Source organism: Sphingobium sp. GW456-12-10-14-TSB1 (genome assembly GCF_059424385.1).
Genome location: NZ_JBWKZI010000001.1, coordinates 2,992,077 through 3,048,206, shown reverse-complemented (window position 1 = coordinate 3,048,206; position 56,130 = coordinate 2,992,077). Strand labels below are relative to the sequence as shown.

General features: G+C 62.2%; 55 protein-coding genes, 1 tRNA gene and 1 pseudogene (2 of these 57 running past the window's edge). 22 read left to right on the top strand and 35 right to left on the bottom strand.

What is annotated here, in order from left to right; all coding sequences use genetic code 11:
* A protein-coding gene (locus AC07X9_RS14930; RefSeq protein ID WP_017181746.1) for a DUF1801 domain-containing protein crosses the window boundary here: on the top strand, positions 1–176 show its end. Its footprint begins 241 nt before the window's first position; 176 of the gene's 417 nt are visible here — the last part of the coding sequence; its start codon lies beyond the left edge, outside the window; its stop codon occupies positions 174–176.
* Positions 177–185: 9 nt separating this feature from the next.
* On the opposite strand, the gene AC07X9_RS14925 is transcribed toward AC07X9_RS14930, so the two are convergent.
* The 4 genes from AC07X9_RS14925 to yajC all read right to left on the bottom strand — a co-directional run bounded on the left by AC07X9_RS14925 (position 186) and on the right by yajC (position 3,627).
* Complete coding sequence (locus AC07X9_RS14925) at positions 186–527, bottom strand: Mth938-like domain-containing protein (RefSeq protein ID WP_081490874.1); 342 nt, start codon at positions 525–527, stop codon at positions 186–188.
* Positions 528–583: 56 nt separating this feature from the next.
* Positions 584–1,567 (bottom strand): protein translocase subunit SecF, encoded by a 984-nt coding sequence (secF, locus tag AC07X9_RS14920; protein WP_017181748.1) that lies wholly within the window; start codon positions 1,565–1,567, stop codon positions 584–586.
* Between the two features lie 118 nt (positions 1,568–1,685).
* Positions 1,686–3,284, bottom strand: a complete 1,599-nt coding sequence (gene secD, locus AC07X9_RS14915; RefSeq protein WP_017181749.1) for a protein translocase subunit SecD — start codon at positions 3,282–3,284, stop codon at positions 1,686–1,688.
* A 7-nt stretch (positions 3,285–3,291) separates the two neighbouring features.
* A complete protein-coding gene (gene yajC, locus AC07X9_RS14910) occupies positions 3,292–3,627 on the bottom strand; it encodes a preprotein translocase subunit YajC (protein ID WP_017181750.1) in 336 nt (111 codons plus the stop codon).
* A gap of 202 nt (positions 3,628–3,829) precedes the next feature.
* Here yajC and AC07X9_RS14905 point away from each other — a divergent pair.
* Positions 3,830–3,906, top strand: a tRNA-Pro gene (locus AC07X9_RS14905).
* A 114-nt stretch (positions 3,907–4,020) separates the two neighbouring features.
* Here AC07X9_RS14905 and AC07X9_RS14900 read toward each other — a convergent pair.
* The 3 genes from AC07X9_RS14900 to AC07X9_RS14890 form a co-directional block, all read right to left on the bottom strand.
* On the bottom strand, positions 4,021–4,503 hold the full coding sequence (locus AC07X9_RS14900) for a PilZ domain-containing protein (RefSeq protein ID WP_241763582.1): 483 nt from the start codon (positions 4,501–4,503) through the stop codon (positions 4,021–4,023).
* Between the two features lie 176 nt (positions 4,504–4,679).
* Positions 4,680–5,804 carry a glycosyltransferase gene (locus AC07X9_RS14895; protein ID WP_017181752.1) on the bottom strand — a complete coding sequence of 375 codons (1,125 nt, stop codon included), beginning with the start codon at positions 5,802–5,804 and terminating at the stop codon, positions 4,680–4,682.
* Between the two features lie 6 nt (positions 5,805–5,810).
* The gene (locus AC07X9_RS14890) at positions 5,811–6,596 is read right to left on the bottom strand and encodes a sulfite exporter TauE/SafE family protein (RefSeq protein ID WP_017181753.1); all 786 of its coding nucleotides are present in this window, start codon (positions 6,594–6,596) and stop codon (positions 5,811–5,813) included.
* A gap of 296 nt (positions 6,597–6,892) precedes the next feature.
* On the opposite strand from AC07X9_RS14890, the gene AC07X9_RS14885 reads away from it, so the two are divergent.
* The 4 genes from AC07X9_RS14885 (at position 6,893) to AC07X9_RS14870 (ending at position 9,343) form a co-directional block, all read left to right on the top strand.
* On the top strand, positions 6,893–7,381 hold the full coding sequence (locus AC07X9_RS14885; RefSeq protein ID WP_017181754.1) for a hypothetical protein: 489 nt from the start codon (positions 6,893–6,895) through the stop codon (positions 7,379–7,381).
* An 85-nt stretch (positions 7,382–7,466) separates the two neighbouring features.
* Entirely contained in the window at positions 7,467–7,733 is a 267-nt protein-coding gene (locus AC07X9_RS14880; protein ID WP_017181755.1) for a spike base protein, RCAP_Rcc01079 family, read from the top strand.
* Complete coding sequence (locus AC07X9_RS14875; RefSeq protein ID WP_017181756.1) at positions 7,733–9,001, top strand: SGNH/GDSL hydrolase family protein; 1,269 nt, start codon at positions 7,733–7,735, stop codon at positions 8,999–9,001. The genes AC07X9_RS14880 and AC07X9_RS14875 overlap by 1 nt, the downstream gene beginning before the upstream one ends.
* A gap of 153 nt (positions 9,002–9,154) precedes the next feature.
* The gene (locus AC07X9_RS14870; RefSeq protein WP_017181757.1) at positions 9,155–9,343 is read left to right on the top strand and encodes a hypothetical protein; all 189 of its coding nucleotides are present in this window, start codon (positions 9,155–9,157) and stop codon (positions 9,341–9,343) included.
* Between the two features lie 4 nt (positions 9,344–9,347).
* On the opposite strand, the gene AC07X9_RS14865 is transcribed toward AC07X9_RS14870, so the two are convergent.
* The 3 genes from AC07X9_RS14865 to AC07X9_RS14855 form a co-directional block, all read right to left on the bottom strand.
* Positions 9,348–9,659 (bottom strand): hypothetical protein, encoded by a 312-nt coding sequence (locus tag AC07X9_RS14865; protein WP_229380560.1) that lies wholly within the window; start codon positions 9,657–9,659, stop codon positions 9,348–9,350.
* Between the two features lie 101 nt (positions 9,660–9,760).
* On the bottom strand, positions 9,761–11,242 hold the full coding sequence (locus AC07X9_RS14860) for a TolC family outer membrane protein (RefSeq protein ID WP_017181759.1): 1,482 nt from the start codon (positions 11,240–11,242) through the stop codon (positions 9,761–9,763).
* A gap of 102 nt (positions 11,243–11,344) precedes the next feature.
* Positions 11,345–12,667, bottom strand: a complete 1,323-nt coding sequence (locus AC07X9_RS14855) for a cell wall hydrolase (protein WP_026002156.1) — start codon at positions 12,665–12,667, stop codon at positions 11,345–11,347.
* Positions 12,668–12,803: 136 nt separating this feature from the next.
* On the opposite strand from AC07X9_RS14855, the gene AC07X9_RS14850 reads away from it, so the two are divergent.
* Entirely contained in the window at positions 12,804–13,700 is an 897-nt protein-coding gene (locus tag AC07X9_RS14850; RefSeq protein ID WP_017181761.1) for a sulfotransferase family protein, read from the top strand.
* Entirely contained in the window at positions 13,688–14,866 is a 1,179-nt protein-coding gene (locus AC07X9_RS14845) for a sulfotransferase family protein (protein ID WP_254908085.1), read from the top strand. The genes AC07X9_RS14850 and AC07X9_RS14845 overlap by 13 nt, the downstream gene beginning before the upstream one ends.
* Here AC07X9_RS14845 and AC07X9_RS14840 read toward each other — a convergent pair.
* Entirely contained in the window at positions 14,800–15,597 is a 798-nt protein-coding gene (locus tag AC07X9_RS14840; protein ID WP_017181763.1) for a WecB/TagA/CpsF family glycosyltransferase, read from the bottom strand. The two genes, AC07X9_RS14845 and AC07X9_RS14840, sit on opposite strands and share 67 nt — an antisense overlap.
* Before the next feature lie 161 nt (positions 15,598–15,758).
* On the opposite strand from AC07X9_RS14840, the gene AC07X9_RS14835 reads away from it, so the two are divergent.
* Positions 15,759–16,301 carry a polysaccharide biosynthesis/export family protein gene (locus AC07X9_RS14835; RefSeq protein WP_229380562.1) on the top strand — a complete coding sequence of 181 codons (543 nt, stop codon included), beginning with the start codon at positions 15,759–15,761 and terminating at the stop codon, positions 16,299–16,301.
* Between the two features lie 309 nt (positions 16,302–16,610).
* The gene (locus AC07X9_RS14830) at positions 16,611–17,987 is read left to right on the top strand and encodes an exopolysaccharide biosynthesis polyprenyl glycosylphosphotransferase (protein WP_241763583.1); all 1,377 of its coding nucleotides are present in this window, start codon (positions 16,611–16,613) and stop codon (positions 17,985–17,987) included.
* 73 nt (positions 17,988–18,060) lie between these two features.
* Here AC07X9_RS14830 and AC07X9_RS14825 read toward each other — a convergent pair whose 3' ends face one another.
* Positions 18,061–18,876: a glycosyltransferase family 2 protein gene (locus AC07X9_RS14825; RefSeq protein ID WP_017181766.1), complete on the bottom strand. Its 816-nt coding sequence runs from the start codon at positions 18,874–18,876 to the stop codon at positions 18,061–18,063.
* Between the two features lie 285 nt (positions 18,877–19,161).
* Here AC07X9_RS14825 and AC07X9_RS14820 point away from each other — a divergent pair, with 285 nt between their 5' ends.
* The 3 genes from AC07X9_RS14820 to AC07X9_RS14810 all read left to right on the top strand — a co-directional run bounded on the left by AC07X9_RS14820 (position 19,162) and on the right by AC07X9_RS14810 (position 23,767).
* Positions 19,162–20,514 carry an O-antigen ligase family protein gene (locus AC07X9_RS14820; protein WP_241763584.1) on the top strand — a complete coding sequence of 451 codons (1,353 nt, stop codon included), beginning with the start codon at positions 19,162–19,164 and terminating at the stop codon, positions 20,512–20,514.
* 2 nt (positions 20,515–20,516) lie between these two features.
* Entirely contained in the window at positions 20,517–21,437 is a 921-nt protein-coding gene (locus AC07X9_RS14815) for a sulfotransferase family protein (RefSeq protein ID WP_017181768.1), read from the top strand.
* 155 nt (positions 21,438–21,592) lie between these two features.
* Positions 21,593–23,767, top strand: coding sequence for a GumC family protein (locus AC07X9_RS14810; RefSeq protein ID WP_206740604.1), 2,175 nt, complete (start codon positions 21,593–21,595; stop codon positions 23,765–23,767).
* Between the two features lie 218 nt (positions 23,768–23,985).
* Here the strand turns inward: AC07X9_RS14810 and AC07X9_RS14805 are convergent, their stop codons facing one another.
* From AC07X9_RS14805 to istA, 3 genes are all read right to left on the bottom strand, one after another.
* On the bottom strand, positions 23,986–24,522 hold the full coding sequence (locus AC07X9_RS14805) for a prolyl-tRNA synthetase associated domain-containing protein (protein WP_244917236.1): 537 nt from the start codon (positions 24,520–24,522) through the stop codon (positions 23,986–23,988).
* Positions 24,523–24,816: 294 nt separating this feature from the next.
* Positions 24,817–25,545 carry an IS21-like element helper ATPase IstB gene (gene istB, locus AC07X9_RS14800; RefSeq protein ID WP_031304487.1) on the bottom strand — a complete coding sequence of 243 codons (729 nt, stop codon included), beginning with the start codon at positions 25,543–25,545 and terminating at the stop codon, positions 24,817–24,819.
* Entirely contained in the window at positions 25,532–27,046 is a 1,515-nt protein-coding gene (gene istA / locus AC07X9_RS14795) for an IS21 family transposase (protein ID WP_021238707.1), read from the bottom strand. The genes istB and istA overlap by 14 nt, the downstream gene beginning before the upstream one ends.
* Before the next feature lie 217 nt (positions 27,047–27,263).
* Here istA and AC07X9_RS14790 point away from each other — a divergent pair, with 217 nt between their 5' ends.
* Together AC07X9_RS14790 and AC07X9_RS14785 are read left to right on the top strand one after the other, a co-directional pair.
* Positions 27,264–27,461 (top strand): hypothetical protein, encoded by a 198-nt coding sequence (locus tag AC07X9_RS14790; RefSeq protein WP_176342130.1) that lies wholly within the window; start codon positions 27,264–27,266, stop codon positions 27,459–27,461.
* 130 nt (positions 27,462–27,591) lie between these two features.
* Positions 27,592–27,906 (top strand): PadR family transcriptional regulator, encoded by a 315-nt coding sequence (locus tag AC07X9_RS14785; RefSeq protein WP_086485911.1) that lies wholly within the window; start codon positions 27,592–27,594, stop codon positions 27,904–27,906.
* Here AC07X9_RS14785 and AC07X9_RS14780 read toward each other — a convergent pair.
* Genes AC07X9_RS14780 through AC07X9_RS14760 form a run of 5 tightly spaced genes read right to left on the bottom strand, consistent with a single transcriptional unit; the run spans position 27,903 to position 30,840 of the window.
* The gene (locus AC07X9_RS14780) at positions 27,903–28,247 is read right to left on the bottom strand and encodes a class I SAM-dependent methyltransferase (protein ID WP_217884256.1); all 345 of its coding nucleotides are present in this window, start codon (positions 28,245–28,247) and stop codon (positions 27,903–27,905) included. The two genes, AC07X9_RS14785 and AC07X9_RS14780, sit on opposite strands and share 4 nt — an antisense overlap.
* Before the next feature lie 5 nt (positions 28,248–28,252).
* Positions 28,253–28,531, bottom strand: a complete 279-nt coding sequence (locus AC07X9_RS14775; protein WP_217884255.1) for a hypothetical protein — start codon at positions 28,529–28,531, stop codon at positions 28,253–28,255.
* 12 nt (positions 28,532–28,543) lie between these two features.
* Positions 28,544–29,041, bottom strand: a complete 498-nt coding sequence (locus AC07X9_RS14770; protein ID WP_086485910.1) for a DoxX family protein — start codon at positions 29,039–29,041, stop codon at positions 28,544–28,546.
* Entirely contained in the window at positions 29,042–30,346 is a 1,305-nt protein-coding gene (locus AC07X9_RS14765) for an APC family permease (RefSeq protein WP_217884254.1), read from the bottom strand. It abuts the gene before it with no gap.
* Positions 30,343–30,840: a hypothetical protein gene (locus AC07X9_RS14760; protein WP_140159599.1), complete on the bottom strand. Its 498-nt coding sequence runs from the start codon at positions 30,838–30,840 to the stop codon at positions 30,343–30,345. The genes AC07X9_RS14765 and AC07X9_RS14760 overlap by 4 nt, the downstream gene beginning before the upstream one ends.
* 269 nt (positions 30,841–31,109) lie before the next feature.
* Here AC07X9_RS14760 and AC07X9_RS14755 point away from each other — a divergent pair, with 269 nt between their 5' ends.
* The gene (locus AC07X9_RS14755; RefSeq protein WP_217884253.1) at positions 31,110–33,260 is read left to right on the top strand and encodes a TonB-dependent receptor family protein; all 2,151 of its coding nucleotides are present in this window, start codon (positions 31,110–31,112) and stop codon (positions 33,258–33,260) included.
* Between the two features lie 161 nt (positions 33,261–33,421).
* On the opposite strand, the gene AC07X9_RS14750 is transcribed toward AC07X9_RS14755, so the two are convergent.
* From AC07X9_RS14750 to AC07X9_RS14720, 7 genes are all read right to left on the bottom strand, one after another.
* The gene (locus AC07X9_RS14750; protein WP_254908084.1) at positions 33,422–34,915 is read right to left on the bottom strand and encodes an alkaline phosphatase family protein; all 1,494 of its coding nucleotides are present in this window, start codon (positions 34,913–34,915) and stop codon (positions 33,422–33,424) included.
* 174 nt (positions 34,916–35,089) lie between these two features.
* A complete protein-coding gene (locus tag AC07X9_RS14745) occupies positions 35,090–35,488 on the bottom strand; it encodes a Na+/H+ antiporter subunit G (RefSeq protein ID WP_086485907.1) in 399 nt (132 codons plus the stop codon).
* A gap of 9 nt (positions 35,489–35,497) precedes the next feature.
* On the bottom strand, positions 35,498–35,767 hold the full coding sequence (locus tag AC07X9_RS14740) for a K+/H+ antiporter subunit F (protein ID WP_086485906.1): 270 nt from the start codon (positions 35,765–35,767) through the stop codon (positions 35,498–35,500).
* On the bottom strand, positions 35,764–36,252 hold the full coding sequence (locus AC07X9_RS14735) for a Na+/H+ antiporter subunit E (protein ID WP_086485905.1): 489 nt from the start codon (positions 36,250–36,252) through the stop codon (positions 35,764–35,766). Before AC07X9_RS14735 ends, AC07X9_RS14740 begins: the two co-directional genes overlap by 4 nt.
* Positions 36,249–37,760 carry a monovalent cation/H+ antiporter subunit D gene (locus tag AC07X9_RS14730; protein WP_086485904.1) on the bottom strand — a complete coding sequence of 504 codons (1,512 nt, stop codon included), beginning with the start codon at positions 37,758–37,760 and terminating at the stop codon, positions 36,249–36,251. The genes AC07X9_RS14735 and AC07X9_RS14730 overlap by 4 nt, the downstream gene beginning before the upstream one ends.
* Positions 37,757–38,125 (bottom strand): Na+/H+ antiporter subunit C, encoded by a 369-nt coding sequence (locus tag AC07X9_RS14725; protein ID WP_176342129.1) that lies wholly within the window; start codon positions 38,123–38,125, stop codon positions 37,757–37,759. Before AC07X9_RS14725 ends, AC07X9_RS14730 begins: the two co-directional genes overlap by 4 nt.
* On the bottom strand, positions 38,122–40,974 hold the full coding sequence (locus tag AC07X9_RS14720; protein ID WP_086485903.1) for a monovalent cation/H+ antiporter subunit A: 2,853 nt from the start codon (positions 40,972–40,974) through the stop codon (positions 38,122–38,124). Before AC07X9_RS14720 ends, AC07X9_RS14725 begins: the two co-directional genes overlap by 4 nt.
* Positions 40,975–41,220: 246 nt before the next feature.
* Between AC07X9_RS14720 and AC07X9_RS14715 the strand changes: the two genes are divergently transcribed.
* From AC07X9_RS14715 to AC07X9_RS14705, 3 genes are all read left to right on the top strand, one after another.
* Positions 41,221–41,910 (top strand): DUF2238 domain-containing protein, encoded by a 690-nt coding sequence (locus AC07X9_RS14715; RefSeq protein ID WP_086485902.1) that lies wholly within the window; start codon positions 41,221–41,223, stop codon positions 41,908–41,910.
* A gap of 116 nt (positions 41,911–42,026) precedes the next feature.
* Positions 42,027–43,511 (top strand): thymidine phosphorylase family protein, encoded by a 1,485-nt coding sequence (locus AC07X9_RS14710; protein ID WP_254908083.1) that lies wholly within the window; start codon positions 42,027–42,029, stop codon positions 43,509–43,511.
* Positions 43,508–44,401, top strand: coding sequence for a ribose-phosphate diphosphokinase (locus tag AC07X9_RS14705; RefSeq protein WP_086485901.1), 894 nt, complete (start codon positions 43,508–43,510; stop codon positions 44,399–44,401). The genes AC07X9_RS14710 and AC07X9_RS14705 overlap by 4 nt, the downstream gene beginning before the upstream one ends.
* Before the next feature lie 330 nt (positions 44,402–44,731).
* On the opposite strand, the gene AC07X9_RS14700 is transcribed toward AC07X9_RS14705, so the two are convergent.
* A complete protein-coding gene (locus AC07X9_RS14700) occupies positions 44,732–45,751 on the bottom strand; it encodes an IS110 family RNA-guided transposase (protein ID WP_086485900.1) in 1,020 nt (339 codons plus the stop codon).
* Between the two features lie 126 nt (positions 45,752–45,877).
* Positions 45,878–46,699 carry an IS5 family transposase gene (locus tag AC07X9_RS14695; protein ID WP_053556532.1) on the bottom strand — a complete coding sequence of 274 codons (822 nt, stop codon included), beginning with the start codon at positions 46,697–46,699 and terminating at the stop codon, positions 45,878–45,880.
* A gap of 216 nt (positions 46,700–46,915) precedes the next feature.
* On the opposite strand from AC07X9_RS14695, the gene AC07X9_RS14690 reads away from it, so the two are divergent.
* On the top strand, positions 46,916–47,731 hold the full coding sequence (locus AC07X9_RS14690; protein WP_254908082.1) for a Clp protease/crotonase-like domain-containing protein: 816 nt from the start codon (positions 46,916–46,918) through the stop codon (positions 47,729–47,731).
* A 95-nt stretch (positions 47,732–47,826) separates the two neighbouring features.
* Here the strand turns inward: AC07X9_RS14690 and AC07X9_RS14685 are convergent, their stop codons facing one another.
* From AC07X9_RS14685 to AC07X9_RS14660, 6 genes and pseudogenes are all read right to left on the bottom strand, one after another.
* The gene (locus AC07X9_RS14685) at positions 47,827–49,629 is read right to left on the bottom strand and encodes a TniQ family protein (protein ID WP_017183229.1); all 1,803 of its coding nucleotides are present in this window, start codon (positions 49,627–49,629) and stop codon (positions 47,827–47,829) included.
* Positions 49,629–50,948 (bottom strand): hypothetical protein, encoded by a 1,320-nt coding sequence (locus AC07X9_RS14680; protein ID WP_241763645.1) that lies wholly within the window; start codon positions 50,946–50,948, stop codon positions 49,629–49,631. Before AC07X9_RS14680 ends, AC07X9_RS14685 begins: the two co-directional genes overlap by 1 nt.
* 12 nt (positions 50,949–50,960) lie before the next feature.
* A pseudogene (locus AC07X9_RS14675) lies at positions 50,961–51,377 on the bottom strand (TniQ family protein); the annotation flags it as partial.
* 7 nt (positions 51,378–51,384) lie between these two features.
* Positions 51,385–52,476, bottom strand: coding sequence for an ATP-binding protein (locus AC07X9_RS14670; protein WP_017183231.1), 1,092 nt, complete (start codon positions 52,474–52,476; stop codon positions 51,385–51,387).
* The gene (locus AC07X9_RS14665; protein WP_017183232.1) at positions 52,473–54,689 is read right to left on the bottom strand and encodes a TnsB C-terminal domain-containing protein; all 2,217 of its coding nucleotides are present in this window, start codon (positions 54,687–54,689) and stop codon (positions 52,473–52,475) included. The genes AC07X9_RS14670 and AC07X9_RS14665 overlap by 4 nt, the downstream gene beginning before the upstream one ends.
* A complete protein-coding gene (locus AC07X9_RS14660) occupies positions 54,686–55,405 on the bottom strand; it encodes a hypothetical protein (RefSeq protein WP_017183233.1) in 720 nt (239 codons plus the stop codon). Before AC07X9_RS14660 ends, AC07X9_RS14665 begins: the two co-directional genes overlap by 4 nt.
* Positions 55,406–55,539: 134 nt before the next feature.
* On the opposite strand from AC07X9_RS14660, the gene AC07X9_RS14655 reads away from it, so the two are divergent.
* On the top strand, positions 55,540–56,043 hold the full coding sequence (locus AC07X9_RS14655) for a hypothetical protein (protein ID WP_017183234.1): 504 nt from the start codon (positions 55,540–55,542) through the stop codon (positions 56,041–56,043).
* A gap of 21 nt (positions 56,044–56,064) precedes the next feature.
* Positions 56,065–56,130, top strand: the 5' portion of a protein-coding gene (locus AC07X9_RS14650) for a hypothetical protein (protein WP_086485797.1). The gene runs 822 nt beyond the window's last position; only the first 66 of its 888 coding nucleotides appear in the window; its start codon is at positions 56,065–56,067; the stop codon falls past the right edge of the window.

Sequence of the window (56,130 nt, the reverse complement as noted above, 5' to 3'; positions counted from 1 at the left end):
CGGAACTGGTCCTCTATCTTTCGGGCGTATCGGACGAGGATTGCGGGCCACTGGGCAAGCATCGGCGCGGCAAGGGATGTCTCTACATCAAGCGCCTGTCGGGCATCGACATGGATGTTCTGGAGGCGCTGATCCGGCAGAGCTGGTCCTATATGGCGGACAAGCATCCGGCCTGAACGAACAGGTCAGAGCGGCAGCAGCGCTGCGACGATCCAACGTTCTTCGGCACGCAACACGCCCCAGGCGCGGGCCGCGGCGCGGCTGTCCATTGCCTCTACGCCGATCCCCAGCGCCTCGACCGCGCGGACAAAGGGCCGGGGCGGCTGGCGCAATCCCGCGCCGGTGCCCAGCAACAGAAATTCGGGGCGCGGATCCCCATCGAACAGATCACCCAGCGCGGCGAGCGTCAGCGCGTCGATCGGCGGGGCATCGTCCCACGCCATCGCGCGGACCGGGCTGAGCAGCAGCCCGGTCGGAAACACATCGTCCCGCACCCGGAAACCGCGCCCCTGGAATCCGGTGACGATCGGCCCCTGGCCGCTATCGTCGCGGCGCAGTTCGATCCCGATGCGTTTCTCGCCGCTCAGGGCTGCGCTCCGTCCCGTGGGCCGACCCGTTCGGCCTGCGCGGCGATGTTGGCCTTGCTCGCCTTCTTTTCCGACGACATCGGGGTCAGCCCCAGCGAAATCAGCAACGAAGAGGAGACATAGACCGACGAATAGGTGCCAACGACAATGCCCAGCATCATGGCCGCGGTAAAGCCACGCAGCACATGACCGCCAAACAGCAGCAGCGCGCCCAGCGCCAGCATGATCGTCACCGACGTCATCACCGTACGCGGCAAGGTTTCGTTGACGGACAGGTCAATCAGCGCCTTCATGTCCATCTTGCGATATTTGCGCATATTTTCGCGGATACGGTCGTCGATCACCATCTTGTCATTGATCGAATAGCCGACGATCGTCAGCACGGCCGCGACGATGTTGAGGTCGAATTCCAGCTGCGTCACGGCGAAAAAGCCCAGCGTCATCAACACGTCATGGACGATCGCGACGAAGGTGGAGACGCCGAACTGCCATTCGTAGCGGAACCAGCTGAACACCGCGATGCCCAGGATCGCCAGCACCACGGCCAGTACGCCATTCTGGATCAGTTCGCCCGATACCTTGCCCGATACCGTGTCATAACGGGAGAAAGTGACACCGGGGAATTGCGCGGTCATCGCCTTGCGTGTCTTTTCGACCACAGCGTTGGCCGCGCCAGCACCGCCCTGTTCAGGCAGCGGCAGGCGGATCTGCACCGTCTTGGGATCGCCAAACTGCTGGAGCGAGCTTTCGCCCACACCCAGCGATCCTATCGTCGCGCGGACCTTGTCGGTTTCCACATTCTGAGGAAATTTCGCCTCGATCATCAGCCCGCCGACAAAGTCGACGCCCATGTTGAGGCCTTTATAGGCCGTTGCGCCAAGGGCCAGCACGGTCAGCAAGGCGGTGAGCGCGAACGCCCATTTCCGCATCGCAACGAAACCGATATTGGTATTGTCAGGGACGAGTTTCAGAAGTTTCATGGCAGGCTTCCTTCGTCATCCCGGACTTGATCCGGGATCCAGTGCCCGGAGCGCTGCGCTTGGCGCTCTGGATCCTGACTTTCGTCAGGATGACGGGCAGGGAGGGGGAGTGGCGCGATCATATCGTGATGTCCGTCGGCCGGGTGCGGCGCACCCAGTTGGCGACGATCATGCGGGTGAAGGTGACGGCCGTGAACACGCTGGTCGCGATGCCGATCAGCAGCACGATGGCGAAGCCCTTGACCGGGCCGGAGCCGAGCGCGAGCATGATGCCGCCGGCGATGGCGTGAGTCACATTCGCTTCGAAAATCGTGCGGCTCGCTTCCTTGTAGCCATGTTCGATCGACTGGACGACATTGCGCCCGCGTCGCCTTTCTTCGCGGATACGTTCGTAAATCAGCACGTTGGCATCCACCGCCGTGCCGATGGTCAGCACGAAGCCCGCAATGCCCGGCAGCGTCAGCGTCGCGCCCAACATGCCCATCACGCCCAATATGACCGCCACGTTGATGGCGACCGCCAGATTGGCATACATGCCAAAGCGGCCATAGCTCACGAACATGAAGAGCGCGACCGCAACCACCGCGATGACCGACGCGATCAGCCCGGCGCGGATCGAATCAGCGCCCAGCCCCGGCCCGACGGTGCGTTCCTCCACCACCGTCAACGCCACCGGCAGCTTGCCCGACCGCAGCGCGATCGCCAGCTGGTTGGCGCTTTCGACGGTGAAATTGCCGCTGATCTGCGCGCTGCCGCCCAAAATCGGTTCGTTGATATTGGGGGCGGACAGCACCTTGCCGTCCAGGATGATGGCAAAGGGGCGGTTGACATTCTGCGACGTCACCTGCCCGAATTTGCGCCCGCCAGAGCCATTGAAGCGAATGTTGACGATCGCCTGGTTATTCTGGTCATAGCCCTGCGTCGCGTCGGTCAGATCCTCGCCCGACACCATCACCTGCCGCTTGACCGCGATCAGCGGCACGCCCGATGGATTGTCGGGATAGGGCAGCACTTCGCTGCCCACCGGCGCGCGACCTTGCGCCACTTCGGCGGGGTTGGCGGTGAAATCGACCAGCTTGAATTCCAGCTTCGCGGTCTGGCCCAGCAGATCCTTCAGCGCCTTGGGATCCTGCAGGCCGGGCACCTGTACGACAATGCGGTTGTCGCCCTGCTGCTGGATCGTGGGTTCGCGCGTGCCCATCTCGTCGATGCGCTTGCGGATCACTTCGGTCGCGACTTCCATCGCGCTCTTGACCGCATTGTTGATCCCCGCTTCGGTCGGGGTGATGACGATGGTGGAGCTGTTGACCACCTCGACATTGAAATCGCGCTGTCCGGTAAGGCCCGCGCCCTGCGTCAACGGACGAATACGCTCGACCGCGGCGTCCACCTGCGACGGATCGCGCACCATGAAGCTGAGCTTCCCGTCGCGGCTGGAGATGTCGCCGATCGCGATCCGGGGGTCGCCCCGGCGCAATTCGGTGCGAACCTGCTCCTCCATATTGGTGAGCCGCTGCTTGGCGACATCCTGCGTGCTGGCTTCTAGCAGCAAATGGCTGCCGCCCGACAGGTCGAGACCCAGATTGACCCGCGTCTGCATGAAACCGGGCAGCCGGGTGACGACCGAATCCGGCAGAAAGCTGGGTACGGCGCACAGCACGCCGATCGCCAGCGGCAGGATGATCGCAAAGACCGCCCAGCGCGAAAAGTTCAGCATCGTGGGATCAGTCGTTCGCTGGCTTGGCAGTGGTCGGGTCGAGCACGTCGGTGAGGGTGGACTTGACCGCCTTCACCTTCATGCCCGGCGCGATTTCGACTTCGGCGTAAATCTCGTCAACGCGCGTGACCTTGCCCAGCAGGCCGCCGCCGGTGATCACCTGATCGCCTTTTTTCACTGCGTCGATCTTGGCCTTGTGCGCCTTCATCCGCTTTTGCTGCGGACGGATCAGCAGGAAATAGAATACCACGAAGATCAGGACCAGCGGCGCCATCTGCACCAATATGCCGCTGCCGGATGCTGGCCCGCCCGCAGTCTGGGCAAAGGCTGTCGATATGAACATGGGTGGGACTTTCCTGAAGCAGGTCGCGCCTTGGTTTCTGTCGGCCGCAGGACGCACATAGCGCCCACGGATCAAGCCGCGGCGGCTACCACAGATGCAGGCGGGGAGGCAATATGATTAGGCCGATACGCAACAGCCGCAAAAGAGCAGCATCGAATCCCTTGCAACTTGGCGAATGTGCTTCTAAGAGCCGCCCTCCGGTCGGGACGTAGCGCAGCCTGGTAGCGCATCACACTGGGGGTGTGGGGGTCGGAGGTTCGAATCCTCTCGTCCCGACCAAAATTTTGAAAAAGTGCGGCCGTCCGGCGGAAGGGCGCACGAGAATCTCCCAAGCGCTATCGCGCGGGAGTCCATGTTCAGCAGCGATAATCGTATCGGGGAGCGGACGCTGCCCTAAATGAGAAACATGGCTGCCAGAATCAGCAGCCAGATGGTCAAGGCTGCACCAGCGACTATCGCCAGTTTTTGCGGTGGGCTGAGACTCGCTGTGTCTGCGGACAGTTCAGAACCATCCTTTTCCGCGATATTCGCGGGAGCAGCCTGATATTTGAAGTTTTCCTGGACGACGGAACTGTCGAAGCGGAGAATCGTGTCGAGCTCCGCGCGATTGAGCGGCTGCACGAAGGCGCAGCCAGCGATCGTTCCTTCGACACGGACGATCCGCACCGCCCTGATACCGACGCCCGGCACGCCGATGGTCGTCGCCTGATCGGGCAAAATCTCGAAAGGCAATTGCATGCGAAAGCCGGTGAGCGAGATATCCTCGATCTGCACGTCGAACGGCGTATCTTCACCATCGCGCAAGGTCGAAGCGCGGTCCAGCTGCATTCGCTGCGCGCCACGATTATCGCTGTACAGGGTCGCTCGAACTGACATTGGCGGGCTCCATAGCCGGGGACGGCAATTTGGACCCATTCGCCTAAGAAATCGTAAAGATACCGTTGAGGATTGAACGACAAGCGGCAGAAAGCAGGCTGGCTGTCGGTCGGCAAGCATGGTGGAATGGCGATCGACCTGGGCAGCGACGCGCAGCCCCGCCGGTGTTCACCCCATCAGAGCGCTGACGTTCCGCCCCGTGACCGCAAATGGGCAAACAGCGCCATATAATTGTCGACCGCGCGATCCAGCGTGAAATCGGCTGCGCGCGCTTTGGCCGATACCCTGTCGAGCGGCATATCCAGCGAAGCGCCTATGGCCTTGGCCAAGGCGTCGCTGTCATCGACAGGAACGAGCCGTCCGAACCTGCCGCCTTCCAGCACTTCGAGCGGGCCGCTGGGGCAATCGGTCGCAACGATATTGGCCCCGCAGGCAAGTGCTTCGATCAATACGGTCGGCAAGCCTTCCCAACGCGACGACAATATGAAGGCATCGGCAGCGCGCATCATTGCAAATGGGTTGCGGCTGAAACCTGCCAGATCGACATGATCGTCCAGGTTCAAGGATTTGAGCTGCGCCTCCAATTGCGGACGCAGCGGGCCTTCGCCCAGAATGACCAACCGGACGGGGCGTTCATCCAGCACCTTGCGCACAGCGCTGATCAGGACATCGAAGCCCTTCTGGTGATGCAGTCGCCCGCAACCCAACAGAACGGGTATGCCCGCCCCGTCGGTCAACCAGCGATGTTCCGGCGCTTCGCCCGAAAGCGCCACCAGCCCGTCAGTGACGACAGGATTGTGGATGACCTGATGATTGTGCGGGTGCCCGCGCGTAAAGGCCAGGACAGCCGATTCGACGCCCTGAGAGACGCTTACGACCCGCGAAATGCCCGGATAGACGAATCGCGCCAGACGATAGGCCGCCTTGACCGAGCGGTTGGTCAGCAGCGCGTAATTCTGCCCCATCTGATTATGTTCGACCGCCACATGCGGGATGCCCGCCCGTGCGATCCGGTTGGCCAGCGCAGCGGCGACATTAACATGGGTGAGATGGCTGACGAGAATATCCGGCCGTGCCGAACGCAGCCAGCGGGCAAGCGGGCGAATGCTGGAAATGGAACGGCGATTGCCAAGATCGACCAGTTCGATCGCCGGATCGAGATCGTCCAGATAGGGGCCTTCCCGCCGTGCCAGGATCAGCGTAACCCGTTCGCCGCGCGCCACCAGTCCGTTCATCAGCAGGACGGCCACGCGCTCGGCCCCGCCGCCGGCAAGGTCCTGAAGAAATGTCGCGACGTGCATAAGTGACTAGCCTACCAGCAGCTTTATGCCGACCAGCATCAGCACCAGCGCCAGCACCGACCGGACCAGACGGTCGGGCAGTTTGGACGACAACAGCGATCCGACGATGATGCCCGGTATCGATCCGACCAGCAGCGACCCCAGCAACGCAAAGTCGACATTGCCGATCCACAGGTGGCCAAGCCCCGCCACAGCCGTCAGCGGCACAGCGTGGATAATATCAGTGCCCACGAGGCGCGCCGCCTTCATCCGCATGGGATAGAGCGCGATCAGCATGGTCGCCCCCAGTGCGCCCGCCCCCACCGACGTCAGCGTGACGAGCACGCCCAGGATGAATCCGGCCAGCACCGTCAGCGGCAATTGCATACGCCGGAAGCGTTGCGCCGTGTCCTCCTGCATATCGCGGGCATAATCATGGATTTGCCGACGCGAAAGCGTGGCGATCGCCGTCATGATCAGCAAGACGCCGAGCGCCGAAAGGATAAGATCACTCTGGAAGGAACTGCGGGGCAGTTTGGACAATAGTGCGATCGTCAGGACGGATGCCGGAAGGCTGCCCATCAACAGGCGACGCACCACGGTCCAGTCGGGCTTCCCGAAATGATGATGGACGACGCCCCCGACGGTCTTGGTGATCGCCGCGAACCACAGGTCGGTCCCGACGGCAGTGACTGGCACGATTCCAACCAGCAGGATGAGGATGGGTGCCATCAGCGACCCACCGCCCACGCCGGTTATTCCAACGAGCAAGCCCACGAGCAGGCCAGCCAGGCTGTGCACCCAATCGATCATCAATACGCGTCCCCCTTGCCCGCTCAGTGACGGACGACTGGTCGGACATGCACGATTGGCTTGTGCTTGGGAAGGCGCAACTTGGCCTTGACGCGCTTGTAAATGGCTCTCTGCTCCCTCCGTTGGCCGATCAATTCGGCCATTATCCATTCAACATGTGACCATGAAGCGGGGCACAGGCGTCCTGCGAGGCAAATTCGTGGTTTTCCGCCAGTTAACCCTAACGAGTGATTCGGGTTTAAGGGAGGCGGGCCTATGCCGTTTTTGGTACCAAGACACGGCGACAAGGTAACAGCATGTTCCCCAATCCAAAATCCCTCATCCTGGCCACGCGCTATGCGCTTGGACTGATGACGCTGGCCCTTCTGGCCGCTGGGGTCATGCTTGCGACGGACAGGGTTCATTTGTCGCCTTCCGCCATATCCTGGCTGTCGCTCACGGCGGTTGCGGTCCTGTTCCCGGCGCTGCTCGTGGCGTTTCCCCGTTCGCGTCGGTCCGATCTGCTGGCCGCGACGCTGATCCTGGTCATCGTGGCGGGTGGCGCACGGATCGCCACCGGGGACATTGCCGGATTGGGGGACATGTCCGCGATGATGATCCTCATCGTCGCGATATATCTGTCGTCGGGCATAGATATTTTGCGCCAGCGCGCACGCCGCTACCCCAACGAATTGTTCGAAGTCATCGCCATCGAGGAAAAACGGGCGCGCCGACGCGGTGACGCCAAGCGAGCCAGCCCGACCATGCGACCAGAAAATGCCAACTCAATGAACCAAATAGGATAAAATTTTTCGGCTGCCGATCCTATTTGCTGTCCTACAGCCCATGGCTCGGCATATGTGAGTCGCCTCTTCACGCAGGAGGCGCAAAATGACCGATCCCTATACCAGCTTCATCGACAATCCGATTGCATCGGCGCGGGCGCCCTACGCCGTCGTTCCCCATGACAGTGACGCTCTGCCCGTCGTGCCCAAAGCGCTGTACATCGGCACTGGCGGCACGGTCATATTGCGGGGCGTCGATGGCACCGCTGACGTCAGCTTCCTCAATGTCGCCGACGGACAGGTGCTGGATGTTCGCGCCCGTTACGTCCGCGCGACGGGCACGACAGCCGCCAATATCGTGGCGCTTGCCTGATGACCCGGCTCGGATATGGCTTTGGCCGTGGCGCGCGCGGTCCGGCAACGGCGCGCCCGGAGGCGCTATGGCGCCTTGCCACCGTCCGTGCCGGTGAAAGCGCCTATGGCATCGGCAATGTATCAACGTCCAATTCGGCGCGGACCAGCGGGCGCATAAGGGACATGCTGTCCAACGCGCACATGACCGCGTTGCGCTACGCCGATGCGGCATTCATCATCGGGTCCGACCAGGCCGAAACGGCAGTCAGCCCGCAATCGATACAAAGGGCGTTGGAAATCGGCCCGGCGGTCGGGCGGGTAACCTGGTCCGGCAGCGCTATCGGTACGATCCCCGGCGGAGCGCTGCTATGGTCCGACGATCTCCTGCCCGGCGCGCTCGGCCTGTCCGAATTCCCGCCCGGTGCCATGGTCTGGCATCGATCGATGAAGGACAATCTGGTCGGTGACACCCGCGCCAACTTTCCCATGACCGGGCCTGGTACGCCTGAGGGAGAAGATCAGAGGGGCACCACGATCGGCGTAGATCGGTTGATGCAAACTGGCGCACTTCCGGCAGATGGCGGAGCAAGGGCCCAGATCGATGGTGCACCGGGGGTACTGATCGGCCTGGCCAAAGATCATGGTCCCACTGTGCTGGTTGGCGGCGACAGTCGTTTCTATGGCGTATCGGGTAATGCCGGGCCCGGCACCGGGACGGCGGGCGGGCCGCCACGCATGGCGCTGGAACAGGCGGGCATTCCGCACGCGATGCAGGCACGGTCGGGGTCCAAGATCCAGGATTTCGTCGCGGGCGACTTCGCCAAGCCGGTTTTGCGGATCGGGATCATTGCCTATGTCAGCGACATATTATGCAACTGGTCCGTCAACGACATGAGCAACGGACGCACGGCCAGCCAGATATTGGGGGACATCGCGGCCCTTGTCGCAAAGGCGAAGGCGATCAATCCGCAGGTGCGGATATGGTGGACGACGATGGCCCCCTCCACCAACGGGTCCAATATTCCGGTCGGGCTATACGCCAACAGCGCAAATGACGGGCGTCAGGCGTTTAACAACGAGATCAGGACCAACTTTGCGGTCTATGGGCTGTCGGGGCTTGTCGATATTTCAGCGGCAGTCGAAGACCCCACACAGACCGATCGCTGGGCCGACTTTGCCAATGACAGTTCAGATGGGCTGCATTCCCGCCAGACGGGGCAGGCCAAGGAAGCGGCGGTGATCAAGGCGTGGGCGGATGCGCTGCCCGCACCCCTGGCCGCTTATTGACGCGCACCGCGATGGCGAAATGACGGCGCGCGGCGCTCGCCATTTCGCCACGCTTGCGGCCACACAGGTGAAATCGCGGCTTTACCGGGCCTTGGCAGAATCTATCTCGCATTTCAAATCTCTATTCTAAGTAGAGATTTAAGGAGATGAGCCATGTACATGGAGTCAATCGTCGATGTGGAGGCTGTTTTTGTCCCCTGGCGCGGTACGTCGCGTCCGCGCGCCAGGCGGCTCAAGCCATGGAAAGTGTTCCGCAACTATGCGATTTTCGCCGCTATCGTGGCGATGATCGTGGCGTTCTGGGCAGCTTTTATCGCGGGGCTGATGCTCCTGCTGCCCTGACTGGCTACAGACGAAGCAAGCTGTCGATCTGAGCCTCTCGGCGCAATTTCTCGCACTCGGCTTGCCAATGCGTTGCCTCTGCACGCAGGCGTTCAAACTTGTCCAGTGGGATCCAATGACGCGATCCGCCCAGCGAACCGTCCGCGCGGACGGTGACGCTGTCGGCGAGCCGTTCCATCATCTGCGCCAGCTTTGCAAAGTCGCTCACGCGCAGGCTCACCTGGGCACCGTCGCTGGCTCCGTCGATCGCCGCGCGCATCTTGCCCGCTTCCGCCCGAACGATGGCGGCGATCTGCCCGGCTGATGTTGCTTCCATCCCTGCCTCCTGTCGATACAGCATCATCTGCGAACGAGAATGATAGCCAAAGAGGGTTAACCGCTCGTAACCATGGCGCGCCGTGCAGCGCGCACCAATCGTCAAAAGCCGGAAAATCCGGGGATCAGTATGGTGGCTGGCTGCTGTGGCGGTGTGTCAGCCGTGCTGGAACTGATCGGCTTGGGTTGGGGCGCAAAGTCAAAATCCAGAAATTTGCCCGTGCTGCGCGCATAATTATCCCTGGGATCATAATAGGGCCGATCGATGCCCAGGTCGCGCGCTTCGGCCCGGCCCATATTGGCCAGAAGCGTGAAGGCCGACACATAGGCGTCGCGGCGCGCACTCACCAATTGGACTTGCGTGTTGAGCAATTCCTGCTCCGCGTTGAGAATGTCGAGGATGGTTCGCGACCCTGCGGAGTTTTCAACCTTCACGCCATCAAGCGCCAGTTCAGCCGACTTGACCGCCTCTTCCGCGGAGGTGATCGTTTCGAGTGCAGCGCGCCAAAGCGCATAAGAGGCGCGGGTTTGTGCGATGACGGCGCGTTCGGTCGCGGTCGCCTGCTCGATCGCGCTCGATTCGCGTGCGACGGCCTGGCGCTGCTGCGCGCCGGGGCGCCCACCCTGATACAGGGGAATGGAAATAGTCGCCCCTGCCGATGCCGCTTTGTCATTGCGGACATTCACTATGCCGCCCTGATTGACGACGGTGGACCCCAGATAGTCCGTCTGCGATCCATTGATGAAGGCGCTGACCCGCGGCATGATCTGGCCATTGGCGGATTTCACGTCATATCGCGTCGCGTCGCGAGCCTTGTTGGCCGCAAGCAAGGCAGGATTGTTTGCCAGCGCCAGCGCCACGGCCGCTTCTGCACTTTCAGGCAAGCCGGGCAGCGCGGGGGGCACTTCAAGATTTTGCGGCGGCTTGCCGACAAGGGCGATGTAATTTTCCTTCGACGCGATGAGTTGCGCCTGGGCGCTTTGCAGGCTGGAGCGCGCCAACGCCAGGCGGGAGCGGGACTGGGCCACGTCGGTCCGGGTCAGATCGCCAACCTCGAACCGTTCCTGACCAGCGCTGAGGTTGATGTCCAGCGCGCGGACATTCTGGCGGTTCAATTCGACGATCGCACTATCGCGCAACACGTTCATGTAAGTCGCGACAATGGACTGGAACAGATTCGCCTCGACGCTGCGCAGCGAAAACTGGCCGGATTCGACCCGCAATTTAGCGGCGTTCACGGCATTGCGGACGGAGCCACCATTATAGAGCGGCAAAACCACCTGCGCGTTCATGCTTAGCGCTTCACCCGCAGAAATCTGGGGAAACTGGCGATAGATATTGTTGGAATAGCTGATGCTGCTGTCCGCGAAGGGAAGGCCGCTGGACCGCTGGATGGCGACACTCTCGTCAACGGCGCGCTGGTCGGCCCGGGCCGCAGTGATGGAAGGGTTGTCCTTGTACGCCAGTGCCAATGCTTCCATCAGCGTTTCGGCCGACGCTGGCGTCCCCACCATGGCAACCGCGATTATCGCTGCCAGCGGGAAAAAATTGCTTCGCCGTCCCATCATTGCCTTGCCCCACATTCCACCCCGCAGCAGGCATGCTGCTTGCGCACAGCCCTGCCAGAATAAGGTTAATGGTTCGCAAAGCATGTTTGCGTCCGCATGCCGCCAGACGCGACCGGCCTATTTGGGCAAAAGCCCCATGCGGTTGTCAGGCAGGCACTGCCGCGGATCAGGCCGGTCGATCACGGCGCAGTCGAAAAGAACGGTTTCCTTGCGCCGATCACCATCCACCCGATAGAAGAACGACATGGTCCGTGCCGCAGCGGCGGATATGACCGAACCGGATGGCAGGTCACCGGGGTTGAGCCAGCCGATCACGGTACATTCCGGCTTGTCGCGGCACATGCGATAGGCGGTGACGGCATAGGAACCCGCAAATGCGCCGGGTTCCAGCGACAACATATACGCGCCGGCAGCGGGTGCGGCGTCATGCAGTCGGCTGCCCTTCAATATCCATGCAGGAACGTCCGCCCCGGCATCCTTGCGATCGGCGCCGTTTGCCACCGACGAACGATCGCGCCAGTCGCCCATTTTGGCAAGGTCGTAGGACAGGATGGAGGACGGGCCATCTTCCTTTTTCTGATCGCCCGACAGGCTGGCGATCGACGCTATTACGGGTTCATCCGACATGCTGACCCTGCGCAGCATCCCTGCATGGGACCAGCGGAAAAATATATGCCCGCGCACCATCACCAGCTTGTCCATCTGCGCGGACCAGTAAGGCACGACATAGTCGGTGTGATAATGGGTTGCGGTGCTGACAGCCCCGAACACATAACCGTTCAACGCGGCCTTCGCGGCGATCAACGCGCGCGACCAGGCTGATGCGCTGGGGCGGCGCCGCGCGATCGAGCCGTCGCAGGTAAAGGTGAACTGGCAACCAATGGCGCGCTCGCTGCCCTGAAACACGACGCCGCACACGCTTTTGGGAAAGGCCGGGTGGCGCACGCGGTTCACCACGACCTGTGCCACCGCGCGCTGGCCAACCGGATCGTCACCGGCTTCATAATAAGCCGCGCTCGCCAGACATTCCTGCGCCCGCCGCCAATTGTCCGCCGACCCCGAATAGATGAACGGAGGCGCGGGAGGCCGGGGCGCCGTGGAAAAGGGCTGCGCAGCGTTGATCGCACGCGCATCGGGCGCGGCCAACGGCTTGAAGATCAGGGGCGGCGGTTCCACGCCAGTCGCCGATCGGCCGGTCGCCATGTGCGATCGCGGATCATAATTGGGGGGCACGCCATAATCGGGCTGCGACGGGACCGCTGTGAGCGCGTCGACAAAATGAACCGCCAATGACAGGCCCGCGGCCAGGATCAGCCCGCATAACAGGATCGCGACCGTCTGGCGCGCCGACGGCTTGCCCCAACGACGGGTCACCGCATATTCGACCACGGCCGGATCAATGTCTGCGCTTTGATCGGCGGATGGAGGAGATGCAGTCATCTGGCGAATCCAATTTTGAAGCAGCCCCCTAACATCAAATGGTTAATGATGTGGGAAGAAAATGCGATTGGTTGTAGAAGAAGAATATTCCATGCGAGTCAAAACCTGAATGGAACGGGAGGGGCGAAATAGTCTGATGGACATGCCTACCGAACAGACCCTGCGCAGGCGGATTCTTTATCGTCCCCGTTCGTTCATTGCCACTGCGCGACTCCAGGCGCTACTGGCCGTTCGGCGCGGTGACCGCATGTCGCCCCATATCTTCATAATCGGCGCACAAAAGGCAGGCACGACATCATTGTTCCGGGATCTGACGAACCACCCGCAGATCATCGCGCCAGTCGCCAAGGAGATCCATCAGTTCGACAGGCACAAGATGCGCCCGCTCGAAAATTATCTCGCCCACTTCCCGTCGTTACAGGATGCAGAGGAGCGCATGCGCCGGGTGGACGCGCCGGTGATGACGATGGATTGTACCCCTTATTATTTCATGCATCCCCAAGCCGCCGAACGCATCAGCGCCTTTTGCCCGGACGCGAAAATCATCGTAATGCTGCGTGATCCATGCGCGCGTGCATGGTCGCATTATTGGCATGAAGTCGCGCGCGGTTTCGAAACATTGGAACCGGAGGCAGCCTTCGCCGCCGAAGCTGAACGGATCATCAAGCCGCACGACCATGTCGGCCCCGACAAGCAGGCGCGCTTCGCGCACCAACATTACAGCTATTGCGCGCGCAGCGAATATGACGTGCAGATCAGCCGGTGGCAGGCACTGTTTCGATCCGATCAACTCCTGTTCATCGCCACGGAGCGATATCAACAGAATCCGGCAGCAGAGCGCGATCGCATAGCGGCGTTTCTGGCGATCCGACCTTTCGCGCATGCGCAGGACCAAGGCAAGCTGAACGAGGGACGCTACCCCGCCCCTGCCCCTGCCATGGCCGCCTGGCTAGACCAGCGCCTGCACCGATCGCGAGAGCGGACCCGCGCCATGCTTGGCGCCGATTTCGGGTGGCCCACATGGCGCGGATAATTCAGACCCCGCCCCCCGCGCCTGCCGGCACCCAACCGGCCTGGCCTGCGCAGGACATCCCGCCAGGCGATGCAAGCCCCTGCTCCACGCATCGCGAATATGGCGCGACGGCTATCCCCTCAGCGATCGGGAAAGAAATAACCCCGATATTCGTCGTTGGCTGCCAGCGAAGCGGATCTACCCTGCTAGGGGCCATGCTGGGCAGTGGGAATCGCATGATCGCAACGCCCGAGTCGCAATTTGTCGCCGACCTGATGCCTCATGATCCTCGCCAGATCATGGAGTTGGGACGGGCGATCGACGCGATCACGGCCCATCCGCGCTTCAAGCTGTGGAATTTTTCCATCGGCGACCAGCGCCCCGCCGGATACGGCACATTCATGGACGCGGTGAATTGGCTGGTGCGGACCTATGGTGCCCGATCGGGGCGCATGGATATAGATTATTGGGTGGAGCATCAGCCGGGCAATGTGCGGCATATGCGGGCTTTGGCGGAGGCATGTCCGGACGCGCGATTCGTCCATATCGTTCGGGATGGACGAGCCGTAGCCAATTCGCTGCTCAAGGTTGACTGGGGACCAAACAGCATTTCCAGCGCGGCCCATTTCTGGTCTCAACGGGTGGCCATGGGCATGGCGCTTCGCGACTGCCTGGCGCCCAACCGTTGGGCGCGCGTGCGATATGAGGATCTGCTCGCCCAGCCGGACGAGGAATTGCGCCGCATTTGCGCAACGCTGGAATTGCCTTTTGACGAAGCGATGATTGCGGCGCGCGGCTATCATGTGCCGCCATCAACCCGCAAACAACATCACCTGGTCGGCCAGGCGCTTGCCCCCCAACGAATCGATGCCTGGCAGCAGGAATTGAGCCAGCGGCAGGTCGAGATATTCGAGGCGCATGTCGGCCCGCTCATCACCTATCTTGGCTATCAACTTTCCTTTGGTCGTTCAGCGCGCCTGCCCAGTGCCGCCGAAACCGCTCGCATGATCATGGTCCAGCTTGTTCAGGGCTATCGTAACCGGCTGAAGCTTGCGATCAACATCGGCAGGGCGCGCGCAGAGCGGACTGCTGCCGATAATGGGAGCACGGCTGCTACCGCCTATCCCTGGCGGCGTGGCGTCTTGCGCAGGATCTGCCAGATGGCGTCCAGGTTGGTGGTCAAATAGCGCCAGAACAACCGGCGCGGCTCCAACGCCATGCGATACAGCCATTCAAGGCCCGCCCGCTGCATCCACATCGGCGCGCGCGGACGACTGGCGGACAGGAAGTTGAACAGCCCACCGCATGTCTTGACCCAGGCGATACCGCCGAAGCGATGCAGGTTGCGCGCGACGAAAACATCTTCCCTGGGCATCCCAAGAGCGACCCACAAAATATCCGGTCGAGCATCGAGGATTTGCTGGACCACGGCATCTTCTTCTTCGGCGGAAAAATAACCGTTGCGCGCGCCAGCGATTACAAGGCGCGGGTAAAGCTGGCGAACCCGCGCAACGGCCCGGCCATTTTCTTCGTCCGTCGCGCCAAGGAAATACATGCTGTAGCCATGATCCTGTGCCGCTGCGGCAAGATCATGGAACAAGTCGGTCGTCGCCGCGCGATCGGGAATTTCCCGGCCGGCGATCAGCCTGGCCGCCCACAATACAGGAACGCCGTCAGCCGCCACCGCGTCAGCGTGGCGATAGGCGTCCCGAAATACGCGGTTACGCGCATATGCGGAAATGACATTGCCATTGATCGCGGCGTGGTAACGGGTTGTCGCACGTCCCTCGCGCGCCTCACGGCAGTCATCGAGCATCAGTTGCACCCATTGCCGAGTGGACAAGGGCGAAACCGGAATGTCGGCAATGATGACGGGCGCGACAGGTTCAGGCGAGTCGGATAAATGTAGTGACTTCATCGCTTCCCGTGCCCATCAGCATATGTCGATGTTGCTTGTCACACCGCCATGGCAAGGTCAATAAAGACCGTTATTCCGCTTATTTGCCTCGGCGATTCGAGGGAAAATTGTGAAATTGGGGGTTTGCTATGCGCTCTAAAGCCTGGATTGTGGCGACAATCATGATGAGTTCGGTACTGACGACCGGATGCACCACCAGTGGCCCGCTGCCCGCGGCGGCGCCCGGATCAGTGGCCGCGACGACGACATACCGGATCGGGGCTGGCGACAAGTTCCGTCTGAACGTATTTAACGAACCCGCTTTGTCCGGTCAGGAATATTCGGTGAATACCGAAGGCGAAGCATCGCTGCCGCTGATCGGGCTGGTCAAGGTCGACGGCATGACTCCCCGTGAAGCAGAAGCGGAAATCACGAAGCGCTATGCAGCCGGTTTCATCAATAATCCGCGCGTAAATATCGATATCAGCCAGTATCGGCCCTTCTATATATTGGGGGAGGTCAAGCAGCCGGGCCAATATCCCTTCGCCACGGGTCTGACCGTGCTCAGCGCCGTCGCCATCGCGCAGGGCTATACCTATCGCGCGGACCAGAAGCGGGTGTTCGTGCGGCATGGCGACAAGTCGAGCGAGGAATCCGTACCGCTTGCTGCGGATACGCCCGTGCTGCCTGGCGACACAATCCGTATTCCCGAACGCTTCTTCTGATCGCCAGGCCTATGGTCGCTTTGGGCTTTGCAGTCCCGACCAGACGCCTCGACAGGAGATATTGGCAGACCCTGTGTGCAAATGTGCACGGGGTCTTTGCCCCAGCGCCTAATCGTGACTATAATGTGCAACAACGGTCCAAGGCGTGAACGCACCCGACTGGCGCGCGCGTATTGCGTACCTGTCCCATTATTGCTTCACGGTTTCAAAATGAAACATTAGACGGCATAAACTCATTGCCTGGCATAAGGCATCCGGTAATGTTGGGGTATTAAGATGCCCGCGTCGAGCAGGTATTAAGGGGTAGCCGTGTATATAGCCGCGGGAACTAGTACTTCGGCTGAGAAGTCCCGTAGGGATGGCAGTCTAATTCGTGTCGGCATCTATGGGCTGCAATGGGCGCTCGACGTGCTGATCCTGATCGGCAGTTTTTCTTTTGCCAGCCTGATGCGTTTCGGCCACCTGCCCGTGGGGGAGAGCCGGAACTGGATTATCGTCCTGGTATCCGTATTCATGGTCATCGCCTTTTACGGTCGACTTTACACGCTCGATTCCATGCAATCGCTCACCACATCGGTAAGGCGCGCGGCCATGGCCATGATGTGGGCCCTGTCGATTGCCGTTTTGGGCTTTTTCGCGTCGAAACATGTCGATACCATGTCCCGGCTGGTACTGTTCACGGGCACGATCACGGCGTTCACGCTGCTGCTTTTGATTCGCCTTCCTTTCTTCCTCCTCATCCACCGCATCGTCGGCAATCGACTTTTACGGAAATTATTCATCGTGGACGGCGTGGAACCGCGCGAAATGGAAGGTTATGATATCGTCCTTTGCGCTGATCTCGGTTTGAAGATCGATCTGCACGATCCCGCCGTCCTGCATGCACTGAGCAGCAAGATCCGCGAATATGACCGTGTTCTTGTCGATTGTCCGGTCCACGAACGTGAAAACTGGTCCCTTTTCCTGCAAGGGGTAGGCTGCATCGGCAGCCTGCTGATCCCCGAACTGCAACCCGTCATTTCCGATCATGCCAAATTGAGGCTGGAATCGGCGTCTATCCGTGTTTCCACAGGCCCGCTCGATTTGCGAAGCCGTGCATTGAAGCGGGTTTTCGATCTGGCAGTGACCTGCTCCGTGTGCCTGTTCCTCGCTCCCTTGCTGGCCATCACCGCCATCTGCATCAAGCTGGACAGCAAGGGGCCGGTACTGTTCAAGCAGCTGCGCATGGGCAGAGGCAACCGGCTATTCTATGTCTACAAGTTCCGCAGCATGCGGGACGATCTGGCCGACGCTACCGGCAGCAAATCGGCATCGCGCGACGACAAGCGGATCACGCGCGTCGGACGGATCATTCGGGCTACGTCCATCGACGAATTGCCTCAGCTTTTTAACGTGTTGCGTGGCGACATGTCGCTGGTGGGGCCACGGCCGCATGCTCTTGGTTCGAAGGCCGGCAATGACCTGTTCTGGAAAGTCGATACGCGCTATTGGCTGCGTCATTCGACCAAACCCGGCATTACCGGACTGGCTCAAATCCGGGGGTTCCGAGGCGCGACCGAAACCCATCGCGACCTGACCGAACGCCTGCGGTACGATCTTGAATATCTGCGCAACTGGTCGATTTTTCGGGATATCAGCATCCTGCTCGCAACCTTTGGCGTGGTCGTGCACAAAAACGCCTATTGAGCGCTACCGCAGGATCAGGACTGCCGGGCTCACACCATAGAAATCAAAACGCACGCTATCGCAACTGCAATACTCAGTTGCCCCTTCGCCGCACGGCCCATTGCTGTAGCGGATATTTGGCAAAGTTTCGGGCCAGATCGCGCAGCGCAAACAGCCAGTCCGTGGCTGGACGATCGCTCAGGGAACGGATCGCTCGCCTTTGCACCTCGAAGGTGGAGAGGAAATAGCCCGGCGACCAGGCGAATTTCTGTCCGAAATGATAGCGTTTGGCAATCCGCACCGGCGCACACCGGGCAAGCCGAAAGCCCGCCGCGCCAAGACGTACCCAAAGATCATAATCGAAATGGCTCCGACGATTGAGGGCATAATTGCCCACCGCCTGCATGGCGTCGCGCCGGATGCATGAACCTGAATGGGAAAGCTGGTTCTTGCGGCCCAACCGGTGGGTCACATCGGTCAGCGCCGTTGCCTGGGGCTGAATGCGTGTCCAGTCGGCAGTCTCGCCAGGGCCTATCATCAACCGTTCAAAACTGATCGCGGCGACATCCGGCCGGTCATCCATGACAGCGCACGCCGTTTCCAGCCAGGTCGGATGCGCCAGATCATCCGCGTCGAGAATTGCCACGAGCGGCGCGCTCCCTTGCGACAATGCGAAGTTGAGCGCCTTGCCACGCCCCCGATCAGCATTAGCGAACAATGCAAACCGGCCATCCTTGTCGCAAAATGCCCGCGCGATGGCCGCGCTGTCGTCCGTGCTCCCGTCATCCACCAGAATGAAGCGGGCATCAGCCAGTGTCTGGGACGACAGGGATGCCAGAGTGGGCTCCAGCGTGGCGGCAGCATTGAAAAACGTGCAAAGCAGATCGATGCTGGCCGGCGGCAACGTCATATGGCGCATATCCTGACATGAAAACGCCACCCTAGTCGGCAGGCGAGACTCTGTACCCCACCGCGAGGCCTCTCGCAAGCAGAGGCGGAAGTCGGGCGAAAGACGCCTGACGCTTAACGGCCTGTCTCGAAATGGCTCCTTGGCACATCGATCGAAGCGATAAGCCGTCGAGATCATGCGGCAGGCAAATGCAAACTCTGAAACTGGCAAATGGTTTATGCACTGGACAAAGCCGGACGCTTCTTGGACAGACAATGCTGTCCTGCAACAAGGCGACCGACGCTGATGACGCAAATGCTTTCGGCAAACTCCGCACGACGGCCCGCCATGGCCGGCGGCACGCGTGCGCATAGCAATCTGGAACTGCGCTATGCCATCGGGATAGTCGTCTATATCCTGCTCTATCCAGCGCTGCTGTCCGCGCTCGCGGGCAATTGGGCAGGCGCGATCGAACAGCGCGAGGAAGGGTCAGCGATCATCCAGCTGCTCAGCATCGCGGTCTATGGCCCCGCCCTGTTCATCATGATCGCACGCTTTGGCGAAGTGCTGCGCTATCTTCGCCCGGCCTGGCCACTATTGCTGTTGCTCGTGTGGGCGGGCGCTTCGATTATGTGGTCCGTTCAGCCCGATGCGGCCGTCCGCCGCTTTTTCGCCCTTATCCTCTTCAGTCAGGCCGTGTTGTTCGTCGCAATGCAGCAACGGCACGAACAATGGCTGCCGATCATGGCGAAGATCTGCTTTGCAGTGCTGGTCATCAACGTGATTTCGCTCGCGATTCCCGGCGTAGGGTTCAATTTCGTCGGCAAATATGCTGAAAGCGGGTCGATCCGCGGGATCTACCCAGGCAAGAATTATTTCGGCCCGGTACTGGCCTTTTCCATGCTGGTTTTCGCGACACAGGCCTTCGCGACAAAGGGTTCCACCCGCCGTCGATGGGCGGCGGTCGTGCTGGTCAGTCTGGTGATGCTCTTTTTCTCCAACTCCCGTACGCCCTTGATCGGCTTTGTCGGCGGGCTCGGCGCCATGTGGCTTACGCGCTTTGTCGTGATGCCCGAAGGATGGCAGCGGCGCCTCACCTTGCAGTTGCGCGCAGGACTGTCGGCCTTTGCCCTGTTCGGCACCATCGTCGTGCTGCCATCGCTGATGATCGGATTGCTGACGCTGCTGGGGCGCGACCTGACTCTGTCGGGCCGTACGCGTCTGTGGGATTATGCTTATGCCATCGGCATCAATCGCCCAATGATGGGGGCCGGATACAAGACCTTCTGGGTCGACAAGCTGACGGCCAATCTGCGTGACTTCCATGCGCATTGGTCGGAAGGTTCAGCGACCATGGCGATGACGGCGAACGGCCATAACGGCTATCTCGACATGTGGCTGGAGCTGGGAATGGTGGGGCTGGTTTGTTTCCTGTTCGCCTGGTTCATCCTTCTGGCGCGCAGTCTGCGCAACATCCGGCAGACCCGTGATCCCGCCAACCTGTTCCACATCGGCGTATGGGCATATTATTCCATATATAGCATCACCGATTCCAACATTCTGACACATTCCGACCTTAGCTGGTTCTTTGTGACCTATTGCTTCCTGACGCTGGGCATTGCGTCCTATCGGACGCGCCCGCGCCAGGTGCAAAGTTGAATATGGCTGCTCTCATGACCGTTCCCAATCTTATCGTGGCTGGCTCGCAGAAATCAGGCACGACATCCTTGTGCGCAGCGCTGGAGCAGCATCCCGACTGCTATCTTTCCAATCCCAAGGAACCCAACTTCTTCTCGCGCGCCGTCAACGAACAGCGGCTTGCAAGCTTCAGTCGCTGTTTCCGCGGCGTTCCCGACGATGCGCCGGTCGTTGTGGACGGCACGACCACCTATATGGCGGACCCGGCCATAGCTGAGCGGATTTACCGCATGCTGGGCCCCGACACAAAATTCATCTTCGCCCTGCGAAGCCCGCGCAAGCGCGCCTATTCCGGCTTTCTCCACATGCTCAAGCGGGGGCATGAACGCCGCACCGCACAGGAGGCCTTCCTCTCCCTGCCCGACGATCCCGTGTCCGCGGTTCAGGCTGAACGGGCCAATGTCGAAGTTGCCGCGGCTGCCCGCCAAGTCGTCGCCGGCCCCTATGTGCGCCAATATGATGATGTGCTGTGGAATTTCCGCTATCTGACCAACAGCCTGTTTGCCGACCAGATCGAACCGTTTGAACGTCTGTTCGGTCAGGACAATATACTGATCCTGTTGTTCGAGGATATGGTGGCCGATTTCATGTCCGAACGGGCGCGGATCGCTGCATTTCTGGACATTCCAGAACAGGGTTTGCCCCAAACTCTGCCGCGCGAGAACCAGACCCGCATGCCGGACACCGGCACATTATGGGGCAGGATCGACGAGCAATTGCGCCGTATCAAACGGGGCAATTTCGTTTTTGTGCGCAAAGCGGAAGGGCAGGCGCCGTCCCGCGCGCCATCCGATGTCGATAGCAAGCTGACGCGTCTGACCGACAGCGAAGTCGCGGTTTGGGAACAGAGACTTGGTCGTGATTTACGGGCGATAGGGTGGTGACCGGCAACAGTAAGGTTACCGTTGTTGACTCACTTCTGCCGCGATGCAAGAACCCTGATTTCAGGGCATCTCATCGTGTCAGAAAGTAAATCTTTCACCACGATGACGATGGACAAATATCAGGTCGGCGCAAAGTCGGCGCAAAGGAAGCAACGATGACAACGGCTGAAGGCCAATATGTAACGCCTACAGAAGACAGCCCAATTGATCTGCGCACTTTGTGGCTGATCATGCTGCGCAGGCGGATACCCTTTCTCATCGTGGCGACGGTCGTGCTGGCAATCGGCTTGGCCGTCGCGCTGATCATCCCCAGCACATATGTCAGCTCAACCAGCGTGTTGATCGAACGTCGATCGACCAATGTTGCAGAGGGGCAGTCGATCGTATCGAGTTTGCCTGCTGATTCGGCTGCGGTCGATACCGAAGTGCAGGTTTTGCGTTCGCCCGACCTTGCCCGTCGCGTCGCCGAGAAACTCCATCTGGACCGCGATCCGGAATTCAACCCCAGACTGCGCGATCCCGGATTTGGCGAATGGCTGGGCGGGCTGTTCGGCAAATCCCCCCCGCCTGTGCGGCCGGGGTTGGATGTCGTCACCAACTCGCTGCTCAATCACATGTCGGTCGGGCGACAGGGCCTGACCTATGTCATCAACATCAGCGTTTCGTCGCGCTCGCCCCAGACCGCAGCCGACATAGCCAACGCAACAGCGCGCGAATATCTGGCGCAGCAGGCCGAATATAAGCGATCAGTCGCCGAGAAGGCGCAAAATTTCTACACAGAGCGCATGCGCGCGCTGAGCACGGATGTGCAAAGCAATGCGTCCAGTGCGTCCTCCATTCGGGCGCGCACCGGCATTACCAGCGGCTCGAACCCCTCTTCCTATGACGAGCAGACCATCGCGGACCTGCGGCGGCAACATTCCGAAGCGTCCGCCAGCCTGGCCGCCAAGCGCGCGCGTTACAATGCCGCCAGCCGTTCGCAGAACAATCCGTCGTCATTGCCCGACGTGCTCGCATCGCAAGTCATCCGCGACCTGCGCTCGCAGCGCGCCAAAATCGCGGTCGATGCGTCGCAGGCCACTACACGCTATGGTGAAAACCACCCCGAAGTGGCGCGGACCCGCAACCAGCTGGCCGAAATCGATGCTGAAATCGCGGCTGAAACGCGCCGGATCGTTTCCGGCCTGGCGGCCGAAGTCAGCACCGCGCAGCAGGAAGTCGCCAGCCTTGGCGCCGCGATCGCCCAGCAGCGATCGGCCGCAATACGCAATTCCGACGCATCGGTGACTGCCCGGAAATATGACACGGACGCCGACGCATCGCGCGCAGTCTATGAAGACCTGGCCAAGCGTCGCAAGGAAACCGTCGCCACGGACGAACTCGCCACGCCAGACGCCAGCATCGTCTCTGTCGCTTCGCCGCCCAATTCGCCCAGCTCGCCCAACCGGCCTTTGCTGATCCTGCTGACGCTTGCGGCCGCTCTCACCTTCGGGTTGCTGGCGATCATCATCGCAGAGCTGCTCGATGTGAAGATCAGCTCCGGTGAAGATGTGAAACGCCATCTGGGGCTCAATCGCATCGCATCCATCCCTGGGGTGAGCCCAAAAAACTATAACGAGCATCTGGCGCGTCTTGTCTATGAAAAGCCCCAGTCGAGCTTTTCTGAAGCAGTCCGGGCGCTCAACATGACGCTGCGCGGCGGACATGCCAAGCAGGCCCTGCCGACTGGACAGGTGATCGTCATCACATCCGCCCTGCCGCATGAAGGCAAGACGACCATCGCGACATCGCTGGCCCTGTCCATAGCCAAGGCAGGCAGCCGCGTATTGCTGATCGACGCCGACGTGCGCCGGCCGCAGGTCGCCGCATCATTGGGGATCGCGACGCCCGAACATGGCATAGCCGAAGTGGCCACCGGCAAGATTGATCTGGCGTCTGCCCTGGTGTCCACTGGCACCCCGCTTGATCTGCTGCTGGTCGCCGTGACCGCCAAGGGCATAGACATTTTCTCAAGAGGCCAGTTTTCGGACCTGATCGAGAAGGCCCGCAAGAAATATGATGTCATCGTGATCGATACGCCGCCTGTCCTGGCCGTTAGCGATGCGACGGTCATCGGTCGGGAGGCCGACCATGTGGTGTTCATCACCAGGTGGCGCCGGACATCGCGCTTTGCTGCAAAGGCGGCAGTGGAAGCGCTCAAGGCCAGCGAAGCGCCCTTGTCGGGCGTGGTCCTCAATGCCGTCGACCTCAAGAAGCAGTCGCTCTACGCGGACAGTGATCCGCTGGCCTTCTACGGGGCTTACAAGGCCTATTACGCCAACGAAGAATGATAGACCGCTTCGCTTGGCGCGGTTGAGCCAATCTTGCTGGGCGGGATGTTCTGATAATGGGCATCCCGCCCAAATAGTACGTGCCAAGAGAGTCGAGAGCATGACGCGCGGCGCGAACCAGGCTCGCTCACCGAGGGTGAGTCACCCTGTTCCCCGACACTATGGATTGATGACCTGCGCGCGCCAAGTGCATAGGCTTGGCCGCAATGGAGAAATCGTCAGGGCAGATTGACGATACGGGGCTCATGCCCCTTGTCACCCAGCCAGCCCGTCAGGGCGTCGAACGGCATCGCGATCGTCGCTGTATTGCGTAGCGGATGGACGGCGATCAGCGGCTGATCGTCGAAGCTTGCATCGAACACCACGGTCAATTCTTCGGCTGACGCATTGGGCGCAGCGAGGGGTGAAACCGCGCCAGGTGTGATGTGGAGCAGGCGCTCCATATCGTCCGGCTTTCCGAACGAAAATTTTCCCGCGCCCAGAAGTTCGGCAAAGGCTTTCAGATCGGCACGGCGATCATGCGGTAGCGTGATGAGCCAGAAATGCCCCTTTTTGTCCTTCAGAAACAGATTCTTGGTATGTGCGGCCGGCAGCGCCTCATGGATGGCAGCGCTTTCGTCGACCGTATAGACAGCCGCATGTTCGTGCTTCTGCACAGGGACGCCGCGCGCGGCGAAATCGGCATAAATGTCATCTTCGGTCATCGGCGGCAGGATGACGAGCCGGAATGGCAGCCGCGCGGACAATGGCGTCACGTTTTCCGGACATTTGCGACACATCCCCTCCCAGCCGCAGTGCGGGCATGAGCCAGCAGACCCCTATGCCAGATCGCCAAGCGCCTTCCTCAGATCGCCCAGCCAGGGTTCAAAAGTGTCAAACGGCGTTCAAAAGGGACCCCCGATCGGCGTCGAAGAGGGACCCCCTTTTCAGATAATATGATGCTGGTTTGTTGAAGATGGCCTTGCGCTGCGTGCGGCGGAGGGCGGGCGTAGCCCGACCGGAGGCGCGCGCAGCGCAAGATAGATTTTTGAAGGCGCCGAAGGTGGCTGTCAGCTGCGGTTTTTGAAGCGCCAGCTGTCGTTGCCCGTCTCGACGATATCGCAGTGGTGGGTGACGCGGTCGAGCAGCGCCGTGGTCATCTTGGGATCGCCGAACACGGTCGGCCATTCGCCGAAGGCGAGGTTCGTGGTGATGATGACGCTGGTCCGCTCATAAAGCTTGCTGATGAGGTGGAACAGCAACTGCCCTCCCGAGCGGGCGAACGGCAGATAACCGAGCTCGTCGAGAACGATCAGGTCGAGCCGCGACAGCTGCGCCGCCAGGGTCCCGCCTTTGCCGATCCGGGTCTCCTCTTCGAGGCGTGTCACCAGATCGACGGTGTTGAAGTAGCGGGCGCGAGCGCCCCTTCGCACGACATTGGCGGTGATCGCGATGGCGAGGTGGGTCTTGCCTGTCCCCGTGCCGCCGACCAGCACGATATTGCGGCGAGGCGGGAGGAAGGAGCCATCGTGAAGGGAGCGGATCATCTCCTCATTGATCGGTGTGCCCTCGAAGCTGAACCGCTCCAGGTCCTTCACCACGGGCAGCCTCGCAGCCGTCATCCGATAGCGGATGGAGGCTGCATCCCGGTGGGTCGCCTCAGCACGGAGCAGGTCGGTCAGTATCTCCATGGTGGTGCGCTTGCGCTGGAGGCCGGTGGTGACCGCCTCGTCGAACGCCGCCGCCATGCCCTTGAGTCCGAGGCCGCGCATCGTGTCGATCATATCATGCCGCTGCATCATAGCCTCGCAGCAGATCATAGCGGGCACAGTCGGCGAGCGGAGGATGCTGCAGCATCCGGTCTTCCGAAGTGACGATGCTGTGGGGTGTCGCCGGCTCGCGGCGCCGGGAGAGGATGTTGAGGATCAGCTCGTCGCTGGCCGTTCCGTTCGCCAACGCTTCGCGCACGGCAGCCTCTACCGGCTCCAGGCCATCGGTGAGCACCGCCGAGAGGACCCGCACGAACCTGCGATCGGCCTCGTCCCCGGTGCCGAGCCTTCGCCGTAATCGGTGCAGGGCGGGCGGCAGATCCCAGTCCTGGAACGGTGCGCCGTTACGCAGCGCGCCGGGCTTGTGCGCGAGGACCGGCAGATAATGCCAGGGATCGTATATCGTGCGGTTCCGACCGAAGTGGCGCTCATGCTCCCCGACGATCGCATCGCCGCAGCGTATGACGATGCGATCGGCATAGGAGCGCACCTGAACGGTCCGGCGTGCGGCCGTCGACATGACCGAGTAGCGGTTGCGATCGAAGCTGATGAGGCAGGTGCCGGTGACGGCATGCTCGCTCTCATGGAAGCCGTCGAACGGTGCCAGGATCGGCTGCAGGGCCGGTCGCTCCATATCCAGCGCCTCGGCGACGGTAATATCCCCGCGTTCGGGATGGGCATGATGCTCGGCCCAGCGCCGGCACTCGGCCTCCAGCCACCCGTTGAGCTCGGCCAGGCTGGCGAACCGGAGCCGCGGCTGGAAGAAGCGGCCTCGGATTGTCTGGACCTGCTGCTCGACCTGGCCCTTCTCCCATCCCGCCGCCGGCGAGCAGGCGGTCGGCTCGACCATGTAATGATCGGTCATGATCAGGAAGCGGCGGTTGAACACACGCTCCTTGCCGGTGAACACGGCCGTCACCGCCGTCTTCATATTATCGTAGATACCGCGTCGCGGCACACCGCCGAAGAACGCGAACGCCCGGGCATGGGCATCGAACAGCATCTCCTGGCCCTCGCGCGGATAGGCCCGGACATAGGGTGCGCGCGAGTCGCAGAGACGCATATGCGCCACCTTCACCCGCATCGGCTTGCCGGCGATCTCCACATCCTCGTGGCTCCAGTCGAACTGGTAGGCCTCACCCGGCTGGAAGGTCATCGGGATGAACGCCGGTGCGCCTTCGCCAGCATCCTTCCGCCGCGCAGCACGCCAGCGCGCCGCATAGCGGCGCACCGCATCATAGGATCCATCGAACCCCTCGCGCACCAGCAGGTCATGGATACGCGTCATCCGTAGCCGATCGCGGCGGCCGCGACCTTCGTTCTCCTCAAGCAGCGCATCGAGACGATCCTGATAAGGACCGATCCGCGGCAGCGGCTGGACTTTGCGCTGATAGTTGAACGCCGCCTCCGGCGACCGGATCGCTTTGCGGACGACCTTCCGCGACAAACGAAGGTCACGAGCGATCGCCTTGATCGCCTTACCCGCTGCATGCTCACGCCGAATCCGAACCACTGTCTCCACGATCAACATCCCGTTCTCGCCAACTGATCAAAACCAGTCGGCCGACTAAATCCCCGGGATGAAGGGGTCCTTTTTGCACGCCGATCACCCCACGAAGGGGGTGCCTATTGCACGCTGATCCTCAGCCATGGCGGGCAGCGTCGAACGAGTGGGTGAGAGTACAGAGGATAAGACGCCTGTGCGGAAGACTTCCAGCAATGGACTTCTCCCGCAGGTAGAATGGGACATGCTCGTCGAGCTTGCCGACATCAGTTCGTCAGAGCCTGGCTTTCTGGCCGGCGCTGAGGACGCCGTTCTGTCCAGGCTGGCCAGGCGCGGGTTTTGTGCTGCCATTACTGGCCCTAACAGCAAGCTGGCTTGGTGGCAGATCACTGCATTGGGGACATGCGTCATTAAGCCAGATGAAGAGCAGCTTGCAGCTTGAACTAGGGGGGCCGTCCGAAACAAAATTGCCTGACGGCGGCAATGTCGATCCGAAATTCGGCAATGACCGATCGGCTGAGCACGCCCTACGCGACTAGGCAGAGTAAGCTGAATTTGGCACGAGGATGAGGATGGACCATCAAGACATCCTCTCTGGCTTCATTCGCCTGCATATCCTGCATCATGCTGCCAAGCATGAGATTTTCGGACAGTGGATGATCGAGGAGCTGGCCCATCACGGCTATCGCCTGAGCCCCGGCACGCTTTACCCGATGCTCCATGCGCTGGAAAAACGCGGGTATCTGACTTCTCGCAAGGAGCCGGCGGGGCGCAGCTTCCGGCGACTCTACCGCGCGACCGATGAGGGTCGCGCAGCTTTGGAACTGGGGCGCGAAAGGCTGCGTGAGCTGTTCCGCGAGGTGGTTGCGGACGAGGGCGACGGCTAACCGTTCGCCACGCGTCGGAAAACGCACCAGTTGAATGCTTGTGCGTTGCCCGCGGGGGTGGTGTGTTGCTCGCGCCAACTTTCGGTCAATGCGAATGCCGGCCCGATCTCGGCCGCCAGGGCTGCTGCATCGTAGCGCTGCACCGGCAATCCGCTGCATCGTTCAGGACCTTCGGGCGCGAAGGTTGCGATGATCACCAGGCCGCCGGCTGCCACCCCGGCTTCGAGTGCGCGCCGACAGGCATGCCTCTGCTCTGCTTCAACGAGGAAATGAAACACCGCGCGGTCATGCCAGACATCGAAGCTGCGTTCCGGCGTCCATTTCGTGATGTCGGCGACCACCCATGTCACCATATGTGCGCGGCGGAGCCGAGCCGTGCCTTGGCGGCATCAAGAGCCGGCGCGGCGATATCGAGCACGGTCAGTTCGGACCATCCGTGTCCGACAAGGGAATCGATGAGCGTGGACGCGCCACCGCCGACGTCGATCAAGGAGGCGGACGCGGAGCTTCCGAACTGGTCCAGAATCCGCAATGTCGGTTCGGGCGAAGCCTGATACCAGCTTACATGATCCGGCGCCTTGGTCCGATAGACCTCATCCCAATGCTCCTGTTGTTCGCTCGTCACCGCCATCAATCCTCAGCTTGTGGGCGAACCCACTTCAGTTCGAAGGCCCCAGAGCCTCTCATCGAGCGACCAGCGCCCCGATCCACTGAGCAGCACGAAGACCGCACCCAGGAGCATCGCCCAGTCGGTGCGGGTTTCGTGCGCCATGCTCCAGAAGCCGTAGCTGTCAAGCGAACGGACGTGGAAGATCAGCCAGTCGTGGCCAAGCAGGATCGGAATTTTGGTCGAGACGATCGCCACGATCATGATGACGATGATCGGTACCGAAGCCAGTCGCCCGAACAGGCCGACGAGCAGCAGCAGGCCGCAGCCAAGCTCGAACCAGCCGACCAGCGGGCCGGTAAACTCGGGCCAGGGGATGCCGATCTTGGCGAACCGGCCCGCGCCCAGTATCTCCGGGAAGATCAGCTTCTGGATGCCCTCGGGCACGAACACGCCGGCGAGCAACAGGCGGACGAGGATCGTCCAGCGCCCTTCGCCGGGCGAGAACCAGAATGCGCGGTCGAACATCTATGCCTCCTTCTTCGCCCGGAGCCGGGTAGCGAGTCCATGCCAGATCAGTCCCACGCCGATCAACGCCAGCCCGGCGAGCCAGATGCGCGGAGGAACCCAGAAGGCCAGGAACAGACAGGCGATCAGTCCGGCGATCGCGACCCAGCGCGGGTAGAGTCGGTCTTCCGGTGGAAGCCTCAGCGCGGCAAGATTGGTGATGGCATAGTAGATGAGCACGGTGAAGGCGCTGAACGCCCAGGTCGTCTCGACGCTGCCGATCAGGGCGAGCGCACCCACGGTGACACCGACCAGTATGACGGCGGCCGTCGGCGCCCGGCCATCGCCCGAGAGCCGCGCGAACAGAGGCGACGCATCGCCCTGGCGTCCCATCGCGAGCACAACGCGCGACAGGCCGATGATGAGATTGAGGAGCACGCCGAGCATGGCAGTGATCGCTCCGACCGCGATCAGTTGCGGCAGCAGCGGCGTACCTAGCGCCCGGGCGACGGTTTCGAGCGGTGTGGCGCGCTCGGCCACCGAGCCGGCGAACCGATCGGCGCCGACGATCCCGATCGCGGCGACGGACACGAGAATGTAGAGAACGGCCGTCACCCCGAGCGTGACGATGATCGCGCGCGGGATCGATTTGCGCGGCTCCTTCACCTCCTCGCCCAAGGTCGCGATGCGCCCATAGCCGGTATAGGCGACGAACATCAGCGCAGTCGCGTAAAGGAAGCCATGCAGCGCCGGACCATCGGTCTTCGGAAAGAATGGTGAGAAATTGCCGCTGCCCTTCACGGCTGTCGGCAATCCCAGCACGACGAAGGCGCCGAGCGCGGTCAGGGTCACCGAGACGATGGCGATGTTCATGACGCTCGACCGCTTGAGACCGATCAGCACCAGCAGCGTGAACAGGACGACGGCGCCAAGCGCCAGCCACGGCATCGCTGCCTCGCCGTTACCGACGAGGCGCAGCAGATAGCCGCCGAAGCCGAGCGCGGCAGTCGCTGCCGAGGCGGTCTTGGCGCACAGGAACATCCAGCCAGCGGTGAAGCCGAACGCCGGTGTCAGGTAGCGATAGCCATATTCATAGGTGCCGCCGCTGACCGCATGGGCAGCGGCGAGCTGCGCGCTCGATAGCGCGTTGCAGGTCGCGACCAGCGCTGCGAGCATGATCGCCAGGATCGTGGCCGGTCCGGCCGCGCCCGCGGCGATGCCGATACTGACGAAGACGCCCGTGCCGACCATCGAGCCCAGGCCCATCATCGTCGCGCCGCCGACGCCGAGCTCGCGCCGCAGCCGCTGCGGTTCTTCACCTTTCACCGGGCGCGTCCAGCGGGGGCGGCAAGATCGAACACCGGTTGGTCGTTCATATAGGGCACCTGCTCGGCCTGATGGCAGCCCTGGCATGCCATCTTCGCCCGCTCGAACGCGGCCCAGGCACGTACCGGGTCGGCCGATGTGAAATCGGCTTCGACATCGCTCCATACGGGCTTCAGGAACAGCGCCTCGGCGTTCTCGCGGCGCTTGGGCCGCTTGGCGATGCCGTTCTCGATCGCGGTGCGGATCTTCTCCCAGTGATAGGCGGCGAGCGGATAGTTGTCGCGACTAAGCGCCGTATGGATGCGCTCGAAGCGTTCGCCCACTTCCCACATCGGCTGGTCGAAACCGCGAAGCTGCGTTTGAAGCAGCTTGAAGCGCGCCTCATCATCAGGTGCTGCGAGCAGCCAATCGTTCGGAGATGAGGCGCTCCGCTCGGCTTGATCCGCCTGCGAGCCGCAGCCCCACAGGCTCACGCACAGCACCAGCGAAGACACTAATCGCTTCAAGGCATTGCTCCTCGACATCTTCGCCGATCCGCGTCGGGATAGCATCCACAATATCGGAAGTCGATTTCGATCTTCGTCAATTAGTGAGTTGCGAGTAAATCGCAATATCACTATCGGCAAAGCCAGAATCGAGGCTTCAGGGGGTGATGATGAAATTGAGGAATGCGGGCGCTAGCCGTTTAGCGCTGGCGACAGGGCTCGGACTGTGGTGCGCGCCCGCACTCGCGGAAACGGCTGAGGAGGCCGACGGCGGTCGCGTGATCGACAGCATCGTCGTCACGGGTACGAATACCGACACGCTCGACATCGGCGGCTCGGTCCAGCGGCTCGATACCGCCGACCTGGAAACCTTCTCCTACAATGACGTCAACCGCATCCTGCGGCAGGTGCCGGGCGTCTATATCCAGGAAGAGGACGGCTTCGGCCTGCGCCCCAATATCGGCATCCGCGGCTCGGGCACCGATCGCAGCGCGCGCATCGCGGTGATGGAAGACGGCGTGCTCATCGCGCCCGCGCCTTATGCCGCGCCCGCCGCCTATTATTTCCCGCGCGTCGCCCGTATCTCAGGCGTCGAGGTCGCCAAGGGGCCGGCGGCGATCAAATATGGCCCGATGACCGTCGGCGGCGCGCTCAATCTCTTCTCGACGCCGATCCCCGACGTCGATGCCGGAACCGTGGCCGGCAAGGCCGAACTGCTTGCTGGCAATCACGACGGCCGGCGCGCGCATGGCTGGGTCGGCGGCTGGGCGCCGCTCGGCGGTGGGCTCGAGATCGGCGCGCTCGCCGAAGGGCTCTACGAACATTCGGGCGGCTTCAAGAAGCTCGACATCGGCGGTGATAGCGGCTTCGAGATCACCGACTGGACGGTCAAGCTGGGCCTGCGCTCGACCGACGGGCGGCATGCACTCGAATTCAAGTATCAGAACTACGACGAGACCAGCAACGAGACCTATTTGGGGCTCACCCTCGCCGACTTCGCGGCGTCGCCCTATCGCCGCTACAATGGCAGCCAGGTCGACGTGATGAACGCGAAGCACAAGACCTACCAGCTCAGCCATCGCTTCGAGTTATCCCCTCGCGTCAACCTCACGACGATCGCCTATCGCACCGACACGGCGCGCGCTTGGTACAAGCTCAACGACGTGCGCAACACCGCCAACATGGGCTGGGTGACGATCAGCAGCGTGCTGGAAAATCCCGACGCCAATCCTCTGCAGATGGCCGACCTGATCGGCGCCCCCGCCTTCACCGGGCGCTCCGGCGCGCTGCGCGTGCGCAACAACAACCGCGTCTATCAGGCGACGGGCGTGCAGAGCGTGCTGACCGCCGGGTTCGACACCGGCGCGATCAAGCACACGCTCGAACTCTCCGCCCGCTACCATGAGGACGACGAAGACCGCCTCCAGCAGGACGATCGCTACCAGATGGTCAACGGCCGCATGATCTTGACTGCGGCCGGCGCGCCGGGAAGCCAGGACAACCGTATCGGTGAAGCCAAAGCCTGGGCCTTCTTCATCCGCGATACGATCGACGCCGGGCCTGTCACCCTCGTGCCGGGCTTGCGCTACGAGACGATCGACCTCAAGCAGACGCGCTGGGCGACGACCGATCCCGCCCGATCGGGACCCACCACCGTCGCCAAGTCGAGCGTCGACGTCTTCATCCCCGGCATCGCCGCGACCTGGCGGGTAGCCGATGCGGTCCGTATCGTGGCGGGCGTGCATCGCGGCTTCTCCAGCCCCGCTCCGGGCTCGACTGTCGATCCGGAAACGTCCTGGAACTATGAAGCTGGACTCAAGCTTGGCTCGAACGGCTGGCGCGCCGAGATCATCGGCTTCTTCAACGACTATTCGAACCTGGTCGGCACCTGCACCGCATCCACCGGCGGCAACTGCAACATCGGCGACCAGTTCGAGGGCGGCAAGGTCGACGTCAAGGGCATCGAACTCTCCGCTGGCCGCACGCTCGGCAGCATCGCGGCCGACGGCTTCGAGGTGCCGGTGTCGATGACCTACACCTATACCGACGCCAAGTTCAAAACGAGCTTCACGAGCGGCTATGAACCCTGGGGCGCGGTGAGCGCGGGCGATCATCTGCCTTATATCCCCACGCATCAGATGACGGTGAACGCGGGCCTCGTGACGAAAATCGCCCGGCTCAATGCGGCGCTCAACTGGGTCGGCAAGACGCGCGCCACCGCCGGGCAGGGACCGATCGTCGCTTCGGACCGGATCGACGACCGCGTGCTCGTCGACCTGTCGGCCGAGATCGACCTGCATCGCAACCTGTCGCTGTTCGGCACCGTGCAGAACCTGTTCGATGTGACCTACAACGCCGGCTTCTCGCCCACCGGTGCGCGGCCCGGCGCCCCGCGCCTCGCAATGGGCGGGATTCGCGCCCGGTTCTGACGCCAACGTAAGCCGCCGGGTGCTCGGTCAGCGCGCCCGGCAGCTTAGATGACTGACATCCGACAAGCGAACAGCGCCGGCGATCCGCTGCCCGCCACGAATGCGCTTCCCGGAGTGAGCGGAAGCGCGTCGGGGGATATCATCAGTCCAGCCCGAGCTACTTACCGAGGCTCAAGCGCCTTCGCCGCGATGTAGTAAAGGCTGTGCTGCTCTATGGTGCCCTTGACCAGATGCGCCATCGGCCCCGAAGCGCGCGCGATGACATCCTCGCCGGCATGGGTCTCGGACCCGAGCGGAACCAACGCCTGCTGGCGATAGTCGAGCCCGGTCGTATCCGATCCGAGCGGATCGGCCCGCGGGCCGTCAACCTGTGCTCCCGGACCGTTGGCATAGCCCAAGGTCGTGTAACCCTTCCCGTCCCTGGCTTTGAGCGGCTGCCCGCCGAAAGCTGCTGGGCCGAGGATCGGATTGCCGCGCCCGGGATAGCCGCTGATCGCGAAGCTATGGCTGTGATCGGCCGTCACCAGCACCAGCGTGTCGGCGCGATCGGTCATCTCGAGCGCGGCTGCGACCGCCCCGTCCAGCGCAACCGTGTCTTCGAGCGCGCGGCGGGCGTTTCCGGCATGATGTGCATGGTCGATTCGTCCCGCCTCGACCAGCAGGACATAGCCCGTCTTCCGCGAACCGAGCATGGTGATGGCGGCTCGCGTCATCTCTGCAAGCGATGGTTCCTTCGCTCCGCCGCTCGATCGGTCGGCCTCATAGTGCATGTGATCGGGTTCAAAGAGACCGAGCAGGCGAGGTGTTCGAGCGAAATCCGCTTGCGCGAACTGGCTGCTGTTCCAGACATATGCGCCCTGCGGGTTGCGCCGACGCCACTCCGCAACAAGGTCGCGGCCATCTTTCCGCTTTCCATGCTGCCGGGGATATTCCGGGTCCGCCGCGCTCTCCGGCAGGAAATTGGCGCGTCCGCCACCCAAGACCAGATCAAGGCGCGAGCCGACCTGGCCCTCGATCATTTGCCGCGCAATGTCGAGGCAACCTTCCGCTCGTGCCGATGCGGGAAGGTCTCCGTCTGCCTCCCAGTCGCGTTGCGGCGTGTGGGCATAGGCCGCCGCGGGCGTCGCATGGGTGATGCGCGCCGTGGAGATGACTCCGGTCGCACGGCCCTGGGCTTGCGCGAAACCGAACAGCGAAGGAAGTTGGTGCTGCCGGCTCGCGGCGCAATCGTTCTCGGCGACTTCGGGGCCGATGCCGATCACACCGTTGCGGGTCTTTACGCCAGTAAGGATGGCCGTTGCCGTGGGCGCGGAGTCCGACACCTGGCCATCATGCGAATAGGTTTTGACCAAGGCGGTGTGCGGAAGGCGATCCATCGCCGTGACGAAGGATTCGCCGTCCTTGCCCGCCGACTGCCCCTGATGAATGCGCGCCGCCGTCAGTGTGCTCACGCCCATACCGTCGCCGATGAAGATGATGACGTTGCGCGCTGGCCCTGCGATCGGGGTGTCCTGCGACAACCGCTCAAGCTCGGCCTTCGCCTGAGCCCGATAAGCCTCGCTCGTCTGGGGGTAGGAAGGACTTTCCTGGGCCAGCGTCCCATGCGGGAGCGTAGCTGATAGCGCTGTAGCGATGGCCAAGGTTCGAATGGACAAGATGCTGCTCCTTGTTTCCGGCTCTTCTTTCATCGGCCCGTGACAGATAGGTGACGCGCTTGCGTATCGAGCAGCACAAAGCATGATCGTCCTGTTTGTCCTCGCACGTCTCAACGCTTACAGATGGCAATGCTCGACAATGCGGCAGGTAGACCGACAGAGTATAATCCCGTTTCATTTACCCAGTGTTGGGTCTTCGAAACCGAATGTCGCCCATTCCGCGTGCGAATGCGGAGAGGGCGGTAATGGCGTTCCGTCGGCTTCCACAGCGTCGCCCGAAACCCGGCGCCCATGGAGGGAAGCCTTGGCGATCATATTGGCCGAAATCGGCGCCGTGATGAAGAGGAACAGAGTGATCAGCAGCTCATGCGCTGACCATGATAGCCCGTGCGTCGGAAAATAGAGCATGGAGGCAATCAGGCATCCGCCGACACCGAGCGTCGTCGCCTTCGTGGGGCCATGCAACCGGCTCATCAGCGATGGCAGGCGGGCCAGCCCCCAACTGCCGATCAAGGCGAAAGCGCCGCCCAATATGATCAGGAACGCGATGACGAAATCAAGGACTGCGGTCATTGCTTCATCCTACTCCACGATGTCGCCGCGCAGCAGGAATTTGGTATAGGCCACCGTCCCTACGAAGCCTACCATCGCCAAAAGCAGGGCCGCTTCGAAAAAGACGGTCGTGCCTTCCCTGATGCCGAACAGGATGATGAGGGCGATGGCGTTGATGACCATCGTGTCCAGCGCCAGAATGCGATCCGTTGCAGTCGGTCCCCGCAGCAGCCTGTAGAGGTTGAGCAATACCGCAAGCGCTATACAGGCCAGGGCAATCATGAGCGCCGCATCGATCATCGGAATATCTCCATCAGCCGCTTTTCGTAACGTGCCTTGATGCGGGCGACCTCAGCCTGCGGATCGCTGCTGTCCAGCGCGTGAACGAGCAGATGGCGCCCGTCCGTGGCTATGTCGGCGGACACCGTGCCCGGAGTCAGGCTGATCGTTCCGGCCAGCACGGTGATCGCCTCGGCCGACTGAAGGTCCAACGGGATGTTGAGCCAGCAGGACCGCAGATCGCGGTTGCGGCGGAACAGGATAAGACGCGCGACATGGAAATTGGCAACGATGATATCACCAATTACCAGCAGCACATAAGCGATGAGCCGCCAGCCATATTGCACCGACGGACGGTCCGGCCAGAAAGGAGCGGTGAACAACGGCACCAGCATCCCGAAGACGGCGCCCAGAACGAAGCCGCCAAAGCTCAGATCGTTGAGCACCAGCATCCACATGGTCACCAGTAGCAGGGTCAGTCCGGGGTGGGGGAAAAGACGCCTCATCTACCCACCCTCCCGTCTTCTGATCCCAGCACCGAGCGGACATAGCCCGCAGTGTCGAAAATCTGCGCGCTCGTGGCTTCCATATAGGCAGTGGCCGGGCCGGCAAGCACGGTGAAGGCCGCCAGCAAGGCGAGTAGGAAGCACGCTGGCAACGCTTCCACCGCGCGAGGCACCGGACGGTCGTCCGCTATCGGCGGACTGGCGTCCTCTTTCCAGAACAGCGTGCTGCCGGCACGCGCCAGACCGATGAGCCCCAATAGGCTGGTTCCCAACACCATGACCCAGATCGCGACCATGTAGGGAGAAGCGGCAGCGGCCTGCAGGATCAGCAGCTTGCCGATGAAACCGGAAAGCGGCGGCAGCCCGACGAGCGCTACGGCGACGGCCAGGAACTGGAATCCCAACCAGCCTTGACCCTTGTAATGCGGTGTGGGCACGATGGCGCCGCCTTCGATGCCGCGCCAGCGGACGATGAGATCGATGGTCAGAAAAAGAAGGGCCGCCGAAATCGTGGTATGCGGCAGATAATAAAGCGCGGCCGCCATGCCGGGCTCGTCGAACAAGGCGATGGCAGTGAGCAGCGTTGCAGTCGAGCCGATCAGGGCGAAGGCGGCCAGATCACCCAGCCCGCGCGCCGCGAGCAAGCCGACGAACCCGATCAGCATGGTGCCGAGCGCGGCCGGCAGCAGGAACATGCTGGCACCATCGCCGAAGATCAGAGGTATCGTGCGGATGATGGCATAAGCGCCCACCTTGGTCATGATCGCGAACAGCGCGGCGACTGCGGGGGCGGCTGCCGCATAAGTGCGCGGCAGCCAGAGGTGCAGCGGCAGCAGTGCTGCCTTCAGACCGAAGACCACCGTCAGCAGCAACCCGCCAGCGCGAAGCAACCCCTGGTCTCCGGCGGGCAGCGCCGCCGCGCGCGCCGCCATGTCGGCCATGTTGAGCGTACCGGTCACGCCGTAGAGCAAGCCAAGCGCGATCAGGAACAGGGTGGATCCGATCAGGTTGACGATCACATACTGGACCCCGGCGGTCAGCCGCCGCGCGCCCTGTCCATGCAGCATCAGGCCATAGGAGGCGATCAGCAGCACTTCGAAGAAGACGAAGAGATTGAACAGGTCTCCGGTCAGGAACGCGCCGTTGACGCCGAGCAGTTGGAACTGAAACAGCGCGTGAAAATGCCAGCCCTTGCGGTCGAGACCCGTCAGAGTGGCGTGAACCGCGACCGCAAGCCCGAGCAGTGCGGTCAGCAGCAGCATCAGCGCGGACAGCCGGTCCAGCACCAGCACGATACCGAAGGGGGCCGGCCAATCTCCGAGCGCATAAGCAATGACCTCACCGGAGGCAGCCTGCACCATCAGCGTGATCGCCAGCGCGACGAGGCCCATGATCGACGCGATGGAAATGATTGCCCCGATCCAGCGGTAGCGGAGCCAGAACAGCAATGTCGCGGTTCCGGCGAAGGCGGGCAGCAGCAGCGGGCCGACAATCAGCGCATCGATCACGACAGCGCCTCCGGGTCAGGCTCGGGCGGATCAGCCTCGATCATGCCGTCAACCTGATCGGTACCGGTTTCCAGGAAACTGCGCAGCGACAGCACCACCGCCAGGGCCGTCATCCCGAAGGAGATGACGATGGCCGTCAGCACCAGCGCCTGCGGCAGTGGATCGGTATATTCGGTCAGCCCCTTTTCGTAGAGCGGCGGTCGATTCACCACCAGGCGGCCGATGGCGAACAGGAACAGGTTGATAGCATAGGACAGCATGGCGAGGCCCAGCACCACCGGGAAGGTCCGGCCGCGCAGGCAAAGATAGATGCCAGCCATGGTCAGCACGCCGATCGCCGACGCGACGAGAAATTCGATGCTCATGCGTCCGCCTCCCGCAGCTTCGCGGGATCGATGTCCATCGGGCCTTCATCCCCGTCCCCGTCGCCTTCGGCGCGCTGGGCGACGCGGCTGAGTTCCGCGAGCGCGAGCATCACCGCACCGACAACCGTCATGGCAACGCCGATGTCGAACATCATCGCGGTCGCCAGCTCGAACGTTCCGATCAGCGGCAGGGTGAAATAGCCGAACGAACTGGTGAACAACGGCGCACCGAAAAAGAGTGAACCAAGCCCCGTGAGCGCGGCGATGATGACGCCCAGGCCGATCAGCAGATGCTCGTCGATCCGGCGCCTCTGGTCGGCCCATTCGAAGCCCGACGCCATATATTGCATCAGCATCGCGATCGACACGACGAGGCCGGCAATGAAGCCGCCGCCGGGCATGTTGTGGCCGCGCAGGAAGATGTAGAGGCCGATCATCGTCGCCAGCGGCAGCAGCAGCCTTGCGGCCACGGCGAACATCATCGGGTGGCGCTCCGGCGATCGGGGCAGGTCCGCGATCCATGCGCGCAGCCTTCGGCCCGAAACGCCGCGAGTGGCGGGCTGCAGCAGCGCGAAGATGGTGAGCGCGGCGATGCCCAGCACGGTGATCTCCCCGAACGTGTCGAAGGCGCGGAAATCGACGAGGGTCACGTTGACGACGTTGGTGCCGCCGCCATGGGCATAGCTGTTGGCCCAGTGATAGGCCGAAATCGGATCGTTGGGCACCCGCGTCATCACCGCCCAGGCGGCAAGGCCCGTCGCCGTTCCGCCCGCCAGCCCGATCAGGCCGTCGCGCAGTCTCCGGCCGTTGCTTGACAGCCGTGCCGGTTTCTTGGGCAGCAGGTTGAGGGCGAGCAGGAGCAGCAGGATCGTCACGACTTCCACTGAAATCTGCGTCAGCGCCAGGTCGGGCGCCGACAGGTAGATGAAGGCCAGCGAGATGATGAGACCGATGACGCTGATATAAATCAGGGTCAGGAAACGCTGCCGCTGCGCTTTCACCACTGCGCCCACAGCTGCCAGCAGCAGCAGCCAGGCGACGATCGCGACTGGCGGCGCAGCGATGGTGGCGCGCGTGCCCGGCGCATAGCCGCCGGTCCAGACCCCCGCCGATCCGAGCGCGATCGCAACGATGAACAGCAAGCCAAGCTGGCGCTGCAGCGACCCGTTATGGATCGTGGTCGTTATCGCCCGGGCATGGCGGACCAGCACATCCACGGCGGCTTCGAACAGCCACTTGGCGTCGGGCAGGCGCATCGCGTCCCATAAGCGCTGGAGCAGGCCGTGCCTCCACAGCATCGCCGCGCCGACGGCCACGGCCACGATGCTCATGCCCAGCGCCAGGGTAAGCCCATGCCAGAGCGCGGGCTTGAACGGCGGCGCGGTCCCGCCGGTTGTCGCTGCGGCCGCAGGTGCGACCAGATCGGAGGTCAACGTCTGAGGGAACAACCCCATCAGCACGGTGAGCAGGACCAGCAGCGCGGACGGCGCCCACAGCCCGACCGGCGGATCGTGCGGCCTGGCCGGATAGGACGGGCGGCGCTGGCCCAGATAGAGGTGGAAGATGTAGCGCAAGGAATAGGCGACGGAGAGCGTCGCGCCGACCACCGCCAGCAGAGGCAGCAGCCAGTGCTGGCCGGCCCAGACGATATGGGCCGTCTCCTCCAGCATCATTTCCTTCGACAGGAAGCCCCCCAGCGGCGGCAGCCCTGCCATGGACGCGGCAGCGACGATCCCCAGCGTCGCGGTGACCGGCATCAGGCCGGCAAGGCCGCCAAGCAGCCGGATGTCGCGCGTTCCTGTCTCATGATCGACGATACCGGCATTCATGAACAATGCGGCCTTGAACAGGGCGTGATTGAGCAGATGGAAGACCCCGACCATAGCCGCTGCGGGCGTGCCGAGGCCGAACAGCATGGTGAGAAGGCCGAGATGGCTGACCGTGGAATAGGCGAGGATGGCCTTCAGGTCGTGACGGAACAGCGCGATGGCCGCGCCCAGAACCATGGTGACGAGGCCCGTCGTGCTCACCAGGTAGAACCACAGGTCCGTGCCCGACAGCACTGGCCAGAAACGGGCGAGCAGGAACACGCCGGCCTTCACCATCGTCGCGGAATGAAGATAGGCGCTGACCGGCGTCGGCGCCGCCATGGCGTGCGGCAGCCAGAAGTGGAACGGAAACTGTGCCGACTTGGTGAAGCAGCCGATCAGGATCAGTACCAACGCGGGCGGATAGAGCGCGGAAGCTCGGATCGTGTCCCCGCTCGCCAATATGTCGGCCAGCTCGAACGACCCGGCGATCCGGCCCAGCAGCAGCAGCCCCGCGATCAGCGCCAGTCCGCCGCCGCCCGTTACCGCCAGTGCCATGCGCGCGCCTTGCCGGCCCTCTGGCTTGTCGCTCCGAAAACCGATCAGCAGAAAGGAAGATAAGCTCGTCAGTTCCCAGAAAATCAGCAGGAGCAGAATGTTGCCGGACAATGCGATACCCAGCATTGCGCCCTGGAACAGCAACAGCAGAGCCAGAAAGCGGCCCATGGCCTCTTCGGCGGGAAGGTAGAAGCGGGCATAGATGACGATCAGCACCCCGATGCCCAGGATGAGGGCTGCAAACAGCCAAGCCAGCGCATCGACCCGCAAGCTGAGATCCAGCCCAAGCGCGGGCACCCAGTCCACCCGAATCTGCGCGACATCGCCCGCCAGCACCGAAGGCGCCAGCATGGCGAGCAGTGCCAGACCGACCAGAGCAGGCGCGGAGGCAATCCCAGCCAGCAGGTTGCGATGCGCGTGCCCCGTGATCGACGTCAGCAGCGCGCCGATAAAGGGAAGCAACGCTAGGAGGACCAAAGACAAAAACTTCTCCCTGCGCGATGCTTGCGAAGAGCGTCGCGATTGCGATCGTTGATGACGCGGAGCCTCTGTTTTCGCCTTCCGCCATCGGTGAAGCAAGCTCAAACGGTCAGCCGCCGCACAAATCAGTCAGCATTCAGAGCTCAACCCTGCCCAAGCGTTGGAACAGATTGGGGACAGGCTGCGTCCGTGCTGATAGCGTATGGCTGGGGCCAAGGTCGTTAAACCCCTTAGGCGCAGGAAGAGGTAATGGCAGGACAAGCCCAACAACCGTCAGCGAATGGACGCGCACGCCTCGTTCATTTGGTTATTCTCGCAGTTCTTGAATTGGTGATGGCAGGCGAACTGGTCTTTCTGGTTCTGGATGAACGATGGCTTCATGTTTTCCTCGTGCTTGCCATCATGATAACGATGATGTCGCCATTTATATTGAAGCCGCGCTGGCGCAGCCATATACCCTTTGAGCTACAGATTTTGGCGATAATCTTCGTCTTCGCCACGCTCTTTCTCGGCGAGGTGCGTGACTACTATGAACGCTTCTGGTGGTGGGATCTGCTTCTGCATGCCACGGCGGGGCTGCTTCTGGGCCTGCTGGGTTTCATGATCGTCTACATCCTCAACGAAGACCAGCATGTAGACCTCTATATGCGTCCATCCTTCCTCGCCCTTTTCGCGTTCTTCTTCTCGCAGGGGATCGGTGCTTTGTGGGAGATTTTCGAGTTTGCGATGGATCAGATTTTCGGGATGACCATGCAGAAGCCCATGCTCGGAGATCCATCGGGCCTGACCGACACGATGTGGGATCTCATCGTCAATGCACTTGGCGCGGCAGTCATCAGCCTTGGGGGCCTACGCTACCTGATCCGCGTGAGATCGTCATATGTGGACAGTTGGGCACGACGCTTCATCGAGCGCAACCCGCAGATCTTTGGAGACTGAGTGACTGCGGCGTATCGCACACTGCCCCGTCGCGCCGACATCGCACGATCAATCAGGGAATGCCGAGGATTGCATCGTCCGCTGTCTGGCGAGACACAGGACTCGGGGAGGACATCATGAAGATCCGACGCATTGCCATTGACACTCATCCTGAAAATACCGCCTTTTTGTCGCGCAGCGGCAACGGATATTCGCCGGAGCAATTTCAGGCGCTTCGGAAGATCGAGATCGGCAACGGAAACGTGTCTATCCTGGCCACACTTGCCATTGTTGACGACGCATGCCTGTTGCAGCCTGGGGAAATCGGGCTGGGCGAACAGGCGTTTCGTCGGCTCGGACTGGCAGAGGGAAGCGAAGTCTCCTTCCGGCAGGCTCCTGTGCCCCATAGCCTCGAGCATGTTCGCCGCAAGATTGACGGCGACACCCTCGACGACACCGAAATTCGTGAAATCATCAACGACATCGCCGCTTACCGCTATTCGCCAATGGAAATTGGGGCATTCCTGGTTGGCTGCGCCAGCTTCATGACCACCCAGGAAACACTGGCGCTGACCAGCGCCATGGCGGGTGTCGGCAGGCGCATGCGCTGGGGCAGCGACGTTGTGGTCGACAAGCATTGCATAGGCGGAATACCGGGAAACCGCACCTCCATGATCGTCGTCCCTATCATCGCTGCTCATGGCCTGACCATGCCAAAGACATCTTCGCGAGCAATCACCTCGCCTTCCGGCACGGCAGACACCATGGAGGTTCTTGCGGCGGTAGACCTTGCGGAAGAAAAGCTGATCTCGGTGGTCGAACAGCATCATGCGGTCCTGGCCTGGGGCGGGCGGGTCAACCTGTCCCCGGCTGACGACATCCTCATCACGGTCGAACGTCCGCTGCGGATCGATACTTTCGACCAGATGGTGGCATCGATCCTGTCAAAGAAGGTCGCGGCCGGCTCGACGCACCTCCTTATCGACATCCCGGTGGGACCCAGCGCCAAGGTTCGATCCCAGCGCGAGGCCATCCGCCTGCGCAAACTGTTCGAACATGTCGCGCACAAGCTCGGCCTGGTGTTGGAGGTCATTTTCACGGATGGGACGCAACCCGTCGGGCGGGGCGTTGGCCCCGTCCTTGAAGCGCGCGATGTGATGGCCGTGTTGCGGAATGACGAAGATGCTCCCGAAGATCTGCGGGAACGTTCGTTGATGCTGGCGGGCCGAGTTTTGGAATTCGATCCTGGCTTGAAGGGTGGTCGCGGTTACGCCCGAGCCATGGAACTGCTCGGATCGGGCAAAGCGCTGGCGGCGATGGAACGGCTCATCGACGCGCAAGGGCGCCGCAAGGAGGTGCTGGAACCTGCCAAGTTCATCCACGAAGTCCGCGCCACGACCCGCGGTACGGTAACTTCGATCGACTGCCATTTGATCGCTCGTATCGCCCGGCTGGCAGGCGCGCCGATGGACAAGGGGGCGGGTATTGATCTTTTACGCAAGGTCGGTGAACCCGTGCGGAGGGACGAAGCGCTCTACCGCATTCACGCGGAGTCAGAGACGGGGTTGGGCTACGCTCGCGACCTGGCTTTGACGTCGTCCGGTTATGCGGTGACGCCATGAATGCGGCCGTGTTCGCTTTTGCCGAGAGCATTCGGCAGGCATCTGACCTTGCCAAGCAATGTCAGGTCCCCTTCGTTCCGATCGAAGCGCGCAGCTTTCCCGATGGAGAAAGTCTCGTTAGGGTTCATGGAGACGCGCCAACGGCGCTGTTGTTTCGATCGCTTGATGATCCGAATGCAAAGCTGATAGAATTGTTGTTTGCAGCATCCGCCCTGCGCGACAACGGTGCAAAGCGGGTGATACTTGTTGCCCCCTACCTTGCCTATATGCGTCAGGACATGGCCTTTCGGGCCGGTGAAGCGGTAAGTCAGCAAGTCATCGGACGCCTGCTGGCGAGTTGGTTCGACGGCGTGCTCACGGTCGATCCGCATCTCCATCGCATCGCCAACCTTGGCGAAGTGATGGATGCTACTCCGGCGGTTGCGATTTCTGCGGCTCCGGCCCTTGTGCAAGCAATCGCCAGTGACCTTGATCCGCGAACTGTGTTGGTTGGCCCGGACAGCGAATCCCGCCAATGGGTGGAAAGCATTGCGCGCCCGTTGCGACTTGAGTTTCTCGTGGGCGAGAAAGTTCGCCGCGGCGACCGCGAGGTCGCGCTTGCGATCGCCGATATCTCCAAAGTGCGCCAGCGGCCGGTCATCCTGATTGACGACATGATCTCGAGTGGCACGACCTTGATTGCCTGCGCCCGTCTGTTACGCGAAGCAGGCGCTACGAACATACAGGCGGTGGCGACGCATTCACTTGCCTCGAATGCGGACCTTGCACGGCTGGCGGAGGAAGGGATCACCGGCTTCCGAGCCACGGACTCAACCTCAAGTTCCGCCTCCTCGATCCCGTTGGCCGGAGTGTTGGCGGAGGCAATCCGAAACCAGGGCTGGCTGCTTTAGCTGAGCGAGACCATCGGCATTTGCGCGAGGTCAAGGCAGATCATCTCAAGTTAAGAGTCTTCTGTGGTTGCCGCCCGTGAGGCAAGAAGTATTTGAACCGGTGAACAGGTGATCGAGCGCGGTCTTCTGTCAGGCCTTTGATTGCAGCGTTTTCCAGAAGCCGCTGGCCGGTATGGTGATCCGCGGATCAGGTCCAAATCTGATTCACGAGCTCGAAACTCGGGACTCTTAACTGGTTTTCCTGATCCAGATCTGTTCGATCATTTTGCCCATTCGGGTCGTCGCCTTCTCACTCCCCCTTACCAGCTTGGGCCTTGCGCAGCCTTTCTATCAGGCGGCGATTGCCGTTGCCGGGGTTCGATAATCTTCCTGTTTCGTCAACATCGCCCAGATCATCCGGGCCATCTTGTTGGCCAATGCGATTGCCACCAGCATCCGTGGCTTGCGCGCCAGCATGCGGGCTAGCCACGATGTTTCTGAGATCGATTTTCGGCCCATCCAGTTCAATCGCGACATGGCGCCCATGATAAGCAGCTGGCGAATGTCGCTTTGCCCGGCTTTGGAGACGCGGCCATGACGGGTCTTGCCTCCGCTCGAATGCTGTTTCGGCACCAATCCCAGCCAAGCGGCAAAGTCCCTGCCGCATTTGAAGCTCTCCATTGGCGGGGCAAACGCTTCGACTGCCAGAGCCGTCATCGGCCCCACTCCAGGCATGGTCTGTAGCCTTCGAGCCATGTCTGCTTGCCCTGCCAGATCCTTGATCCGGCGGTCGCTTGTCGCAATCCGCACGGTCATTGCTTCGATCTGCTCCAGCAAATCGCGGCATTCAATCCGGGCAATCTCAGGCAGATCGCTGTTGGGCTCGGTGATGATCGCGGCGATCCGGGACACGTTATTGATGCCCTGCGGCACCACATGACCGAGCTCGTAAAGAAAAGCGCGCAGCATGTTGACCAGTTCGGTGCGCTGCTGAACTAGCCGGGTCCGCGCCCGGAACAGCATTGCCCGACCTTGCTGCTCGGCTGATTTTGGCTCGACGAAGCGCATTTCCGGTCTCTGGGCGGCGATCACGATCGCCTCGGCGTCTGCCGCATCATTCTTCTGCCGCTTCACAAACGGCTTCACGTATTGCGGCGCAATCAGCTTCACCTCGTGGCCCAGGCTGGTCATCTCGCGGGCCCAGTAATGCGCGCTGCCACAAGCCTCCATCACAACCACCGCACGAGGCTGCTCGGCCATAAACTTGAGGAAACTCTGCCGCGACAGCTTTTTACAAAACCGAAGCTGACCTGTCATCGACGCGGCATGCAGCTGAAAAACAGCTTTTGCCAAATCAACCCCGATCATCATATCCTTTGTCACGGTTGCCGTCCTTTCCGCTCAGTGGCCTTTCAACACCACTATCTTGGCACATTGCGATGCCGTCTGGGGAGGGCGGCAACCACCCCATCTGACTCGAAACTATCGGCTGTATTTTCATAGACGTACGATGCGTCGAGTGAGGAGCTGGACGGAAGCGGTGAACAGCCAGCAGCGGGCCGATGCGAGGGTCTGTTCGAAGTCCTTTGCAAGGCGACGGTTGCGGCCGAGCCAGGCGAATGTCCGCTCGACCACCCAGCGTCGCGGCAGGATTTCGAAGCCCTTTGCCCTGTCGGACCGTTTGATGATCTCGATGGTCCACTGCCCGAGCCGGGCGAGGCTACCCCTGAGCTTCTTCCCGGCATAGCCGCCATCGGCGAAGACGTGCCGCAGCCATGGGAACGAGCGGACGATCTCGGCCAGCAGCAGCGGAGCACCGTCACGGTCCTGGATATCGGCGGTGTGGACCACGGCATGAACCAGATTACCTTCGGTATCGGTCACGATATGACGCTTGCGCCCCTTGATCTTTTTACCTGCATCATAGCCCTGCGGACCTCCGCTTTCGGTCGTCTTGACGCTTTGGCTGTCGATTACACCGGCACTGGGCGAAGCCTCACGGCCCTGGGCGGTGCGTAGGTCTTGCAGCAGATAATGGTTGATCCGTTCCCACAGGCCCGCATCGCGCCATAAGTAGAACCAGCGCTGCACGGTCGAGGCCGGCGGAAAACAGGGGGGCAGCATCCGCCAGGGCAACCCGCCGCGAAGCAGGTAAAGGATCGCCTCGACAATGCGCCGGACTGGCCATTTGCGAGGCCGCCCAGTCTGCGATGGCGGCGGGAAAAAGGGCTCCAGAACGGCCCACTCACCATCGGTCAAATCGCTTGGCAGGGCGAGGCCTTTGCGCGAATGATGCGCGCGGGTGGTATCGGTCCACATCGCTGATCTCCGGAAGTTCTTCGCAAAACCTCCTGAATCAACGGCAAGGCACGGCGTCAAGCTAACCTGCTGATATCACCCACCTTAGTTTCGGGTCAGACACTAAGCTATCCGCTGCCCGGTTCAATTTTCTCGTATCCAAGCCCAGAATGTGAGACAATTCGAAATATAACAAATAGAAATTCCCAGTCTGGGGCGTAGGGAGAGAGGTTTCCTATGGACAGGCCACGCCATATTTCCTTGTTGCGATGCCTGCTCGCCCTGTGCCTGTTGCTTGGTTTTTCGCAGCCATTCGCCCGGGCTGAGCGACTGGCGACCGACCGGGGAGTTCCCGTACTCACGATCGACGGAGCGATAGGTCCCGCCACCGCCGACTATGTCTCTGGTGGGATCGCCTCGGCCGCAGAAGCGGGCGCGCCAATGATCGTAATCCGCATGGATACGCCCGGCGGCCTCGACACCTCGATGCGGGAGATCATCCGTGCGATCGTCAACGCGCCAATGCCGGTGGTGACATATGTCAGCCCCAGCGGCGCACGTGCCGCAAGTGCCGGGGCGTTCATCCTGACGGCCAGTCATGTTGCAGCAATGGCGCCGGGCACCAATGTCGGGGCAGCCACTCCTGTACAATTGGGCGCGCCGGGCGTCACCCCTGCGACCAATCCAAAAAAGGAGGAAGGTGACAAAGCTGCAGCCGACGAAACTGCCGGCCCGAAAACCGGAAGCGCAAGCGAAGCCAAGGCGCTCAATGATGCCATCGCCTATATCCGTTCGCTGGCGGAAATGAGGGGCCGCAATGCGGATTGGGCGGAAGCGGCTGTGCGCGATGCGGCGAGTCTCTCGGCCCAGGCTGCACTGGCGCAAAAAGTCATCGATATCGTCGCTCGCGACAACAATGATCTGCTCGTTCAACTGAATGGGCGCAGTGTGAAAATGGGCGGCGGCGAGGTGCGCCTCGACACCAGCAACCTGGCACTCAATGATGTCGAACCCAATTGGCGAACGCGCCTGCTGGTGGCGATCACGTCTTAGCGGAACCAATTAAGGTGCGAATTATCGGTCATATGGCCACATAAAAGATCATCTCGGACTCAATTAGGCTTAAACGCGGGATGGTTTGGACTCAATTAGACTGACGCGATTTTGCCGGAAGCCAACGCGAACATCGCCTCTCCCCTGAGGAAGATCAAGTCTTGGTGCCCATCCTCCAGTATGGTGCGGATCCCAGCGTCCTCCAGTGATTGCGCCAGTTCCAAACTCGGGGCCCCGAACTCGCAACCTAGCCCCTTCAACGTCACGTAATCCCTCTCGAAAGCCTCCACCGATTCGAGGGAGGGCGCGTTGCTCGATTTGTCGTCCGCTGACCGGCGCCGAACGAAGCGCACGATCCCACGTCGCCGCAGCGCTTGCAGCGTCCCTGAGGTCACGCCGAGCCGTTTCCGCGCTTCCGGATTGGAAAGCGAGCTTTCGTCCCATCCCGGCCGCTCAACAGGGCAAGCGGCGCGAACCTCATCCCGGTGGACGAGAATGGCGGCCAGGCCGGACTGACCATCGCGCAGTCCAGCAACGCTCATCCGCTTCTCCCGGAGGGCCCTGTAGACCGCGACCCACGTGCGCCGAAGCCGACGCACCTCAAGTAGTGGCACAAAGGTCTCGGGGACATCCACGAAAACCGGGGCACCCGCTGCCAGGTCCATGAATCCGAGCGCGCCGATAGTGTCGTAGCGATATGTGTTGTGGCGATTTCGCACCGCACCATCGAGCCTGTCTACGGGATCCTTGTGCATCATGCTCTGGAGCTGTCCGCGGGTGAGGCCGAGAACAGCGGCAAGGTCTTCGCTACGGCCATGTTCTACATGTTGCCTTGCCCGGTTCAGGGCATCACGAAAGGCCGAGCCAGCAGGTTCAGGGCTCCGGAGCGAATGCCGAGAGCGCCCGACCTCATCGAGGTTCAGTCCGAACATGGAGCTGCCGTGCACTTCCCGAAGGGCACCCGCCGCATGTTCGGCCATTCGCTCTTTGAAAGGTGTGAGGCCTTCCTCGTCCCGCCTCTCCAGCCATTTAAGCAGATCGCCATATATCTCGCCCGCATTTCTGCGGCGACCAGCCGCGGCTCGCCTGTCAAATAGAGCATCAATCTCGCTCCACCCTGAGTCCAGCAGAGTCGCCCCGAGTGACGTCATCCCCATCCGTTCACGCGACTCCAGGCGGCGCACCTCAGCCACTCGGGAACCCTTCGCCTCCAGAAGCCCAACCCTGAGCGCGAGACTGGTGACGGACCGAATCGAAAGGCCGTGCGCCCACCACGGGCGCGGCCCACCTCTGACCATGCGAAGCACGTCCGCATCATAGCCCGTCGCCGGTTCTTCCGCTGGCCCTGCGAGATCGAGGGCGCACCTGCAGCGATCCGGCCTTATGTTGATAACGTGGGACGACACGCCGCAGTCAGGGCATTGCCTTAGCAGAGGGATGTTGTGCGTCGGACAGCCATCGATCCCGTCAAGATCCCACCAGAAGCGACGATAGGGTCGGCATTCCAGCGGTCCATCCAATGATTCCCGATCCTCGAGGAGACAAGCCGGGCAGACCTTGCCGGTTGATCCGGGCCCCACTCCAAGCTTGCCGCCACGCTCGAGCAGGACCTCGCCCAACATGTAACCGCGGGTGGTGCGCACCGGAGTGGATGCTGCGATAGCTTCCAAGCCGATTCCAGAAAGGCGTGCGACGACATCGAGATGCTGACCCGTAGGGACGCTCTTAGCGAGCACGGCGGGGCAGTGAGGGATCGTCTTTAGGAAACTTTGGACGGTCTCGCAGCCCCGTCGCACGGCTAGACGGCGCAGCAGGGAGCTCGCCGCCTCACCTTCACGAAAACGGACGGTGAGCGGCGCCAAAGTGACGCGGTCAAGATCGATCGCGAGTGCGGCCATCAGTGTATCGTCGGCAAGTCGCAGCGACGGTATATCAGTTGGCGGCACTCCGGCGGCCCGAACGCCGGGACCACTCCCATCTTTTCCAATGTCCGCCGAATGGCGGTGGAAGACGTGTTCCGATCGCGGGACAGCTCTGCGGCCGTCACATGCTCGTCTAGAAATCGGCGCACCGCGGTGGCGGCCACCTGCCCGCGTTCGGCCTCCCCGAACGCGCCGCACCGGACGAGGCTTCTCACTGCGTCGTGGTGCAGGCCAGATTGACGTGCGATCGCCTCGACGGTCATTCTGTCTCTGGGCTTCCGGAGTGGGGCGAGGTCTGCCTGCCGAACAAGGACGGCGCGGAGCCCGGCCTCAGAGCCTTTCAGGCGGACACGCACGTTGCCCTCGATAATGCCCCGGCAAGCCGCAGCCAGCGGAACCGACATATTCCGGCAGGCCGCGGACAAAGGCACGTTTGCTTGCCGGTCTCCCGGCATCGCGAGCGAGCTGATGATGCCTACCAGCGCAGATGCCTGGTCCCCGGCATCCGGACGGATTGCGGCGCGCAGACCCTCATCGCGGAGGAGTTTCCGCGCCTGAGTGCGGCCAATCGAAAGCAGAGCCGATGGCGGCACGCTCTGCTCCCTGCGGCTCAGCCGCCCCACGGCGGAGGGGTCGAGGGCGAAGGCCACCCCCCGCCGAGAACCAGTCGGTATCGCCCCTGCCTGCTCCAGGGTGCGCCGGGTCCTTTCGTAGCCATAACCGAGGCACTTGGCAGCCGTCTTGGCGGTCATCGTCTCGGGAACATCCCCGCCAAGCCGGTCCTCGTCTCTCGCAATGATGCCGCTCCGAACCGCGTGCTCTCGCACAACGCCAGCCACCAGGCCCGACGTGGCCTGCGAAACGTCGCCCATGCACATCTCAGAGTAGACCCAGCCGTATGCGGCGATCAGGCCCTGGGCCGGCCGCAGATCGTAGCCAGCGACGAGTTCATCCAAAGACTTGAGCAAACCGGCCGGCCAGTCGAGGGCGAGCCGAAGCCCCTGCAGACGATCCGTCACTTCGTCGGCATAGGTGCGCTTCGGCTTCACCGGGCTCCAGGGGAGGCGCGAAGCGCCGAGGAGTTCAGCCGTTCTCACTGCCTCGTCCAGCGCCATGCCGTCGAGGACGGGAACCAACGTCGGATGGCAAAGTGAGAGCCGCCCGAGCACGTATCGGGAGAACGCCGGGTCACCCTCGATGCAGACGCGAGGGCCGTTCGTCGCTCCGCACCGGCAAACCAGAAGGCCGGACTTCCAGTCATGAAGTGATCCGCAGGAGGCACACCGGTCAATCATGCGAACATGATGTTCCGGGCAGACGTCGATTGAACGGATGTCCCACCAGCTCCGGCTAGTCGCCCACCATTCCGCAGGTATCCCGATCTGCCCGGCGTCGTCGGCATCCGTCTGGACGCAGATGGGGCAACGGCGGCGTGAACGGAGAGACCAGTCGCCAAGCTGCAGAACCTCTCCGTGCAGTTCCACCGTCCGACTTCGGGCCCGGATCAGGGGCGACGCTCGAACAACTTCCGCAGCATCCAATCCGGCGCGGTCCGCAAACAGGGCTACCCGGCGACCCGATGTCAGGTCACGCAACGAGGCACCGAAAGACCTTGCGAAGCGCACAGCGTCTCCAGCACCCCAACGGCGCGCGAGCCGAACCATCGCGGCGTGAGCCGGTTCATGCTCCCGCGAGCGTAAGGTAAGGGGAAGGAGGGAGCTCACGGGCCAACTAGGTCCGCGCTGACCGTCGGCGCCCGGGGATCGTCCGGCGGCCGCGCTTCGCCACCTCCTGCGCGGCCTCGGCCTCGGCCGCCGCCGCGCGCTGTGCCGCCCAGATGGCCTTGACCCTATCCGCCCGGCACAGAAGTGGATTGTCCTCGCGAAGAACCGGTGGCTTCGGTTTCACCGGATCCTTCATCACGTCCCGGTCGAAGTCGATGTCCTCCGGCTCCTGATCCTTCCTTCGCAGATCAGCCCAGGTGTCGCCGAGGAGTTTACGATCCAGTGTCCGGCCACCCTCGGCGGCCCTCCGGGCAGCGGCGACGAGCAGCTTGGAGACTATGCCGACATGCCCGCCCGTGGCCACGTATATACGTCTCGCGAGGTCAAACTCATGAAGCCCCGCGAGCTTGCCGAGTCCCAACCTATGGTCAAACACCTGGAGCAGGGTCCTGAAGTTCTTCTGCCCGTCGCCGGTGTCCCACCGGTAGGGCGCCAAGACGATGTCCTCTTCCGTCCGCCGCTCGAGTCCGTAGGTCGAATTGAGCTTCAGCAGCGTGGGCGCCCCCGCCAGAACGAACTGCGCCTTGACGGTGTTGAGCAGCGACACGAGAAACTTGGCGACCCCCTCGGTATCAACTCCGAAGATGCGATCGGCTTCGTCGAGCATGATCATCAAGACGTGGTGCTCGCGCACCAGCCTGGCGATCTCCTCGATGATGTGGGCGGCATTCCAATCCTTGGGAACGTCATGATGCATGCTGCGGAAAATCGCCTCCACCACGCCCTTTTTGGTGCAGGGCGTGGGCATTTCGGCGAGCACGGCCGTGATCCTCAGGCCGTCCTCGTCCCGCACGTCCTTGAACCGTTCCTTGTGCAGCGCGAGAAGAGTGCTCTTGCCGGCACCAGGCTCGCCGGTAACCAGTAGAAGGTGTCCCGCCTGGGGGGCCCGACCGTCCAATGGAAGGCTCCGGAGCTGATGCAGGCGCAGCGCCTTCTGCGCGTTCTTCAGCGCAGGATGGGGAATGATGCCATTCTCCAACTTTGCCGCCACCGTCGCGGCTTCGACCTCGCCCTCGTCATAGCCGTCCGGGAACATCATCCGCCCATCTCCTCAAGCAGCTTCAGCGCTTCCTCATCGATGATCGCGGCGAGAGCGTCGGTGCCTTGCCCGGCGCCCTCAGGGGGGTCATCGCCCTCAGGGTCACTCTCTACCGACCGGTCTGAGCTGGTCTCATCGGTGATCGCCAGCTCCGCAGGCGACGGTGGCGGGAGCAGCGAAGGAACAGGCGAGCTCGCCTGTTCACGCGACGGACCAAACCCCGGGATAGGGGTAAACGTCTCACCCATGTCGCCGTAGCGGGCCCACCGCAGCGCCGACGCCAGCGTGTTCGCGCCTGACAGGGCCGCATCGCGTGTAGCCTCCACGCGAGCGCGCGCCTCATACAGATCGGCGACGCAGGGTTCCTCGTCAGATGCGGCGTGATCGAGAGCATCTCCCTTCCAGATCGCGAACTGCTGCTCGGACACGCCGTCGGTCAGATCGTAATCGAGGTTGCGGATCTCGTGCCAGCCCTCACCCTCCACGAGGATCCAGATGCGCCCAAGGTCGGCCCGGTCGCGGCGGAACGTCCAATACCGCTCCTTCGCCCCAGTCCGCCGGAGGAGCCGCGAGAGCAGCGGCTCGTTTACGTAGATATGCCCTTTGATACGGATCCCAGTGCCGAGTATCTTGCGTTCGAAGATTTCGCCGGTGAGACGGAACGCATGATGGGGGTCGGGTGCAAAGCGCACCCCGAAACGCTCGACCAACATGGCCCAAGCCTCGTCCGGCGTCATTTCCCTACCATGCTTGCGTTTCAGGGCAGGGTGAGGGCGCTGATGGTAGTCGTCCACTATCCACTCGACGATCATCCGGTCGAGCTCAGGTCGTGTGACCCGCGCGCGCTTGGCTGAATTGTAGGTGTCGGCGTTCCAAGCCTTCGTGGAACCCTCCTGCAAGTCGAACACACGGGCGTGAAGCGTCCTGAAGATGCGCTCCACCGCCCCCTTCAGCCACGGCTTCCGCCCCGGAAGGGCGATTGGGTAAACGTGCAGCAGCAGGCACGCCGTCCGAAAGCTGCGGCTCAGGAACTCCTTGCCCCGGTCGCTGATCAGCCATTCAACCAACCCAAAGCAGGGCCAGCCGTTCTTCAATCCCGGAAAGGCCGAAAGGTCCTTCTCATACAGCGCATGTGCCAATGCCCGCTGCACGGTAAGGTAGCTCGGAGGCATGAAACTGACGTGGATGCCGACGATGCACTTCGTCGCGCGGTCAAGCAGCACGGTTATCCAGGGACGGCCGATCGCCTTTCCGTTCTCGTCCACGACGACCAGGTCGACCAGACAATGGTCGACCTCGACTTCCTCGAGCGGACGATCCGGAAGATCGCGCAGCACGAAGATACCGAACTTCAGCCAAGCCGCCTTCTTTCCCTCCCGGGCGGCACAGCGGTCGTAGTCGTCGTAATGGCGCGAGAGAAAACGCCGAAAAGTCCTGCCCGACACGCTCGGGATTTCGAGTTTGGCGCACAGTGACTGGTAGAACTCGAACGCGATCTGCTTGGAGCGCTTTAACAGATCGAGGTAGGCCCCCTTCGCCGCCTCCTCCATCAACTGATAGGTGTCCTTCTCGTCGTCGTTGGCGGCCACTGCATACCGCGGTGTGCGATGACCCCGCTTCTCGAAGGCGGGCATGAGCGCCATCTCGTTGCGACCGGACCCCACCCAGTCGGCATACCACGTGCGGACGGTGGACGGTTTCGGCGACTTCAGGGTCTTGACTGTCACCGCGTCGCCGCCCTGCTCCACCCCATTGCGACGGCGCTTGCCCGACGCCCCGCTGACCGCGGCATCGCGCTCCTCCTGCTGCCAATCAGCTGACATTTCGTCCCAAACAACCGTCACTGCCGCCTTGCATGCGGACAACGCCGTTCGATGCGCGTCGCGGATCTCGTCGACAGCCGTGACGAAGGCGAGCCGGCGCAAGCACTCGCGCTGGCAGTGCGGAGGCCAGGCGTCGAACGCTGACTTGAGCTTCGCGGCCCGGACGTCGTCCATGCCCTCGAGATTGATCGCCCACCTCGTCAGGCGCTGCTCATGATAGGCGTGGACCAATTCCAGATCAGTGACGGTCTCGGTCGTTTCGGAGCCGTGGCGCTGGACCAGCCAACCCCGCCGGATGCGCTTGACGACCTTCAGCAGGTCGTCCGCCGGACCGCCGATCAGGACGGTGTCGCCGACGTTCAGGGCGAGCCGGTTCACCGCCGTACTCACCAGAACACCTCCAATTCGTCGTCTATGGGTGCCGCTAGCGCGATTGCAGCCTCGCGATGCCCGACCAGGCCGAGCAGGCAGTTGCGGAGACGCGTATCCAGGCCGCCCTGCCGGAGTTCGCCCAGACGGCAGGGAGAATTGAAGCCGCGCAGAATGGAGTGGACCAGGCGCGCCTCAATCGGATCGATCGCGGTCGCCGCAGCGTGTATCCAGCGCGCATTACGAAGACGGTGGCCGACCCTGAGGCCTTCGCGAGGACAGAGCCGGTGGACGGCCCCGCGGAGCGCCGACTCTTCCTCAATCGCGTCGATACGGCCCTTAAGCGTCGGATCGGCAGCGAACCGCGCGCCCGGCTTGACCTGGAAGAAACAGCGTTCGCCATGAAGGGACGCGGCGAACACGTCGGGCACGTAGGTGGTCCAGCGGCGCCCGTTGTGAACACGGAAGCGCTCGGGCTGGGTCGTCAGCTCGACCGTCCTGTAGTCGACGTCGAGGATCATGAGCAGGTCGCGCTCGCCCGCGCTTTCGAACACAAGTCGCCTTGAGGTCGTGAGCGACATGAACTCACCGGTGCAGGACTGTGAGCTCGTCCGGCGAGAAGGGTCACGGACAAGGTCAGCGGCGAGGTCCGAAAAGAGGAAGGCGCCTGCGTCGAGCCTGCGGCCCGACGGCGGCACCGGAGGCACGGTCCTCTCGATGGCCACTCCGCTCATCATCGAGCACCCCGCTTAGCCAAAGCACCGACGTGATCAGCGCACCTGTTTGGTGCGCGGCGCAGTGGCGCGATCGCGCATCGCACGAACGGGACGGCTCCTCCGTGCCGAAAGAAAGCCCCCCAAAGGAGATAGAAATGACCGCCAGAAGCACGCGTATCAGCAGGCCATCCGAATTGACCTACGTTTGGATCAATTTCGACGAGACGGGCCGGCCGCAGGACCTCGTCCATGCAATCCATGACGAGGAACGAGGCATCCACTGCGCGGCTTACTACTTCGGCAAGGAGGGCGATCCCATATGCCAGCCGATCGAGGAACGAGAGGCCGTTCCGGCGATCCATGCCTTCGCCCAGGATCGCGGCCTCGGTGTGGTCGCCGTCGACGCGGGCACCCACGCCTTCCTGATGTCGGAATGGCCAGCGGGAAGCGCTACACCACTGCTCGGAGTGTCCGACATCGAGGAGTGGCTCGGGGACGCGCGCGCCAGCTTCCATCATCAGATTGAACGGTTCCAAGCCGCCGCCGGCCCCGCCGAGACATTCGCCTGCGCTCACGTGGTAGTAACAGGGGGCGGCCTGCCGTTCATATGGCGCGGCACCGGCCTGGCGCGCATCAAGCCCCACCAGGATCCTGCCTGACGCCGCCGATGCCGTAACAGGATGGAAAGCGTCACCGACTATCAAGGCGCGATGTCCATCTCCAGCTGCGTCCGAAGTTTGATCGAG

Excerpts from the sequence above, each read along its gene's own strand:
- AC07X9_RS14735 (WP_086485905.1), bottom strand. The coding sequence starts at position 36,252 with ATGAGGCGTCTTTTCCCCCACCCCGGACTGACCCTGCTACTGGTGACC.
- AC07X9_RS14840 (WP_017181763.1), bottom strand. The coding sequence starts at position 15,597 with ATGAAGTCACTACATTTATCCGACTCGCCTGAACCTGTCGCGCCCGTC.
- AC07X9_RS14705 (WP_086485901.1), top strand. The coding sequence starts at position 43,508 with ATGAATGCGGCCGTGTTCGCTTTTGCCGAGAGCATTCGGCAGGCATCT.
- secF (WP_017181748.1), bottom strand. The coding sequence starts at position 1,567 with ATGAAACTTCTGAAACTCGTCCCTGACAATACCAATATCGGTTTCGTT.
- AC07X9_RS14845 (WP_254908085.1), top strand. The coding sequence starts at position 13,688 with ATGGCGCGGATAATTCAGACCCCGCCCCCCGCGCCTGCCGGCACCCAA.
- AC07X9_RS14895 (WP_017181752.1), bottom strand. The coding sequence starts at position 5,804 with ATGCACGTCGCGACATTTCTTCAGGACCTTGCCGGCGGCGGGGCCGAG.
- AC07X9_RS14785 (WP_086485911.1), top strand. The coding sequence starts at position 27,592 with ATGGACCATCAAGACATCCTCTCTGGCTTCATTCGCCTGCATATCCTG.
- AC07X9_RS14850 (WP_017181761.1), top strand. The coding sequence starts at position 12,804 with ATGGACATGCCTACCGAACAGACCCTGCGCAGGCGGATTCTTTATCGT.
- AC07X9_RS14865 (WP_229380560.1), bottom strand. The coding sequence starts at position 9,659 with ATGGAAGCAACATCAGCCGGGCAGATCGCCGCCATCGTTCGGGCGGAA.
- AC07X9_RS14875 (WP_017181756.1), top strand. The coding sequence starts at position 7,733 with ATGACCCGGCTCGGATATGGCTTTGGCCGTGGCGCGCGCGGTCCGGCA.
- secD (WP_017181749.1), bottom strand. The coding sequence starts at position 3,284 with ATGCTGAACTTTTCGCGCTGGGCGGTCTTTGCGATCATCCTGCCGCTG.
- AC07X9_RS14690 (WP_254908082.1), top strand. The coding sequence starts at position 46,916 with ATGGACAGGCCACGCCATATTTCCTTGTTGCGATGCCTGCTCGCCCTG.
- AC07X9_RS14660 (WP_017183233.1), bottom strand. The coding sequence starts at position 55,405 with ATGATGAGCGGAGTGGCCATCGAGAGGACCGTGCCTCCGGTGCCGCCG.
- AC07X9_RS14715 (WP_086485902.1), top strand. The coding sequence starts at position 41,221 with ATGGCAGGACAAGCCCAACAACCGTCAGCGAATGGACGCGCACGCCTC.
- AC07X9_RS14710 (WP_254908083.1), top strand. The coding sequence starts at position 42,027 with ATGAAGATCCGACGCATTGCCATTGACACTCATCCTGAAAATACCGCC.
- AC07X9_RS14890 (WP_017181753.1), bottom strand. The coding sequence starts at position 6,596 with ATGATCGATTGGGTGCACAGCCTGGCTGGCCTGCTCGTGGGCTTGCTC.
- istA (WP_021238707.1), bottom strand. The coding sequence starts at position 27,046 with ATGTTGATCGTGGAGACAGTGGTTCGGATTCGGCGTGAGCATGCAGCG.
- yajC (WP_017181750.1), bottom strand. The coding sequence starts at position 3,627 with ATGTTCATATCGACAGCCTTTGCCCAGACTGCGGGCGGGCCAGCATCC.
- AC07X9_RS14825 (WP_017181766.1), bottom strand. The coding sequence starts at position 18,876 with ATGACGTTGCCGCCGGCCAGCATCGATCTGCTTTGCACGTTTTTCAAT.
- AC07X9_RS14860 (WP_017181759.1), bottom strand. The coding sequence starts at position 11,242 with ATGTGGGGCAAGGCAATGATGGGACGGCGAAGCAATTTTTTCCCGCTG.
- AC07X9_RS14770 (WP_086485910.1), bottom strand. The coding sequence starts at position 29,041 with ATGTTCGACCGCGCATTCTGGTTCTCGCCCGGCGAAGGGCGCTGGACG.
- AC07X9_RS14670 (WP_017183231.1), bottom strand. The coding sequence starts at position 52,476 with ATGATGTTCCCGGACGGCTATGACGAGGGCGAGGTCGAAGCCGCGACG.
- istB (WP_031304487.1), bottom strand. The coding sequence starts at position 25,545 with ATGCAGCGGCATGATATGATCGACACGATGCGCGGCCTCGGACTCAAG.
- AC07X9_RS14835 (WP_229380562.1), top strand. The coding sequence starts at position 15,759 with ATGATGAGTTCGGTACTGACGACCGGATGCACCACCAGTGGCCCGCTG.
- AC07X9_RS14790 (WP_176342130.1), top strand. The coding sequence starts at position 27,264 with ATGCTCGTCGAGCTTGCCGACATCAGTTCGTCAGAGCCTGGCTTTCTG.
- AC07X9_RS14740 (WP_086485906.1), bottom strand. The coding sequence starts at position 35,767 with ATGATCGATGCGGCGCTCATGATTGCCCTGGCCTGTATAGCGCTTGCG.
- AC07X9_RS14870 (WP_017181757.1), top strand. The coding sequence starts at position 9,155 with ATGTACATGGAGTCAATCGTCGATGTGGAGGCTGTTTTTGTCCCCTGG.
- AC07X9_RS14815 (WP_017181768.1), top strand. The coding sequence starts at position 20,517 with ATGGCTGCTCTCATGACCGTTCCCAATCTTATCGTGGCTGGCTCGCAG.
- AC07X9_RS14900 (WP_241763582.1), bottom strand. The coding sequence starts at position 4,503 with ATGTCAGTTCGAGCGACCCTGTACAGCGATAATCGTGGCGCGCAGCGA.
- AC07X9_RS14745 (WP_086485907.1), bottom strand. The coding sequence starts at position 35,488 with ATGACCGCAGTCCTTGATTTCGTCATCGCGTTCCTGATCATATTGGGC.
- AC07X9_RS14725 (WP_176342129.1), bottom strand. The coding sequence starts at position 38,125 with ATGAGCATCGAATTTCTCGTCGCGTCGGCGATCGGCGTGCTGACCATG.
- AC07X9_RS14680 (WP_241763645.1), bottom strand. The coding sequence starts at position 50,948 with ATGATTGACCGGTGTGCCTCCTGCGGATCACTTCATGACTGGAAGTCC.
- AC07X9_RS14695 (WP_053556532.1), bottom strand. The coding sequence starts at position 46,699 with ATGTGGACCGATACCACCCGCGCGCATCATTCGCGCAAAGGCCTCGCC.
- AC07X9_RS14880 (WP_017181755.1), top strand. The coding sequence starts at position 7,467 with ATGACCGATCCCTATACCAGCTTCATCGACAATCCGATTGCATCGGCG.
- AC07X9_RS14855 (WP_026002156.1), bottom strand. The coding sequence starts at position 12,667 with ATGACTGCATCTCCTCCATCCGCCGATCAAAGCGCAGACATTGATCCG.
- AC07X9_RS14820 (WP_241763584.1), top strand. The coding sequence starts at position 19,162 with ATGACGCAAATGCTTTCGGCAAACTCCGCACGACGGCCCGCCATGGCC.
- AC07X9_RS14700 (WP_086485900.1), bottom strand. The coding sequence starts at position 45,751 with ATGATGATCGGGGTTGATTTGGCAAAAGCTGTTTTTCAGCTGCATGCC.
- AC07X9_RS14885 (WP_017181754.1), top strand. The coding sequence starts at position 6,893 with ATGTTCCCCAATCCAAAATCCCTCATCCTGGCCACGCGCTATGCGCTT.
- AC07X9_RS14810 (WP_206740604.1), top strand. The coding sequence starts at position 21,593 with ATGACAACGGCTGAAGGCCAATATGTAACGCCTACAGAAGACAGCCCA.
- AC07X9_RS14685 (WP_017183229.1), bottom strand. The coding sequence starts at position 49,629 with ATGGCCGCACTCGCGATCGATCTTGACCGCGTCACTTTGGCGCCGCTC.
- AC07X9_RS14655 (WP_017183234.1), top strand. The coding sequence starts at position 55,540 with ATGACCGCCAGAAGCACGCGTATCAGCAGGCCATCCGAATTGACCTAC.